Raw genomic sequence first — 52723 nt, 5'->3', positions numbered from 1 at the left:
CAAAGCGAACTGAACATCACATTGATATAGCCCGGCCAAATGTGCCGGGCTTTTTTACGCCCGGAGAAAACTATGCCAGTAGGCACTATCGCTTTAACGAACGGTTCTAATGCTGTAACCGGCACAGGAACAAGCTTTACTACTGAGCTTAAGCAAGGTGACTTCGTTTACGTCACAGTGGGCAGCGCACCTTACACGCTGGTGGTTTCGTCCGTAACATCAAACACACAGTTAACTCTTTCAATTGCTTTCGATGGTCCAACTACATCAGGCCTTGCGTGGAATGCTGTTCCGGCATCAATGCAGGTGGCTATCACACAAAAAATCCTGAACGACTTCGCACAGGTTGCGCGCGGGCGCATTCTTGATTTCCAGAACTGGCAGAAAATTTACAGTGGAGATCAATCTGTAACTGTAACGCGCCCGGATCGTACCACTTTTACCGGTCCAAGCTGGGGCTACATGTCAACACAGTTTGGAAACAAGCTTGATAAGGCGCAGAACCTTAATGATCTGACAGACAAATCAACAGCTCGCACTAATCTTGGATTAGGTGAACTAGCAACATTTAATGGGCCCCTCTCTATAAATAAGGGCGGTACTGGTAGTGCATCTCCATTCGGGACAGCAGCTAATACATTCGCCCAGGGAAATGATTCAAGACTTGGAACAATAAATAACAAAACGGGCGGGACGTTGACAAGTGAAACAATTGTCAGAAAGACGATTACTTCGGTCAGCGGTACGCTAGTAAATGGCGGTTTGCTTTATCAGGGGACTATAGTAGATCAGAATGGAACAACAATCCGATCGAGTATTTTTCCTGAACTGAATAATGGACAGTTCTCACAGACAACTATCAGCAATTATGACTCGGGTTCGAACACGTCAAAATACTGGCAGTTCCGTAGTGACGGAAACGCATATGCTATAAACGGAACCTGGCAGAATAGCTCTGATAAAAGATTCAAGTCAGACTTGAAAGCTATTGATAATGCCTTAGCCAAAGTCAAATCGCTCACAGGTTACACGGGTAACAGGGATGGATCAAAATTCACGGGGCTTATAGCTCAGGATTTGCAGGCCGTACTGCCTGAGGCCGTATCTGTCATGGGTCCTTACACCCTCCAGAGCAACATTAATGGTATGAAAAAGGGAGAAATCATCCCTGATGCACTCGGTGTGGCGTACGGTGATACAGTTGGTTTGTTGGTAGAGGCGATAAAAGAGCTATCAGGAGTTATTGATAACCAAAACTCAGTGATATCAGAATTGCAGCAACGCTTGAAAGCTATAGATGGTCTGGACGCATAAAAAAGCCCCGGCGACGGGGCAGCTTAATACCGCGTCCATCTTCATGCAGGCTGCGGGTTTAACCTTGAGGTTAGACTATTTGAGCCGTTTCTCATGTGATCACCTTGCTGCAGGCGCACGTTAGAACTGCAGACCAAGGAGGCGTTATGGAAAACCTACTCAACAAAGAGGCTCAACATGAAGTGGCTCGCATAATCGGCGAAGCTGCGATAACCATTCTTGCAGAGAAGCGTCAGCTATCGAGAGATGCTCTGATGCAAGTGATTCTCGGTGAATCAAACCAAGAGCCCAACATAGCCAGAGACATCGCCCTGCATCTGCTTGAACGCTGACACCAGCCGGGCGGCATTGTCGCCCACCTAAAAATCCTTCCGCGCCAATCCCTTCCTAAAAACCATCATCAATCGACTTGATCGATCCTACCGATCGATATTACTGTATTTATATACAGCATCCATCAGGGAGGGAGATGACCATGCCCCGCGACTACGAAATTAGGATGGCCTTTAAGCAGGCTATGAAGCGAGATGCCTCAGGCCGCTTCACTATCAGCACGCTCGACTTTGTGAGCGAACTGGAACGGCTGAACTGGCATTACACGCTTCGCGCCGCCAATAGCTGGATAGAGATGCACACGACGACCTTCCGTGACATTTCAACGGCTGATGGCGATGAGCGCACCTTTCAGGTTTTCAATCCAAACGGCGGCATGTGATGTTTGCGCTCGTTGACGTGAACTCGTTTTACGCCAGCTGCGAGACGGTGTTCAGGCCTGATTTGCGCGGTAAGCCGGTTCTGGTGCTCAGCAACAACGACGGTTGTGTTATCGCCCGCAGCGCTGAAGTGAAAGAGCTGAAAATCCCGATGGGTGCGCCTTACTTCAAGCTAAAGGACGAAATCCGCCGGCACAAGATTCACGTGTTCAGCAGCAACTATGCGCTGTACGCCGACATGAGCAACCGGGTGATGACCATACTCGAAGATATGGCGCCTTCGGTTGAGGTCTATTCGATCGATGAGGCATTCATGGACGTCACCGGACTGGACAGACTGCAGTCATTCGATGAACTCGGCCGAAAGGTGAGAGCGCGAATAAAGCAGGAGGCGCACCTCACTGTTGGTGTTGGTATCGCACAGACAAAGACGCTGGCGAAACTGGCTAACCACGCTGCCAAAAAGTGGACGAAGACCGGCGGTGTTCTTGACCTGTCGGACGTTGGGCGCCAGCGAAAACTTATGGCGCTGATTGACGTTGAGGATGTATGGGGCGTCGGAAAGAGAATCGCCAAACGGCTAAAAATAATGGGCGTGAATACAGCCCTGGATTTAGCGGACAGCCCCATAAAGCTGATGCGCGATAACTTCACTGTCGTAATGGAAAGAACCATCCGCGAGCTGCGCGGCGAGCCATGCCTCGAGCTGGAAGAGTTCGCGCCGACTAAGCAGCAGATTGTCTGCTCACGTTCGTTTGGTTCGCGCATTACTGAATACGAGGACATGAGGCAGGCGGTTTGCTCGTACGCAGAACGCGCTGCTGAGAAGCTGAGGCGAGAACGCCAGTATTGCAGTCAGGTAGCTGTCTTCGTCCGAACAAGCCCACATGCAGAAGGTGAAGTGTTCTATGGCAACCAGGCCATGGGCAGACTCCTAACTCCAACAAATGACACGCGAGAAATAATACGCGTTGCCATGCAGGGGCTCGACCACATATGGCGCGACGGTTGCCGGTATATGAAAGCAGGCGTGATGCTGGGCGACTTTTACAGTCAGGGCGTGTCACAGCTCAATCTCTTTGATGAATTCAAGCCACAGGCTAACAGCGAATCGCTGATGCGTGTCGTTGACGGTCTCAACCAGAGCGGGAAGGGGAAATTATGGTTTGCAGGACAGGGTATTCAGAAATCCTGGGAGATGAAGCGCGAAATGTTGTCTCCGGCATACACCACCAGACTGTCGGACCTGCCAGTGGCGAAGTAACGTTTCTGCTTCAGCCGCTGCAGCACATCCTGTCTACGCGTGAGACTTCCAGCATGGTCGAGCTCAATGGCCGCAGGTGCATAATCGATAAGCAGCGTTACCCGGTAAATGGTGACACGGTGCTGATCGATATGTCAGGCATGTATGAGTGGGCGATGATCATGATTCATCCGCGGCGACTTATTACCGACGATGGCGCATTCCTGATGGATGACCTGCTGGAAGATATAGCGGTGGTGGGAGTGGTGACGCATGAGGTTACAACCTTGAACACAGACGATGAGGCGCCATTTTGATAAAGAAAAGCCCGGTAGTGGTGGCTAACCGGGCTTGCACTATCCTGTGCAAAACATTTCCAATGGAGTTGAGTCGTCAATACAGGGAAGTAAGAGCGACTTATTGAAAATAGACTCGCTCTTAAAAATAGCTAGCGAAGCGGTAAATTTATTCTGCAAAACTATAATCATATCTATGATTTATAAGGATTAATCTCAAAGCCAAAAGTAATCATTTACGATTATTAAAATAGGGAAAATTCAATTATATTCAGATGCTTATGTTATTTTTTGCAAGGTAATGCTGCGTCACCTGGAGTGGTTCGAAGCGGCTGACCTGATCGTTAAAGGTGTTGAAGGCGCTATCGCTAACAAAACCGTGACCTACGATTTCGAACGTCTGATGGACGGAGCTAAACTGCTGAAATGTTCAGAGTTTGGTGACGCGATCATCAACAACATGTAATAACTCATGTTATTGTCACCCCGATTTCCTGTCAGGAAGTTGGGGTGAATTAACCACCTCGAAATCTCTTCTGCAAAACTCCAGCAAAACCCTTCTGCAAAACTGGCTAAAAATCTCTCTAATTTAGACGGCCACTATCAGCCATTCTTTACCCCTGTCATCATTGTATTTGTCCGTTTGAACCTGATTTTTATGTCCAAGTAGGCGTTTTGTATCCATGCCTTGTTCACGGTAAAGACGTTCAGCAAGTGACCTTTGTTCGTGGAATGTTGGAGGGGTACCAGATTCCCACTCGATATTGGTCAATTTCCTAGCTTTGCTGAATCCAGTGGTGATAGAACTGATCGTCAGAGCTTCACCACGTTGTGCCTGAGAAGTAGTGTGATGGTGATGGATCACGAACTTACTCAGGATTCTGTCTCTACATCTCGAAATAACATCTTCAAGCGTCATATTTATCGAGCTGCAACGTAAAGATAAAGGGATTGCTAACTTAGTGCCGGTCTTCTCTTGCTGGATATGTAAGTGGCCATCCCAAATATCACTGAATTGCATCTTCGCGATATCCCCTAGGCGTTGACCTGTTACCAGAGCGAGCAGCATTGAATTCTGAACATAGTTCGGCAAGGCTGCGGCGGCATCAAAGATAGCAGTCCATTCTTCAAGATTAAGGCGTTCCCTCTGAACCTTATTACGGGGCATTCTCGTAGCGAGGGCAGGGTTATAACCAGGTGGAACTTCACCTGCATGTTGCGCCTCTTTATAAAGGTCAATCAGCACCATCCGCACAATCTGGGCCATACGGTTCTGCCCACGCTCTTTGTACTGGTCAAGAAGATCGGCGATTTCACGAACGGAAATATCATCGACACTCTTCAATCCAACTTCAGAAACAAAAACTTTTAGTGGTGCCAGCTTTTGCTTGTGAGTGTTGAACCGGATTTCTCCGGTCTCAAGTCGCTCTGCCTGAATTTCCAGATATTTTTCCACCCAAGCAGAAACAGAAATTCCCTTTTTCTGCTCCCGGCTTATCTCATCTCTTACTTTTAAAAGCTGCGCCATTTGACGTTCTGCCAACCTTGAGTTTGCTTCTATGGCAATTTGCTTTGCTGCGTCACCATCAGTTCCCAAGCCATGAAATTTTCCCGTCACAGGATGCTTGTACCTCCAGTAAACCTTTTGAGTACGAGCATCCGTGAAACAGGAGAGGCCGGGGATATTGACGTTATATTTCCTCGGTCTAGCCATCTTCTAATATCCTCTTGAGGAGTGGGCTATCACTATCCTTAGTCATGGGTTTCTCGATCCCCACGAATTTCGCATTACATTCAACACGCCAATGTCTGCCAACCTTACGGGCAGGGGGCGATATCATGCCATTTTTTGCAAACTTGTGGAGCGACGCCTTGCCGGGTATCGGCTTCCCAAATTCACTCTCAGCCCACTCTTCAAGAACTACCCAACGAGCCATAACGAACCTCCACGCATTACCTGCTGCAACAGGATTTCTTACTGTGACATGTCACAGTATTAATTTAGTTTCATGCCAGCCGCGATTAGCCCAGCACGCTGCTTCACCTTTGCATGGGCAATCCTGCACCGGCAGTTGATCGCCACACTTCCCACACTGCCGTTTACTGATTACCCGAATACGGCCACGCAAACGCGCATCATCCTGGCGAATCAGCAGCGCGATGTACTCAGTTGCATCATAGGGTTCGCGACCGGGGCGACGGGCGGCGCAGTTGTGCGCCAGCATCGCTAATTCCTGACTATCCAGAACCAGCTCCAGTTTCTGCTCACCGGCAGCGGCCTGCCTTGCGCGCTGGTCTTTCTTACGTTCTGCGGGTGATTTAGGCATCGCCGATCCCCATATCTTTGTTGGCTTCAGCTATAGCCCTTGCTAGCCGGAATTCTTCTGACGTAATGCGCTTAATTTCAACTGGGTGTACCGGGTAGGCCTTCAGAGGGCCATCATCAAGTGCCTGCAATTGACTCAGAATCAAGTTGGTTTCCCAATCCGAAAGCGTTCGAATATAACCCTGACCTGTTTCGGAGTCCGTGAAAACTACCGCTGCGGCTGTTGCTTGCATCACTTCACCTCCGGCCCGGTAATCAGCCTGATGGCTTCACGAAATGCAGCATCTGCACCACCTGTGGCACATATAGGCTCTATTGGTGCTGTGTGTGGGGCATTGAGGCGCTTCACTTCGGCAATGCAGGCGTTCCATCCCTCGTTGTGATAGAGCCTTCCATTAACGCCACTCTCCACCATCTCATCAGGCAACTTCAAAGCCGGGCTCGCAGGCTGGGTGAGTGCGGCAAGTGCCATCTCCATCAGTTCGACCATGTATCGCTTATCCGGAACGGCTTCGGCCGCATGCTTCCAGCGACGGATTTCAATTCTGCAAAGACCAGCTAACTCGTTTTTCTGCTCTTGGGTCATCATGCTTTCACCTCATACCCCTGTTTACGCAATGCTTCAGCGCAGTCGGTGATTCCTCTATTTCTGCCGCTTATCACATCATTACCCTCCCATGAGGAAATCAGTTGTGGCAACTCAATCGGCTTCTGCTCTGGCACTGGCGGCGCGTCATAAACATACCCGCCCTCCAGTCCCGCAACCATATGATTGCTTATGTAGCCTAGATGCCCATCAGCGGCGCATTTACGGCTGTAATTGCTGACGTAGCCAACAGGAACCGCCTCAAGGCTCGCCAGCGCCACTCTCGCCATATCCACCACCCAATCCAGATGGTCTTGCGGATTGTCGATAACGTCTTCGCAATGTGCTTTTAGTTGTGCGTTAGTCTTCATGCATCACCCTCCACGCGCTTAAACTCAATGACCCACACCCACGGGTTAGCCTGCCAGCTTTCATCGCCATAGATGGATTGCCACAATCCGCCAAAGTGGGAAACGGCAGTGTGTCCCATCTCTTCAACTTCGCGAGTGCCAGGCTTTAACCTCAGAGCCTCAAACGTACAACCTTCAGCCTTGGCATCCTCCTCTGTAATATCCCAAAGCCGCTCCACACGAACGCCGATAATCTCCAGAGTTATGCGGGAAGCCCAGCGCGGCATGTGGATGGATGGTGTCCAACCAACCATTTCGCTACCTTCCCAAGATGCGCGGTGAATACAATGCTCAGGCTTGCGATAGCGCTCAGGTATCATGCTCAGGGGTGAACCCTTACAGCCGTAAAACGACACATCAGCCCAACTACCATCACGCGGTGCGTCAGGCATCCACGTCTCACGCACCCACACCCGATCACCTACTGCACCGAACGGGCAACATTCACGGTAATAGCTCTGACTGTTTTCGTGCTGGTGGCCAGACTCAAGCGGGTAGCACTCACCAATGCTGGCAGCTGCATCGATCATCTTGAGTTGGCGAGGCGACAACATGCGTCGCGTCTGCGTCTTTCTGCCTTCCAGAACTGCACGAACCATTTCGGCGTTGAAGATAATTCCGCGCTCTTTCATGCTGCACCGCCTGAAGTTTTACGGTAATAACTAACTAAATTTGGATATTCGCCTGTTACTCGACGTTCGAGGTGGCCAGACTTCTCCAACCGGTCAAGGCGGTACTGTGGCCGATTGATTCGACTGCTCCAGCGGTCCATTAAGGTAAACCACTCATTCTCAGGCATAGCCGCAAGCGCTTCGCAATCAGAGGTTGTCAGGTCCTTAGCCATCACTCACCATCCTTAGCTGCGCGGAGTTGGGCGGCGAAGTCACGTGCACGCTTAGCCTCGGCATTGACCGACGCTACCCGAATTCTTGGCTGGTCAATCTCACGCATTTTTAGAGCTTGATAGCTCAGCGACTCAGCGTATTCTTCAACACCCTTCGCTTTTGCCTCCGCACGCACCTCGTTGAGGATGGCGTCAGTAGCTGGGGTTTCGGGCTTATAGATACCGGCGCAGGTGTAGACGCCAGTTCGCTTGCTCTCGATATAGCATTCGCCATCAATGTAATTTTTCAGCGCCAGATTTTCTGCTGCAAGCACATCAGAAAGAACAGTAATCACGTCAAGACGTGTAGCCAGGTCTGAGACCAGCTTGGCGATTTCAGTAAGTGGCGCATCTGCGCCCTGAGCTTTAGCAAATGCGTGACCAGCTGCCACGAGTTCTTTGTTAGTCATGTTGGTGGCCCTCAGTGAACGGTACGGCTTGCGCTGTTGAGGCGCTCGGCAGCTTTCTGGGCTGCGATTGGGTTACTGATCACTGAGGCGTCTGGCATAACCCAGCCGGCCAAAATAATGCTGTAGGGCAGGGTGATGATGCCCACGGTGATATGGTCCTTCGAATGCTTCATACATCCTCCACGCTTTTTTGGGTGTGTGAATCCCTTGCCATTGCTGGCAATAAATCACTGAGGGATTCATTTAATTGGCTGACAGGTTCTGCAAAACCTGTAGCCTCGTTACTCCACGTTGAAAGGTATTGCGGTGCCGGGTGCCTCCCGGAGCTCTGGCTGAACTGGCAATAACCAGAGCGGGTTTAGACTTTGAGCCTCAACCGATCGCGTAATCGTTTGGGCCAGTTCACCACACTCGCACTTGGTGCCATCACCACAATGGTTGAGAGCATTAATCGGTTCAGGAAGGTCTTCTGGAGTTTCCTTCGCCACAGAGAAATGCTCTCACCATTGTGTGCCGGTTACTGGTCCGGCTCGCTCAGCCTTGGCTTGCGAAGAGTCAAATTGTGGTCCTGCCTTGGTGAGCTCTGCGTGCGGCTGGAACAGGTAATTTCGCATCGCTCCCCACACTTTGTCTTATAGGCGGTGGGAATCCTTCGTATTGTGATGGCCGGTGCTGATCCCCGACATGCAGTGCGCCTTGTCCAGAGCGACGCCAGAAGGCAGATTGCTCGTAATTTCCCGCGTATCAGCCTACGCATTCACCACAACGTTGAGAGCACTTAACGCCTCTGTGACGCGGCTCGGTGCGCCCGTCAAATGCTCTCATCGTTGTGAAAAAGTGGCGGTTAAACCGGTCGAACACTATCTTCCCTCTCCTGATAGGGTTGAAAGCCCCGGAGAAACCGCCCAAACACTCAACGTTTAAAACACAGCCTTGTATTCCACATCCACTTCACAGCATTCGAACGTCATGACACCGGTATCTGCATCACAGATGAGTTCGGCATCAGGGAAGAGGTACAGGAAGGTGATCAAGTCCCGTAAGCTGGTGTCGGCCATTTGCTTGATCATCTTCACTGCGGCTACCTCATGTATACATCCGATGAGTTAAATATACTTGCGAGTATATTAAGTGTAAATACTCAAAGGTAAACAAATTGTACGCGCGGGTATATGGATATGAATTTTAAGATAATTTATTTATCGGCGAGATACTGAGGGCACAAAAAACCCGGTCTTGACCGGGTTAGAGGGGACTGATGATGGTTAAGGTAGGTTGGTGACTTTAGCATCCACTACAACCCCTATTATCCGGCAATTACCGTTGATTTCAGTCATAGGGTACTGCGGATTCAACGGCTTAAGAAATTTTCGACCTGCATCAATGACCAATTTTTTAAAGGTGGCTTCGTTCTCACTATCAAGCTTTGCGACTACAAGCTTGCCATTTCTGGCTTCAACCTCTGGATCAATCAGAATTGCCATGCCTTCGGGGATACTTAGCCCAGCTGGCGCTGTCATGGAATCACCTTTAACGTCTAGCCAGAATGAGCTCTCAGAGCAATCAACAGTTGTTTCATACCAGCGGTCGATACTTTTACGGTGATAGGGTTCTACAGCTTCCATCCATTGTCCTGCACTAACCCAGCTGATCACTGGAAAGTTTCCCTTGGGCTCGTTCGGGCCTGCATAGGCCACATTTGAATCTTTAGTGTTTGCTAAACCATCCAACCAACCGCGACTCAGGCCTAAAGAGTCTTCTATTTGACGTGCAGATTGCTCGCCAATATTGCGCTTGTTCGCCTTACCTGAAGGGTAAAGCATTCGAGAAACGACGGTCGCATCAAGGCCTGCAGCCTCTGCGAACTTCCGCTGAGTTTCATATCCATCAACCAGCTCTTGAAGCTTAAGTCGGCGGATTTCGTAGATGTCATGGCTTGGTTCGGTTTTCATACCAAGATCATACGAAAAATTACTCACAGGTAAATGACTCTCAGGTATTGAATAAAATATACTTGGGGGTATACTCACTTCATCAACCACTGGAGGCTTCATGGAAACGTTACGAACGTATCTGAACGGCCTTGCGCTGGGTAAGCAACGGGACTTCGCTGCAACTTGCGAAACTTCACTTGAATACCTCCGTAAGGCAATTAGTAAGGGTCAAAAATTAGGTCCGGCGTTATCAGTTCTGATCGAGATTAACTCAGCCGGCGCTGTAAGTAGAAAAGACCTTCATCCCGATGACTGGATGAAAATCTGGCCCGAACTGAATTCTAAAGCGACCGCCGCTTAGCGGTAACTACAACAGGAAGAATGAAATGGTAGACACCATTAACACAGCAATTCGCCTGATGTGCAAAGCACACCCACACGGTCGTTTAGGTATGGCTGCTGACATGGGCATGACCATCGACCAGTTCCACAACCACCTCTACCGCAAGTGCGGCAGTCGCTTTTTCTCGCTGGATGAGTTGCAGCAGATGGAAGACCTGTCACGCAGCACTTACCTGGCTGAGTACTTCGCGAATCGCAAAGGCCTGACGCTGGTGGATGTTTCAACCGTTGAGAAAGTGGACAAGGTTGATCTGTATGACATCGAGCTGCGCAACCAAGCCACTGCCGGGAAGCTGGCGATCGCTAAGCAGGAAGCGGTAGCAGACGGTGTTATTGACCAGAAGGAGCTTAAAACTCTGTCTGGATTGTTTCAGCAAAAGATGCGCGGCCAGATTCATGGCTTTCTTGGCTTCCTCGCGCTGTACGGCGTTGGCGTGACAGAGCATTCGGTAGACATGTTCATGTCCAACCGCAAAGCAGAAGTGGGCATGCAGATTCAGGCACAGGAATTATGAGATGGGTAGAGCAGAAAGGTTGAGCGCCCCAGTTTGCAGACCGGAGCGCTCGGCATCGTCAAATCAACTTGCGTGGAGAAGTAACGACATGAACAGCTTAATTCAAATAAGACCTTCAGTGCAATTCCGCTGCCGCGTGGAGGCTGGTCAGTTGCGGTATGAGCAAATATTACGCGTTGCAGGTCAGGCCGACAACTACCAGTCAGCAGAACCATTGGTAGTACAGAGTGCGTGGAATGATTTTTATCGTAATCAGGAGCCAGCCAAATGCGAATACTTGACCGCTGGTTCACTGATCGTCGGGGCATTCCTGTTCGCGTTATCCGCTGGGAGCCAGAATCAAACCGCGTTATTTACCTTCGCACTAATTACGAACATGGCGAGTGCTTCAGTCCTCTCCTCCAGTTCCAGCGCGACTTTCGGGAAATAGAGGCACCGCATGAGTTTACTTCTGAAGGTAAAACCGCTGGTAGTTAGCCCTGTACTTGCATGCCGTATCGGCCTCAATGAAGCGATCGTGCTTCAGCAGATTTGCTACTGGCTGGAGGACACCACATCTGGTGTTGAGCATGAAGGCCGCCGCTGGGTTTACAACACCATTGAAGACTGGAATGAGCAATTTCCGTGGTGGTCATCAGACACGGTAAAACGCGCTCTGACGTCGCTTAAAAAAAGCGGGCTTATCTACGTTGAGCAGTTAAAAAAGACGCAGCATGACCGTACAAATTTTTACGCGATTAACCACGCAAACCCACTGTTATCCGATGAGTGCAAATTGCCCTCATCGAAGGATGCAAATTGCACTCATCGAACAGGGCAAGATGCACCCATCGAACAGGGCAAATTAAACCCATCGATGGGGGCAAATTGCACTCGTCTTACAGAGAATACAACAGAGATTACTACAGAGATTACAGGTAAAGACCCTTGTCCGGTTTCTGCGAAACCCGACGATGAACAGGATGAGTTCAGGGTTCTTGATCATCTGAATCGGGCTGCTGGCCTGCGCTATCAGAAATCCCGCTCATCGCTCGGACCAATTCGCGGACGCCTGGCAGAAGATTTTACAGCCGAAGAGCTGATTCTCGCTGTGGATTACACGATCGCCAAATGGGCTGATGACGCCAAGATGCGCGATTACGTCCGCCCGGAAACAATCTTCCGACAGGGTAAATTTCCCGCGTACCTCGGCTCGGCTCAGGCATGGGAGCGCGCTGGCCGTCCGCCATGCATCAAGGGCAAGTGGCAGCGCGACACCACACAGGTGGCGAGCATGGATTATCAGATTCCTGACGGCTTCCGGGGGTAACGATGAACACTGAAACGCTGATTCTTACGCACCTGATGGCCTTTCCCGGCCAGACCCCGGCGCAGATCGCCAGAGCAATCGGGCGCACGCGTAGCACGGTGGTTTCCGCATTGCCGGTGATGACCGCTGTTGGTGATGTCTGGAGCGATGCCGAAGCCCATTACTTCACTGCAGAGCCAGCTGGCGAAGGCGACGAAAAATACATTGCCCTCTGCGACAAAGCCTACAGCCTGCAGGAGCGCAATCTGTGGAACCGCGCCGCCAATGTCTGGCAGCAGGCGCAGCAGTCAACCCGCAAAGCTGGTCTCCGTGAGAAAGCGCGAATCCGGGCAAACATGTGTGTGGCGAAGGCCAAAGAGCGTGACCCGAAGCCTCTGCCTGATCCGTTCTGCGTGCGAGGTAAACGTCGATGATGGCAGCCATCAAAGCGCACTACTGGCGCAACGAAGATTACTACCGTGGCATTCGTGTGGCGGTCCTGATGATTACCGGTTTAGTTATTGCCCTGATATGGGAGTTGAAAACAGCATGAGCAATTTGCTTCAGGTTTACAAAAACAAAGACGACAACGAAACCGACATCACGGTGCGTAAAACCTACCTGCTGGGCGTTAGTGAGTTGTATATCGAACCTGGTTACAACGTTCGCGATATCGATCAGGCTCACGTCGAAGAATTCCGCGATGCGTACATTGCCGGTGAGAACGTTCCACCCCTGACAGTTCAGGTTACAGCGCAGGGTGTGAAGGTGATCGACGGTCACCACCGCTATCACGGCGCGAAGCTGGCGAAAGAGGCTGGCTTTGATATCCGCCTTGAGTGCAAAGATTTCGTAGGCAACGAGGCCGAGCGCATCGCCTTCATGGTGACGAGCAGTCAAGGCCGCCCACTAGAGCCGCTGGAACGCGCTGCAGCATACCAGAGGCTGAAAAATCAGGGCTGGGAACCGGCAGAAATCGCGAAGAAAGTTAAACGCTCCCCGTCAGACATCGATCACCATCTGGCGTTGCTGACCGTAGGTGATGGCTTAATCGAAATGGTTAAGACCGGAGAGGTTGCAGCGACAACTGCAGTAGCTATGGTTCGCGAGCATGGCGCGAAGGCTGAGACGGTCGCCAAAACGCAGCTGGCAAAAGCGAAGGCGGGTGGTAAGAAGAAACTGACGCGCTCTGCTGCCATTCCACAATTTAGCCCTCTGCGTGCCAATCGCTTACTTGAATTGCTGGTTAACGTGAAGTTTGACCATGAGCCAGATGGCGAATTGACGATTTACGTATCACCAGAGTATTCCAAAGAATTCTCAAAAATCATGGGTGAGTTTCAGCAATTTCAGCGGGACCAGAACCCGGAGGGCGCGTAATGCCTTACCAGCTCATCTATGCCGATCCACCGTGGCAATACAACAACAGCGCCAGCAATGGTGCTGCTGCAGACCACTACAACACCATGACAATGACTGACCTTAAGCGCCTGCCCGTGTGGGCGCTTGCTGAGGAAAACGCGGTGCTGGCGATGTGGTACACCGGCACCCACAACCAGGAGGCGCGCGAACTGGCTGAGTCGTGGGGATTCCGTGTCCGCACCATGAAGGGGTTTACCTGGGTGAAGATGAACCAGCGCGCAGAAGATCGCTTCAACCGCGCGCTGACTGAACAGACCATTCACGACTTCACCGACCTGCTGGAGATGCTGAACGCAGAAACCCGCATGAACGGCGGCAACCACACCCGCAGCAATACAGAGGATGTGCTGATTGCCACGCGCGGTAACGGACTGGAACGCGCCAGCGCATCGGTAAAGCAGGTTGTGTATTCATGCCTGGGCGAACACAGCGCTAAGCCGTGGGAAGTGAGAAACCGTCTGGAGCAACTTTATGGTGACGTGTCACGCATTGAGCTGTTTGCGCGAACCGCCGCCGATGGCTGGGATTGCTGGGGCAACCAGTGTGACAGCAGCGTGCAACTGATCGTCGGGAGGGTGGCATGAACAAATTAACCAAAGAGCAGGCAATTATTCTCACAGGGTTTACAGGAATTCTTCATGGTTCATTCAGTGATTTCCATGGCGATGTTGAAAATCGCTTGGGCCGTCCGGTATGGACGCACGAGTTCGTTGCCATGAGCGATGAGTTGAAAGAGCTATATCGGAAAGATTTTATCGAGATGCAACCGAATGCTGATGCACCGCAATCCCCAACGGACACCTACCGGCAGATTGAAAATGATGGATGGATTGAGTGGAAGGGCGGCAAATGCCCGGAGGCATACAGTACAGAAATTCAAGTCAAATACCGTGATGGAATGGGCATGGAAGATGCTGCCGGTGATTTTAGCTGGACTCATGATAACGAGCCGGATGACATCATCGCCTATCGGGTGATTGAAAATGATGGGAGCGCCAAATGAAAACTTTCTATGTTGACTGGCTGACACCTTGCCGTAAGTGCGGAAAGAAAGATGCCGAAGTCAAAACAATACACGGCAGCCGCACAAGGCTTTGGGAAGATGATGGAGTTAAGTGCCGTAACTGCGGGCTTACCGGCATTGTGCAGGCATTAGAGGGCCATGCCTGGTGTTTATGGGACGAGGTTGAAAATGATGGTAGGGAAGGATGAGTGTTAAAGGCGATGCATATTACATTTCAGCTGTGCAGGGCGCAGCGGATGAAATCAGTTTCAAAGGTAGTTTCGACTGCCAGATTAGCGCCATGAACGGCAGGTTCGGTATCACCCTTTTCGATGAACATTACGATGCAGGCGAAGGCGATATTTCTGACGCGGCAAACCTTGCGCTGGCAACGCTTCATGAAATTTCGAGCGTTCACGGTAAGCATCTCGCTATGTATCGAATGCAGGCGGATGTGAGCACTAAAGACCTGAGCGGCGTGATGTCTATCAGGATGGTCGAGGAGAAGCCATGAACCAGTTCACCAACCATCAAACCAGCGGCGATGATTGCCGTGAAAGTGGAGTGGAGCAAACAAAAAACGGGAGTGCTGAATGATCCGAGGTTACCAAGCAGTAAATCAGCAGGGCACTCCAAATCCGCCGCCCAAGAACCCGAATCAAGCACCGGTAATTTCAGTGGATGAGGCCAATCACGCTGGTGGAGCGGTGAAATTCACTCTGCCATTCCCTCCGTCCGTAAACACTTACTGGAGAAACACCCGAAAGGGAGTATTAATCAGCGCCTCCGGGCGCTGTTTCCGATCCAATGCGATTGCAGCGGTTTACCAGCAGCTAAAGCGCAGACCTCAGCCGATTACAGTGAACGTTGCAGTTACGGTGATGCTCTACCCGCCAGACAAGCGACCGCGTGATTTGGACAACTACCTGAAAGCCGCATTCGATAGCCTGACACATGCTGGTGTGTGGATGGATGATAAGCAGATTAAGCGCGTGATAGTTGAATGGGGCCCAGTGACTAAGGGCGGTAAGTCCGAGGTTACGATCAGCGAATATCAGGCGGTGGCGGCATGAGGGCGATACTGACACCTGAAATCGCGCATCAAACCGGCATTGTGCTGCTGAAGCCGGGACGCGAGTTGCTACCAATGTTTCGTGGCCGCGTTCTGGTGTGCACCCCATCTGGCGATGTATCGAACCTGCCATCAGGTTTAATCAACGACAGCGCCCAGCCATTGCTTGATGAGCCGCTGCTGAAAACCTTCCTCGCTGATGAACGAGTGATCGATGCTGCTGGTGGATGGGAGGCACACGTCACATGGGTGCATAAAATTCGCTCCTGTCAGCAACACGAAAAAGATTCTTATCATCACCACGATTACACTACGTTGCGGACCGAACGCGGAGCTGTTTGCCTGTGCTACACCCACGATAATTTTTGTCGCGCCAATGGCGCACCGGAAAAGCTGGAAGAAGTCGCCGCAGGTAACCTTTCCCGCTGGATTATCGAATCTGCATGCATCCAGATGGGTTTAGGCGCTGATCACCCGATGACGTTGCCAGAGCTTTGCTGGTGGGCATGCATCAGGGACGTCATCGACCTTATTCCGGAAGCACCGGCCCGTCGTGTTTTGCGTATGCCGGTGGAGAAGCCAGCAACAGGACCAATGCCGGAGGCAGATATCAACCCTGCGCGCGCTGCGTGGGAAGTGATTCAGGAAGCGGCAGGCGTGGTTAAGCAGGTTATGACCATTAAAGCCGACCCGGAGTCGCCGCAGTCGTTTATGGCGAGACCAAAACGGCTGCGCTGGAGCAGTGAGAAATATACGCGTTGGGTCAAGGTGCAGCCATGCGCCTGCTGCAATAAACCAGCAGACGACCCACACCACATAATCGGACACGGGCAGGGAGGAATGGGAACGAAGGCGCATGATTTGTTTGTGATACCGCTTTGCAGGGCGCATCACGATGAGCTGCACCGGGATATGAGGGCATTTGAAGAAAAATACGGCAGTCAGTTAGAGCTGCTGTTCAGGTTCCTTGATCACTCGATTGCAGTCGGCGTGATCGGGTAAATTAAAAAGCGTGGAGGAATATGTATGCGTGACATGTCACAGGTATTAGAACGTTGGGCAGGATGGGCGCGCTCTGATCGTAGCGGTGTAGATTACTCACCAATTGCGGCTGGGTTCAAAGGGCTGCTACCACAGGATTCAAAAATGACCCTGTCATGCACTGATGATGATGGATTGGTTATTGAGTCATGCTTAGCCAAACTTCGCGCCCGCCGTCCTGATGAGCACGAGTTAATTGTGCTGCATTACTTCTACAACATATCTAAACGAAAGCTGGCGCAGCGCGCGAAATGCGATGAGAAGATGATCCGCATTCAAGTCCAAATGGCTGAAGGTTTTATTGAAGGTTGTCTGGCATGGTTGGATGTTCGGCTTGAAATGGACCCGGAATTAGAGCCAAGAAAAATTATTCAAAAAACATTAACGCGGTCCGCAAAATCATTGGTAATGTGATAAGAGTCGTTACTACGCAGTACTACTTATCATCAAGAATCAGTTGCAAATAACGTGAGTGATTTAAAGCGCCCGAAGCCTCACCAGCTCTCGGGCGTTTTTGTTTTCATCTCATGGAAACTCAAATTTGAGTAATTTTGCGATTACTTGAGAACAAATTAACCCTGTGGCTGACGGGCCAGGTAACTATCGCGGAACGCGTCAGGGTTCATATTTTAGAGGGTCGCCATAGAGCGGCCTTCTTTCGTTTTTGCGCCCGCCAATCACTGTTATCCGAAATTTTCACGCCGTGGCGGTGCGCAATTTTTTATTTCGAGACTACCGACGGCACCGACCTATTGGGAGGTGAGGATGAGACGCATGCCAGAACGTGATCCGGGCTTCTGGGCAAGCCTGCTTGCCTGGCTATACGCCCACAAAAATGAATCGGGTTATGCCGGATTAGCCGGTGTGATGGCGATTCTTCGCGCGACATATTTTGGCCGTGACACATGGCCGCGCCGCTTGCTTGATGCCGCCATGTGCAGCGTGTTTGCGTTTTTTCTTCAACCGACGCTTCAGGTAATGGGCTCCGTGTTCAACTGGAACTTCAGCGACGACTTAACGCGAGTGGTTGCCGTCTTCCTCGGCTTCCTTGGCGTTGACTGGTTTTCAACAAAACTTCGTCGTTTCATCGATAAGCGATTAGGGGATGGCAATGCTGACACCCAGTAATTTCCAGCGCGCAACTGGCGTATCTGATGCGCTGCGCGACAAGTGGTTTCCCCGCATCGCTGCCAGCATGAGCTCATTCGGAATCAATACCCCATTACGGCAGGCGCACTTTCTGGCGCAAGTGGGGCATGAGTCTGCCGGATTCACGAAAGTGGAAGAAGGGCTGAATTATCGCTACGGCGTTCTGCTGGCGATGTTTGGTAATAGAATCAGCCAGGATGCCGCCTTCAAATATGGGCGAGTCGATGCCGGTCCAGACGCGCACCCTGCAAATCAGAAGATGATTGCAAACATCATTTATGCCAACCGAAACGGCAATGGTGATGTTGCTTCCGGGGATGGTTACCGCTATCGCGGACGTGGGCTGATTCAGATTACCGGTAAGGCGAACTACAAAGCTATTGCCGGCCAGCTAAGCGCTGATGTGGTGGCGAACCCTGACCTGCTGACTGAAAACCTTCAGGCGGCGATGTCAGCAGCTGCATGGTGGAAGAATCACGGCTTAAACGAACTGGCAGACCTTGATGATGTTACCCGCATCACCAAAGTCATTAACGGTGGCACTAACGGTCTGGATGACAGGAAATCCCGCTTACTAAAAGCTAAGGGGATTCTATGTTCAACGTAATCGGCTTTATCCGAAACTATTCGCACGTAATCATCATTGGTCTTATCTGCATTTGTCTCTGGGGACTGAATGCCCGCAACTCACAGCTGACTGCTACTAATGAGCGGCTGGAGCAGCTGGCAAACAGCAAAGACAGCCAGATAAACGACCTGCGCTCCAAGAACGACGACTTAGCCGCCAGCGTCAATGACCTGGTGAAGGCGGTTAACAAGCAGAACGCGGTGATGAGTCAGGTTGCAGAACAGCGCGCAGTGACGGCACAGCAGAACAGGAAATTACAGAATGAGATTAAGCGCTATCTGGAAGCGGATAAATGCGCTGCTGCTCCTGTCGACAGTCGCGCTGTTGAGCGGTTGCGAGATGCGGCAAAGTCAGCCAGTGGAGTACCGGACAATCAGCCAGCCGCGATTAAATCTGCCGGTGGAGCTGACAAACCGAATTGAAGCGCCAGCGGTACCGGACACATTGACGTTTGGTGAGTCGGTAGAACTGAACGGCGCTCTCTATGGCGTCATTGAGCAGTGCAATATTGATCGTGCTGCAATTCGTAAAATCGAAAGCTCCAAATAGGTGGAAAAATGAGTGAAGCAAAACCGCAGGACGGCACCACTGTGAAGGGTTACCGCACACTGGGCCCGAAAGAAATTGAAGAAATGAACGAGCTGAAAAAAGTAAGCCGTGAATTCTGTCAGTTGCTGGAAAAGCAAAAGGCGTGGGTGCAGGACGAATTGTCTGCTACTGGTAATCACTCAGCTGAAGCGCATGAAGCTGGCCGCTGTTTGTCGATTGCTCGCACCAAGATGCAAGAAGCCTGTATGTGGGCATGCCGATTAGTTGCTCGACCTGACGCTGATTGCTAAAGAATCCTCCGACAAGGGATAACGGTTAGCCACGCTGTGAAGCGTTGCGAAGCTGGATTGACGGGGTCGTCAGTTAAATTGTTGATTGCAGTGAATTAATTTGTCATCTAACGTTGTTGATGAACTGCAATCAAGAGGTGGATATGGAAGAGATAATCGTAACTATAATCGGCAGCAATTTTCCAGCGATGCCAGCGAGTAGATTTTACGATGAAGAAGATGATGTTGATTATATTGAAATCAAAGGTGATGGTGTAAGCCATGCACTGTTCAAAAATATCAACCAAGGCACAAGCGTAGAGCTGTACTCTAAGTCAAAGTCGATGGGATTCTATACATTGATAACAACTAATGAGGATATGGTCTTACTTGCTAAGGGTGATATACCCAAGCTTCTTCAAAAAAATCGCAATTTCTAATAATCCGCCTTCGGGCGGTTTTTTATTTTGTGCTAAAAAATGCATTCACTGAGTTCACTTTTCAGCATAAACACAATGAATCATCGGTTGGCGATATCGCCATTGCCGAGGGTTATATCTATCTGACCAGCAGGAAATGCTAAATGGAAGTAGTGATTAACGGTGTTCCATACGCACCAGTATCTGATCGCGCTTCGAATATCGGCATAGCAATCAGCACCCATAACCGCCATGACGTTTTAGCCCGCGCTATTGAGCATCAGCTTAAATATCTCCCAGCCGGTGCGCTGATGGTTGTCGTTGATGACGGGTCATCTAAACCGGTTGCTGTTCCTGATGGTGTGACGTCCATTCGCAGTGACATGTCACGCGGTATCGTTGCAGCAAAAAATGCCAGCCTCGAAGCACTGATTAATGCTGGGTGTGAGCATCTGTTTTTGTGGGACGATGACGCATGGCCTATCGCTGGTGGATGGGAAAAGCCATACATCGAATCACCCGAACCGCATCTGGCTTATCAGTTTCAGGACTTTGCTACCGGCAAGAAGCTAAATGATATTGCCGAGCTTTACCGTGACGGTAAGCATGTCGCTTATACCGGCCAACGCGGCGTGATGTTGTATTACCACCGCAGCGCGATTGAAAAGGTTGGTGGCTTCGATTCCATCTATGAGCGCGGCATGTATGAACATTCCGATCTGGCGCTGCGCATTCACAACGCGGGGCTAACGAGCTGGGCGTTTGCTGATGTGGTCGGTTCGGAAAAGCTGATTTATTCGCTTGATGAGCATGAGGCGGTAGAGCGTTCGGTGCCGAAGCCTGACCGTGAGGCGCAGGTAAAACGTAATGTCACCATTCACAACAAACGCCGCGATGATGGTTACACCGGTTATGCAGATTACCGGCAGAAGAAGAACGTGGTGATTACTACGTTACTGACAAGCCAGCCTGACCCGCAGCGCGGTACCAAAATGACTGCATCACCTGAGCTGCTGGATAAGTGGGCATCGTCAGTTAAAGGCAACCATGCGGTTGTGCTGACCGACTTCATCAGTTCAGTGCGTGTTGGTGTAAGCACCGTGGCCGTTTCTGATGTGAAGATGAACGTTTATTTCCGGCGCTGGCTGCATATCTGGCAACACCTACGCGATCACCCTGAATATCACTTCGTATGGTGCACTGATGGCACAGACGTTGAGATGCTGCGTGAGCCGTGGACAGAGATGGAGCAGGGCAATATTTACGTTGGCTCCGAGCCAAAAACATACGCTGATGCGTGGGCTAAGCAGAACCATCCCGAAGCAATTTATCAGTCGTTCCTTGCTGATCATCAACATGATGTGATGCTCAATGCTGGCTTGCTCGGTGGCTCACGCGCTGACGTGATGGCTATTGCTCATGGCATAGCCCGTTTGTATTACCAGATTGAATCGATACGCTTCTGGCAGAAAGAGAAAGCCCCTGCTGCCGTGGGTGACATGATCGCCTTTGGCATTGTCGCGCATCGATACGCTGACAGGCTGGTGACTGGACCTCGCGTTCACACAGTCTTTAAGACGGACGGCATCGGTAAGGAGTTTGCATGGTGGAAACACAAGTAAAGTTTGCCATCGTGGCGCACGAGTCGCGCTTTGATATGGCAGTAGCACTTGCCGATGGCCTTCCTAATTATCAAATCTTTGTTGATCGCGAATCGAAGGGTGCAAACGCCAATCACCTGCGCGCATTACGCTGGGCATCCACGCAGGATTGCCGGGTAGTGATTATTGAAGATGATGCGCTGCCTGTCTCGGGCTTCACTAACAAAGTGACTGACTGGCTGACGCGATTCCCTGATGAGCTGGTTAGCTTCTATCTGGGTACTGGCAGGCCTCCGCAGTATCAGCTTGAGATAGCAACAAAGCTGATCGACGCCGACAAGCGGCAGGCTGACTACATCACGATGAACCGGCTTATTCACGGCGTCTGTTACAGCGTGCCGGCCAGCAAGTTGGAGCGCGTGTTAACTCGCTGGAATCACGGATCACCTGCTGACTATGCCGTTGGTGATGCATGCGGTGGTTCAGTGGTGTACCCATGTTATTCACTCACTGACCATGCTGATGTATCAACGGTCGAGCGCCACCCCGACAACACACCGCGCACCGAGCGTCGTCGCGCATGGAGATTATCAATATGAAGAAGATTCAACTCGCAAAGATTTATCGTGGCGATCTGTTCAAAGGCTTCGGTATCGCGGTAGATGGTGAGCTGCTTGAGCAGCAGGTATGTACCAACATTAAAAGCAATGGCACTGAGTTGCCCACGCTTATAGCGAGCTTCTATATGAAGGATGAGCAGGTAGAGAATGCCATTCGTGTGCAGGTTTAACGATGCCACAACGAATACCAAGAGCATGCCGCAAGCATGGCTGCGCTAAGACGACAACCGACCGTTCAGGTTACTGTGCCGACCATATCAACGAAGGATGGCAGCAGCACCAGAATGGTCAAAGCCGCCATCAGCGTGGTTATGGCAGTGAATGGGATGTCAGACGCGCAAGAATACTGAAGCGTGACAAACATCTCTGCCAGCAATGCATGAGGATTGGTCGGGCATCAGCAGCAAAGACTGTTGACCACATCAAAGCTAAGGCTCATGGGGGTACCGATGACGATTCGAACCTTGAAGCCCTGTGCTGGCCTTGTCACAAGAGTAAAACAGCGCGCGAAAGGCTCAAGTGATAATCATTCTCATAAAATTAATTGCAATTGCAATTATCTCTTTGTAGATGATACTCATTATCATTTGAGGGGTGGGGCGGGTCAAAAGTTCAGGGGTTTTGCCCCAAAGGACCGCCGCCTAGCTTTTTTTCACACCGCCGCAGGTTAGAAACCTTTTTTTGGGGTTCACTGACCGGGCATTAATAGGAGTTTTCGATTATGCCAGGACCGCCGAAAACCCCGACACATCTGGCTTTAGTGAAGGGTAACCCTTCCAAGCGCGCTGTTAACAAAAACGAACCGAAACCGCCCTCAGGGGTTCCCCCCACGCCAAAGCATTTTGACAAGATGGGGAAGTATTGGTTTAAGCGCATTAGCGAAGAGCTGGACGCGGTCGGCGTACTGACGACGCTGGACGGTCGAGCGCTTGAGTTACTGATTGAGGCTTATACCGAATACCGTCACCACTGCGAAACGCTGGACCGTGAGGGTTACACCTATGCGGTCTATAGCGAAGAGGAGCCTGATGAAGGTCAGGAGCGTGAGATCAGAATGATAAAGACGCACCCAGCAGCGGCCATGAAAGCCGATGCGTGGAAGCGTATCAGAGCAATGCTTGCCGAATTCGGCATGACCCCAGCCAGCCGCTCTAAGGTTGGTGCAAAAGGCCCGGCAGAAGCCGACCCACTGGATGAATTTCTTAAAAAGCGCAAATGATGAATGGCAACTGTTCAGGCTGGTATCCAGTACGCAGAGCGCGTGCTGTCTGGCGAGATAGTTGCTGGCGAACTGGTGCGTCTCGCCTGCCAGCGTTTTCTCAATGACTTAGAGCATGGGCCAAAGCGCGGTATCTACTTCAGCGAGGACCGCGCCCAGCACATTCTCGACTTCTACAATTTTATCCCCCACGTCAAAGGGGCGCTGGCGGGCAAGCCTATTGATCTCATGCCCTGGCATATCTTCATCCTGATAAATCTGTTCGGGTTCACTATTCCGCTAATCGACGAGATGACCGGCGAACAGATTTGTGACGACGATGGTGACCCGGTTATGGTACGACGTTTCCGCACCGCCTATAACGAAGTGGCACGTAAGAACGCCAAATCGACGGTTTCATCCGGCATCGGGCTATATATGACCGGCGCGGACGGCGAGGGCGGCGCAGAGGTTTACTCAGCAGCCACAACGCGCGATCAGGCGCGCATTGTGTTTGATGATGCCAAAAACATGATCAAGAAAGCGCCCCGTACGCTGGGGCGTCTGTTTGGTCACGTGAAGCTGAACATCCACCAGGAGAGGACAGCGTCTAAGTTTGAGCCACTCTCCAGCGATGCGAACAACTTGGACGGTCTCAACATCCACTGCGGCATAGTCGACGAGCTTCATGCACACCGTACGCGTGACGTGTGGGACGTTCTTGAAACAGCGACCGGCGCGCGCCTCCAGTCGTTGCTTTTCGCTATCACAACGGCAGGAACTAATAAAGAGGGCATCTGCTTTGAGCAGCGTGACTACGCCATCAAGGTGCTGCGCGGCGTGGTGGATGACGACACTTATTTTGCAGTGGTTTACACGCTTGATGAAGATGACGATCCCTTTGATGAGGCCAACTGGCCGAAAGCAAATCCGGGACTGGGTGTCTGTAAGCGATGGGACGATATGCGCCGCCTGGCTAAAAAGGCGAAAGAGCAAATTGCAGCTCGGCCAAACTTTTTTACCAAACACCTCAATATCTGGGTAACAGCTGAAAGCGCCTGGATGGACATGGATCGCTGGTCAAAAATGCCTGCCATAGGAGTAGCAGAAGAACGAAAAGCCTGGCCGCTTTGGGTCGGCGTCGATTTGGCGAACAAGATTGATATCTGTGCTGCAGTGAAGGCGTGGCGCGATCCGTCCGGTGAAACGCATATGGAGGGTCGATTCTGGGTGCCAGAGGGGCGGCTGGAAACGGCACCGGCCCATATAGCTGAGTTGTATCGAAAATGGGCTGACGCCGGGCATCTTGAGCTGACTGACGGCGATGTCATCGATCACGCCATGATCAAGGCTGACATTGTGGAGTGGGTTAAAGGCGACAATATCAAAGAAATCGCGTTTGACCCGTGGAGTGCTGTGCAGTTCAGCCTGTCACTGGCTGAAGAGGGCCTGCCGCTGGTGGAAGTGCCTCAGACTGTCAAAAACCTGTCTGAATCCATGAAATCAGTGCAGGCAGAGATTTACGGCAGCAAGTTTCACCATGATGAAAATCCGGTCATGGCCTGGATGATGTCAAACGTCACGGTCAGACCGGACAAAAACGACAACATCTTTCCCAACAAAAGTACGCCGGAAAACAAAATTGATGGCCCGGTTGCGCTGTTTACGGCGAAGAGCCGCATGCTGGTTAACGGCGGAAACGATGCTCAGGACCTGAGCGGCTTCTTTGATTCTCCGATAATGATAGGTTTCTGATGAAAAAGAATAAGCAGCCTGGAAAGGTAAAAAGCGCACTGCTGAACTGGCTGGGTGTACCTATCAGCCTGACAACGGGAACATTCTGGGAGGAGTGGTTTGGTACCAGCAGCAGCGGGCAGGTGGTCACAGCTGACAAAGCTATGCGTCTGTCAGCCGTGTGGGCATGCGTCAGGCTTTTGAGTGAGTCCGTTTCAACCCTGCCGTTGAAGGTTTATGAGCGGCAGGCGGACGGATCGCGTAAAGCAGCAACGAATCACCCGGCCTATTCTGTGCTGTGCCGGAGGCCCAACGGGGAGATGACGCCATCGCGGTTTATGCTGATGGTAGTAGCCAGCATCTGTCTGCGCGGTAACGCATTCGTAGAAAAGAAGTACATCGGCAATAAGCTGGTTTCACTGATTCCGCTTTTGCCACAAAACATGATCGTTAAGAGGCTTGATAGCGGAGCGCTGGAATACACATATACCGAAAGCAAGCAGAAGCGCGTTATCCCTCTTAAACACATTATGCACATTCGCGGGTTCGGGCTGGATGGTGTCTGCGGCATGATGCCCATGATGACTGGTCGGGACGTAATTGGTGCGGCGCTGGCGGTTGAACACTCTGCAGCAAAAATATTTGAGAACGGTATTCAGAGTTCCGGGTTTCTCTCTTCAGAAACCGCGCTGAACGAAGAGCAGCGTGAACACCTGCGCAGATACATGCAGAACTTTACCAGCTCAAAGAACGCCGGAAAGATAATGGTGCTCGAGGGCGGCATGAAGTATCAGGGCGTTACCATGAACCCCGAAGATGCGCAGATGCTGGAAAGCCGCTCATTCAGCATTGAGGAAATCTGCCGCTGGTTCCGCGTGCCGCCGTTTATGGTTGGGCATGCCGATAAGCAGAGCAGTTGGGCCTCAAGCGTTGAGGGGATGAACCTGCAGTTTTTGACCAATACCCTGCGGCCACTGCTGGTAAATATCGAACAGGAGATATCGCGCTGCCTACTGGATGGTGATGACGATCTCTTTGCTGAGTTCTCAGTAGAGGGTCTGCTTCGGGCCGACAGTGCTGGCCGGTCTGCATACTATACGACCGCGCTGCAGAACGGCTGGATGTCGCGTAATGACGTGCGCCGGCTGGAAAATCTGCCCCCAATTGATGGTGGTGATATCTATACGGTTCAGCTGAACCTGACGCCGCTCGATCAGCTGCGTGAAAACAACGTTGGCGCTCAGGCCAGCAATATCATGAAGCTTCACGCCTTTCTTTTCCCGGACATTCCGCCGGAGCAGTCACCGCTTAAAAAAGCGGCTTAGGAGACCCAATGAAGAAAATAAACACTCTTCCGGCAGCGCCGGAAGGGCGCCTTTCTGCGTCCGGAAAACGTGACTTACCAGCCGCTGCCATTGATCGCTGGGATGGCAGCATACGTGCCGCAACGCAGACGGGTGAAAACACTATCACCATTTTTGATGTGATCGGCGAAGACTGGTGGGGTGATGGCGTCAGCGCAAACCGTATTGCGGGGGCGCTGCGTTCTCTGGATGGCGAGGATGTGACGGTTCACATTAACTCGCCTGGCGGAGACATGTTTGAAGGCCTCGCCATCTACAACCTGCTGCGTGAATACCATGGCAAAGTCACCGTGAAAGTGCTGGGTCTTGCCGCTTCAGCTGCGTCAATTATCGCGATGGCGGGAGACGAGGTTCAGATAGGTCGAGGGGCGTTTCTGATGATCCACAACGCATGGATTGTCGCAGCCGGAAACCGGAATGACTTCCGGGAGTACGCGAATTATCTGGAGCCGTTCGATAAAGCAATGGCTGACATCTATGCCGCCCGCTCCGGCATGCCTGTGGAAGAAATTCAGTCGCTGATGGACAAGGAATCATTTATTGGCGGTGGTGATTCTGTCGCTAAAGGTCTGGCTGATGCACTGCTCTCGTCGGATGAAATTACCAGTGACGACGAAAGCCCCGCAGCGGCTATCCGCAAAATTGATGCATTTCTGGCAAAAGGCGGCATGCCGCGCTCTGAACGCCGGAAGCACCTGAAAGCTTTGGGCAGCATGCCGGGCGCTGCTGCCAAAGAGAACGACAAGCCGGGCGCTGTCGAAGAAGTAAACCCTGAAGTACTCAACTCCCTCAAATCTGCGCTGGCATCGCTCGGCGAATAAGGAAAAAACATGTCTCAAGTCAATGAACTACTGCAGCAGGTATCGGCCAAGCTGGAAAAGGTCTCGTCTGAATTCAGCCAGAAGGCAGAGGATGCACTGGCAGAAGCCCGTAAATCCGGCAGTCTGTCTGCCGAAACAAAAAACGCCGTAGATAAAATCGCGACCGAACATAACGCACTTAATGAATCCCTGAAAACGCTGAAAGCGTCAGTGGGCGATCTGGAGCAGCACGTGGCTAGCATGCCGTTGAATGCTGCTAAAGACATCGTACAGTCAGTCGGTCAGCAGCTGGTTTCGGCTGAAGTTATGAAGGAAATTCGCTCCAGCATGGAAGGCGGCAAACGCCTGAGCGTGCCGGTTCAGGCGGCTATTACCACCGTTGACGTTCCGGGCCAGATTATCGCGCCGACCCGACTACCTGGCATCGATCAGACGCCAAAGCAGCGCCTGTTCATTCGTGACCTGATCGCGCCCGGACGTACGCAGTCCAACACTATCTACTACGTCAAGCAAACCGGATTTACTAATAACGCCGCGGTTGTGGCTGAAAACACCACGAAGCCCTATAGCGAAATTGCTTTTGCTGAAGAAACCACGCCGGTACGCACCATCGCGCACATGTTCAAAGCATCCAAACAGATTCTGGACGATTTTGCGCAGTTGCAATCAACGGTGGATGCCGAAATGCGCTATGGCCTGAAGTACGTGGAGGAGCAGGAGATTCTGTTTGGCGACGGTACCGGCGCACATCTGAAAGGCATCATTCCGCAGTCCGTTGCTTTTAATCCGGCTTTCGCGGTAGAGAAGCAGTCCGGTATTGATGTGCTGCGTCTGGCTATGCTGCAGGCTCAACTGGCGCGCTTCCCGGCTTCCGGTCACGTTCTGCACTTCACCGACTGGGCGCGCATCGAGTTGACCAAAGACGAGCTGGGTCGATACATCCTGGCGAATCCGGCGCAACTGACCACGCCGACTCTTTGGGGCCTGCCTGTGGTAGCAACTGAAGCCGCTCAGTTCCTGGGTAAATTCCTGACCGGCGCGTTCAACTCTGGTGCTCAGCTTTTCGACCGTGAAGACGCGAACGTTGTTATCTCCACTGAGAACGCCGACGACTTCGAAAAGAATATGATTTCGATTCGTTGTGAAGAGCGCGTCGCGCTGGCGGTTTACCGTCCGGAAGCGTTCGTATTCGGCTCCCTGACTGGCTCTGGCAGCTAATCAGACATTCAGCGGCCTTCGGGCCGCTTTTGAACGGGTGCCTAAAATGGCGATGATTGAACTGGCTACTGTCAGAGAGCACTGCCGTATCGATGATGATGATACCAGCGAGGATTCTCTGCTTGAGATTCTGACCGGCGCTGCAAAACGTTATGTCGAAACCTGGACGCGCCGGACGCTTTACAAAACAAACGCTGATGATGGTTTTGAAACTGACGAAGACAGGCTTCTTCTTGATGATGACATTCGTGTTGCCATGCTGCTGATGATTGGTCACTGGTATGCAAACCGTGAGGCCGTGAACATAGGCAACATCACCAGTGAGATTCCTTTAGCAGTGGAGGCGCTTCTCCAGCCTCACCGTATCTATGGGCTTTAGGAGGACAAATGCAGGCTGGTCGATTACGGCATAAGGTAAAAATCCAGAACTTCACAACCATCAGACTGCCATCAGGACAACCAGACAAAGTCTGGGTTGATGGAATGACGGTATGGGCTGAAGTCAAAGGAATAAGCGGTCGGGAGCTGATGTCTTCGGGTGCTGAAAAACCAGAAGCCACGATCAGAGTATGGATTCGTTATCGCACCGATGTTTCGGCATCATCCCGCCTGGTTTGTCTCACGGGGCCGTTTAAGGGAAAAGTGCTGGAAGTTAATGGGCAGCCAATACCTGATGCGAGAACCAGTCAGCTAGAAATTTTATGCAGGCTGGGGGTGGAAAATTGATAACAACCAATCTCGATTTCTCCGGGTTATCCGATATTTCGCGCGATCTTGAATTACTGAGTAAAGCGGAAAACCGTCAGGTGCTGCGTCAGGCAGTCAGGGCTGGCGCTGAGGTTCTGGCTGATGAAGTTGAAAATAACGCGCCAGAGAAAACCGGAAAGCTGAAGCGAAACATTGTTGTTTTGTTCGGTAAAGGTGCCCAGGGCACAGCTGTGGCTGGAGTGCATATTCGTGGTGTGAATCCTAAAACGGGGAATAGCGATACCACTACGAAAGCCAGCTCGCCAAACAACGCTTTTTACTGGCGCTTTATTGAAAATGGCACCTCTAAAATGCCAGCGAAACCGTTTGTGCGTCCGGCATATGATCGTAAGAAGGAGGAAGCATCTGCAGCTTCGTTTGCAGAAATGCTAAAAGCGATAGATGGGGTGCTGAGCAAATGACCGAATCCGACATCTACCCGCTAATTGGCGGGCTCGCTGGTGGTCAGGTTTATCCCTACGTGGCCCCACTGAATGCCGAGGGCGAGCCATCAGTCAGACCACCCTGGGTGGTATTCACAATCGTCAGCGAAACATATGGCGATACGTTATGCGGACCGGCTGAAGAAAACGGCACGCTGCAGGTTGATGTGTACGCATTGACTACGGATGAGGCCAGAAGCATCCGTGAACAGGCAGTTAACGCTTTGTCTCCTCTCGACTTCTCGCAGATGAGAAAGGAGAACGGCTACGAGCCGGACACCGGCTTATACCGCGCCACGCTGGAAATTCAGAGCCAGCAATAACCAACCCCATCAATCATGACCGGCATTAGCCGGTTTTTTTACGTCTGGAGAAAATATGAGCAGCAAATACGAAGTAACAAAGGGGATGACTTTTGCCGTCTCTGCCGCGCCAGTAAGTGCAGAAGACTTTACGGACTCCGGTTTTCCATCTAACAGCGTTAGCTGGCTGGAAGCTGCCTGCGCCACAAAAGAGATCAGCTACACAGGTGGTCAGAAAGGTGACATTGACGTTACCACGCTTTGCTCCACTGAACAGGAGCAAACCAACGGTCTCGCCGCTCCGGCTGAGATGAGCATTACGCGTAACTGGGTCGGTGATGAAGAGGCTCAGCAGGCACTGCAAACCGCCTATGAAAACGATGAGCTGCGCGCGCTGCGCGTTGTTTTCGCATCAGGCAACGGTTTTTATGTGCTGGTCGAAGTGCGTCAGAGCTCCTGGTCTGCGGCCACATCGTCAGTCGTAGGTGCTACCTACTCGCTGCGCGTGCGTGGCAAGCCGAAGCCAATTATTGCTTCAGGTTCATAAGCGGCTCCGGCCGCTTTTCTTTTATCCGCAATAACCCGCTCACCGAGAATATGAAATGTCAAACACCGAAAAAACCACCGCATCATCGGCTTCATTACGCGCTCTGGCGCTTGCTCCATCGTCAGGGTTTCGTTCAAAAGTAATTACCGTCCCTGAATGGGATAACGCAAAAGTGATGCTGCGTGAGCCGTCCGGAGAGGCATGGATGCGCTTTCGCGAAATTATGGGGCTGGAGTTACCTGCAGGCGTCGAAGCTCCAACACTGACACCGCAGGAAACGTTTCTTCGCAACAAAAGCGCCGACGTCGTGATGCTGATTGACGTCCTGCTCGATGAAAGCGGTGCACCTGTTTTCAGTGATGAAGATCAGCAGATTGTTTCTGAAATTTATGGGCCGGTGCACACCCGTCTGCTGAATCAGGCGCTCAAGCTCGGCGTATCGCAGGAAACCGCAGAGGCAAAGTAAAAGAGCCGCTGACTTTCTTCATGATGACTCTGGCGCTGCGTTTTGGGCGAACACTCAAAGAAATTCGCGAAACCCTCAGCGCCAGTGAGCTGAAAATGTGGATCGCCTATGACCGCCTAAGCCCTATCGGAGACTTTCGTGGTGATATTCAGGCTGCGCAGATTTCCGCTGCCGTACTGAATTCGCAGGGCGCTAAAACAACCATTAGTGATCTGCAGCTGAAGTGGGGCGAAGCAGAAGAAGAGAAAGAAACCAGCGGCCTTGAAGTCTGGATGGCGGGGCTATGAAATATTTGAGGCAGCTGTTAACCTCCGAAAAAAAGGAGGATTTATGAAAGGTATTATATTGCCAGTTTTACTAGCCTGCTCTCTTACAGCCTGCAAGCCTACTGATAAAGAATTTATCAAACTAGGCGAAGATGTTGTTAGGCACAGCCTGAAAGATCCAGACAGCGCCAAATTTGAATCAAGCTACAAGCCATCAGGTGAAAATGATGGACACCTATGCGGAAAGGTCAACGCTAAAAACTCTTATGGCGGATATACGGGTTATAAAAACTACTACGTATACATTAATACCAAAGATGGTGAGTTAATTAATCACGGCCCGGTCAAGATAGCAGACAACGAGGACGAAAAAGCACTAGCGAACTTCCAAACGATCTGCCAGTAAATATCAGCTAAATAAACTAACCCGCTACGGCGGGTTTTTTCATGGGTGAAATATGGCAACGCTGCGCGAACTCATTATCAAAATCTCTGCGAACTCCAGTTCTTTCCAGTCCGAGATTGCGCGTGCATCAAGAATGGGTGCCGATTATTACCGTACGATGGAACAGGGCGGGCGTCGTGCCGCTGTGGCCGCGCGCGAAAGTCAGCGTGCAATTCAGGAGCTGAACGAGCAGCTGGTTTCCACGAAAGAGACCGCGCTGGAGATGACGGGCGTCTTTGCCGGTGCGTTTGCAGCAGGTCATCTTATTGAGCTGGCCGATAACTGGAACGCGGTTAACGCGCGACTCAAGCAGGCTTCGCAGTCTACCAGTGAGTTTGCCACCGTGCAGAAATCGCTGATGGATATCAGCCAGCGCACCGGTACCGCTTTCGACGACAACGCCAATCTCTACTCACGCTCCGCTGCATCCATGCGTGAGTTTGGCTACAGCGCGCAGGAAGTACTGAAGGTAACAGAGGCGGTGTCTACCGGCCTGAAGCTTTCGGGTGCCAGCGCTGAGGAAAGCAGCTCAGTTATCACGCAGTTCAGCCAGGCGCTTGCACAGGGCGTATTGCGCGGCGAAGAATTCAACGCCGTGAACGAATCCGGCGATCGTGTTATTCGTGCGCTTGCTGCCGGCATGGGCGTCGCGCGAAAAGACCTGAAAGCAATGGCCGATCAGGGTCAGCTAACCATTGATAAAGTGGTACCTGCGCTGACCAGTCAGCTCGACAAGCTGCGCGGCGAATTCTCATCCCTGCCTGAATCGGTCTCAGGCTCGGTTACTAAAGTGCAGAACGCCTTCCAGCAGTGGGTAGGTGAGGCGAATACTACCTCCGGCGTCACGGCGTCACTCTCTGGCGTGCTGGAAGGTGTGGCAAAAAATATTGATTCGGTGGCTACGGTCGCCGGTGCGCTGGTTGCTGTCGGTGCCGCTAAATTCTTTGGCGGCATGGCATCGGGTGCAATCTCTGCTTCTGCCGGTATCGTAACGGCGTATAAGAGCGAAGTAGCGCTGACGCAGGCTCAAATCCGGGGCACACAGATTTCAACTGCAAGAGCCCGGGCGGCTGTTTATCGTGCGCAGCAGGCTGTTGTAGCAGCGAGAGGAACCGCGACACAGGAAGCGGCTGAGCGCCGTCTGGCCGCAACGCAGGCAGTTCTTACGCGTAATGTGAATGCGCGAGCTGCCGCGCAGGAACGACTGAACAGCATCACATCAGTGGGTTCGCGGCTTACCAGCGGAGTGCTGGGTCTGGTAGGCGGCATTCCCGGCCTGCTGATGCTGGGTGCAGCTGCCTGGTACACCATGTATCAGCGGCAGGAGCAGGCGCGGGAATCAGCGCGCGCGTATATCGAAACGCTGGATGATGTGAGAAAGGCCGCACCGGGTATGAGCCTGCCGGAAGTTTCCGACACGCAGACCAAAACCCGCACGTCGATGACCGAGCAGAACCGGTTAATTGACGAACAAGCCGCGAAGGTTGATAAGCTCAAAACGCAGATTCAGGGCTATCAGCAGATAATGGCAAGCCCGGGCCCCTCAGTTGGCGGTTTCCTCATCAACTATCTGACGAGCGTTGAAGAGGTATCGACCGGCATGCAGCAGGCTACTTCTGAACTGGCAGTCGAGCAGGCGCGACTTAACCAGATGCAGGAGAAGTCACAGGAAGTTCAGTCTGTGCTGGAGGTGCTTGAAACACGCCGCGTGGATTTAATCAGGCAGCAGGCCGCTCAGCAAAACACGGCTTATCAGTCGCTGCTGATGATGAACGGCCAGCACACGGAATTTAACCGCCTGCTGTCGCTTGGCAATGAATTGCTTGCCACCCGAACCAATCTGGCAAACGCACCTTTCCGTATTCCCTCGGCTCAGCTCACGTCGAAACAGGCTGATTTGCTGCAGAAGTCCGGGCGTGAAAACGAACTGGCTGGTCTCTCAGGTGCTGATCGCGTAAGGCGTCAGGCGGAATATTCCGCTGATGATGCCGGGATGACCAACACGCCTGAATATACCGAGGCGCGGCAGAAATTCATCAGCAACACCGTACAGGCCTGGCAGAAACAGGAAGACCTGAACAAGTCGCTGCGTGAAGGTAAAAAGGCTGTCAGTGAGCAGGGGAAGGAGGAGCGGGCAGCGGCGCAGCAGTCAGAAAACTATGCGCGTAAAATGGCCGACCTTAGCGTTGCCATTGAAGTGCAGAAGGTTCGCGCTACCGAAGGTGAAAAAGCATCTGAACTCTACGCGGCGTCGCATCAGACCGGCGCTAAGTGGACGGAAGAGCAACGCAAAGCTATCCGGGATAATTCGGCAGAGCTTGCCACCTGGACGCAACGAGCTGAAGAGAACGTGCGCAAGCAGCGTGAACAAACCGAAGCACTCAAGGATTTGACCGATGCCGCCCGTAAATACCGTGATGACGCAGCGCAGACTACCGATACCGCAGGAATGAGCGATCGTCAGCGGAGCCGATACGATGATCAGCAGCAGGTCGAACGGGTATTCGACAAAACGGATAAAGGTTCGGCGGCTATTGCAGCCCGTCAGCAGGCCCTTGATGCGCTCGATAAGAAATACCAGGCCATTGCAGCTTCAGAGTCCAACTGGCTTAACGGCGTTTCAAAAGGCTATGAAAACTGGCTTGAAAGCGCCAGCAACGTTTCGGGTGCGGTATCTTCCGGCGTCACCTCAACGCTTGATAGCGCGATGGATAATATGTCCGCCATGCTGGTCGGAAGCAAAGCGGACTGGAAAAGCTGGGGTGTTTCAGTTCTCCAGACGATTGCCAAAGTCGCATTGCAGATGGCGCTGGTTAACACGGTGAGCGGGATTTTCGGTTCACTTGCCGGAAGCCTCGGCGGTGCCGCAGCCGGAGCAGCAAGTTCTGGTGCTTCGACATCCGGTAACGTGGGCGCGATGGGCATGCCGACGAGCTACACGGCTTACGCTGATGGCGGTTACACCGGCAGCGGCGGTAAGCACGACCCGGCTGGCGTTGTTCATAAGGGTGAATTTGTCTTCACCAAAGAAGCGACTGAGCGCATCGGCGTTGCGAATCTCTACGACATGATGCGCGGTTATGCAAACGGCGGTTATGTGGGTGATATACCCGGTAGCCGCCAGTTTTCATCTGGCGTGAATCGCGCCACCGGTAACGGCAATACGGTCATTCAGGTGGATGCGCCGGTATCCATCATGCAGGGTGACGGTCAGGCTCAGGCAGGAGCAACCGGCACAGCCGGTGTTGCAACGCAGATGACAGGAATTATCCAGCAGACCATCACCGATCGCCTGAGAAAAGAGATGTCACCGGGTGGCCTTCTCTACAGAAAAGGATAACGGCACATGGCAATTTATACGTTTAACTGGTGTGTCCGGATCGGTGCCAGCGAGCAAATCACCAAGTCTGTTTATCAGGCAAAGTTCGGTGATGGTTATGAGCAAATCGCTGAGAACGGGATTAATAGCGACGCTCAATCATGGTCATTATCCTGTAACGGTAAGCTTGAAGACATGTCGCAGGTCCGGGCGTTTCTCAAGCAGCACGTAACAAAGTCTTTCTGGTGGACTAATCCTTGGGGCGAAAAAAATCTTTACCGCGTCAAATTCGATTCAATTAACCCCACCTTCCCGAAGAAAGGATTCTGCGACATAGCTTTCACCTTCGAGCAGGCTTTCGGGCCGTAGCCATAAACCTTAACAGGGCACTTCGGTGCCCTTTTTTTATGGGCGAAATATGAGCTTCACTCAGGACATACAGCAACTTGAACCGGGCCAACTGGTTCAGCTCATCGAAATAGACGGCACGGCGTTCGGGATGGAAAACATCCTGCGATTTCATGCACACAATATTGCGACTGATGGCTGGGCTGCATTTGCTGCGGAAAACCTACCCGCCATCATCTGGCAGGGTAACCAGTACGATCCCTATCCCTACGAGCTGAAAGGCATGGAGCTGTCGAGCACCGGCTCGCAGCCTACTCCGACGCTTTCCGTTGGCAACATCGGAAACTACGTCACGGCGCTGTGCCTTCAGTTCGATGATTTGGTTAAAGCGAAGGTGAAGATTCACACCACGCTTGCTAAATATCTGGACGCGGCAAACTGGACCGCTGGCAATCCTAACGCCAGCCCCAGCGATGAACGCGTTCAGCTTTTCTATGTGAATGCCAAAAGTCAGGAAACGCGCGCGCAGGTTGATTTTGAACTGTGTTCGCCGTTCGACGTTCAGAGCCTGCAGCTCCCATCCCGGCAGATCACACCGGTCTGCACCTGGTGCATGCGCGGCTGGTACCGAACCGGCACCGGATGCGATTACGCCGGTAATAGATACTTCCTCAAAGACGGTACGCCAACCGACAACCCCGGACTTGATGTGTGCGGCGGTAAGCTGAGTGACTGCCGTCTTCGCTTTGGTGCAGAAAACGCGCTTTCCTTTGGCGGGTTTCCGGCGGCAAACCTGCAGGGCAAATAATCATGCGTAAAAAAATCATGAATGCCATACGTGAGCACGTAGAGGCGGAATATCCGCGCGAGGCCTGCGGGGTCGTCGTGCAGATTGGCCGTGCTCAGGAATATGTCCGCTGCCGAAATATTTCAGATACGCCAACCGAAAGCTTCACGATGGCAGACGATGACCTGCAGGCGGCGGAAGCACAGGGCGACGTGCTGATGATTATTCACTCTCACCCGGATGTTGTGCAGCTCATCCCCTCTGAAATGGACCGCATCCAGTGCGATCACTCAGGCGTTGAATGGGGGATCATGTCCTGGCCGGAGTGTGACTTCTGCACCATTTCTCCGCGAGGTGAAAGAGAGCTGGCGGGCCGTCAGTGGGTGCTCGGTCACGCCGACTGCTGGACGCTCGTGATGGATTACTTTCAGCAAACGCATGGCATCACGCTGGGGAACTGGTCGGTCGATTACGAGTGGTGGATTGATGGCAAAGAATGCCGCTATGACGACAACTGGCAGGCTGAAGGTTTTATCGAAGTTGACCCAGCATCCATGAAGCCTGGCGACGTCATCATGATGCGCTTACAGGCTCCCGTGACAAACCACGCTGCGGTTTATCTGGGTGACAACATTATGCTGCACCACGGCTTCGGCAATCTCTCCGCGCGTGTTCCCTACGGCAAATATTACCGCGATCGCACCGTGCGCATCGTGCGGCACAAGGACTTATTTGATGCTTAAGAAAATGACGCTCTCTGGTGGCCTGGCTAAAAAGTTCGGCAAGGTTCACCAGTTCCACGTTGCTGACATGCGGGAAATGCTCAGGGCAATGTGCGCATCGGTACCCGGATTCAAAAAGTACGTATCTAACGCGCACCTCAACGGGGTGCGTTTTGCTTTCTACAGCGGTGGTAAAAACATCGGGCTGGAAGAGTTTGACATGTCCACTGGCGCGAGTGAATACCGGATGAGCCAGGTAATCGAAGGCAGCAAGCAGGCTGGCGTTCTGCAAATCGTTATCGGCGCGATCGCGCTGGTGGCCGCATTCTTTACCGCTGGTGGATCGCTGGCACTATATGCCGGGGCTATGGCTGCCGGAACGATTACGGCTACAACTATTTTAACCGGCATCGGCATCAGCATGATGCTGGGCGGTGTAGTCAGCATGCTGACGCCACAGCCCAGCTATAACATCGGATCGGCATCCAGCACGGAGAATCAGCCAAACTATGCCTTCGGCGCGCCGGTAAATACCGTCTCAATGGGTTATCCGGTACCGGTACTGTACGGCCAGCGCGAGATTGGCGGAGCCATCATCAGCGCCGGAATCTTCTCCAGCGACCAGCAATAAGACCTCCTCGCAATTCAGCCACCTCCGGGTGGCTTTTTTTATGGGTGCAATATGCAACTTCTTCAGGGTGCGCGCGTAATTCAGGGATATAAGGGCGGTGGCGGCGGTAGTGCTCACACGCCAGTAGAAGAGCCAGATGACCTGCTTTCAGTTGCGAAGCTGAAGATGCTTCTGGCGATCTCCGAGGGTGAAATTCAGGGCGACCTTACCGCACAGGAAATCTATATCAATGACACACCTCTTGCCAACAACAGCGGCGGTTATAACTTTACAGGCGTTAACTGGGATTTTCGAAAGGGTACGCAGGACCAGTCATACATTCAGGGCATGCCGGAGGTTGATAACGAATCTTCTGTAGGCGTCGAGGTATCTACTACCGCACCGTGGATTCGCCAGTTCAGCAACCTGTCTCTCGATGCTGTGCGTATCAAGCTGAGTCTGCCGCTGCATTACCTGTATAAAGACAATGGTGACATGGTCGGAACAGTGACGCAGTATGCGATTGACCTTTCAACCGACGGCAGCGCTTACGTTCAGGTTGTGAGCGGTACATTCGATGGGAAAACCACTTCCGAATATCAGCGCGATCACCGTATTAATTTGCCCAAAGCCACGACCGGATGGTCAATCCGCGTGCGCAGGATCACCGCCGACTCAACCTCAACGAAGCTGATGAACGCCTTCAAGGTGTTTTCATTCGCGGAGGTAATCGACAGCAAATTACGCTACCCGAATACCGCACTGCTTTACGTCGAGCTGGATTCAAGCCAGTTCAACGGCAGCGCACCGAAAATCACCTGCAAGCCTAAAGGCAAGCTGATCCGCGTTCCAACCACGTATGACCCAATCAGCCGCACGTATAGCGGGAACTGGCTGGGTGATTTCAAACTTGCGTGGACTGATAACCCGGCCTGGATATTTTACGATCTGGTGCTGGATGAGATTTACGGCATGGGCAACCGTGTCGATGCCTCCATGATTGATAAGTGGGAACTGTATACTATCGCGCAGTATTGCGATCAGAAGGTTTCAGATGGGGCTGGCGGCACAGAGCCGCGTTTCACCTGCAACGTATTCATTCAGAGCCAGCAGGACGCTTACACCGTTCTCAAGGACATTGCGGCGGTGTTTCGCGGCATCACGTTCTGGGGCAACAATCAAATATTCGTGAATGCCGACGTTCCGCAGGATGATGTTGACTGGGTGTATCACTGCGCCAATGTCGTTGATGGTCTGTTCACTTACGGCGGTGGTTCTTACAAAAACCGCTATACCTCTTGCCAGGTTAGCTGGTCCGATCCACAAAACCACTATTCAGATACCGTTGAAGGCGTTTACGAGCCTGATTTAGTTCAGCGCTATGACGTCAACGAAAGCAAGATCACCGCGATTGGCTGCACCTCACAGAGCGAGGCACACCGTCGTGGGCGCTGGGCAATTCTCTCCAACGCTAAAGACGGGACCATCTCATTTAACGTTGGTCTGGATGGCTTTATTCCTCTGCCGGCTAAAATCATCGGCGTGGCAGATGCTTTCCGCGCGGGTAAACAGAATGGCGGACGAATCAGCGCGGTTAGCGGACTCAATATCACGCTGGACAGGACTATTGATTACGCTGCCGGCGATCGTCTGGTGCTCAATCTCCCGGACGGCATTGCGCAGACACGAACCATTGCTTCAGTCAGCGCGGATAAAAAAACGGTACGCGTCAGCACGGCATATAGCCAGACTCCTGTTGCTGGCGCGGTATGGGCGATCGACAGTGACAACCTTGCGATTCAGTATTTCCGTGTAACGTCGATCTCGACCAATGATGACGGCACTTTCACCGTTGGCGGCGTTCAACATGACCCAAACAAATACCGCTATATCGATGACGGAGTAAAAATCGACCCGCCACCGATTACCATCACTCCGCCTGGCGTCATGAATAAGCCAGAAAACGTGGTGATTTCGCAGGTTGATTACGTTGAGCAGGGGCTGAATGTTGCCTGCATGCAGGTGACGTGGGACTCGGTGCCAAACGCTATCAGCTATGTTGCGCAGTGGCGTAAGGATAACGGCGACTGGGTAAACGTCGGCCAGCAGAGCGCAAAGGGTTTCACCGTCGCTGGCATCTATGCCGGTATTTATGACGTGCGTGTTCGCGCCGTCAATGCGGTGGACGTTTCATCACCGTGGGGCTATGCGCAGTCAACAACGCTGTCTGGCAAGATTGGCAAGCCGGGAACGCCGGTTAGCCTGATCGCGACAACAGATGTGGTGTGGGCCATCAACATCCAGTGGGGCTTCCCGGCTGGCTCTGGTGACACGGCTTATACCGAGATTGAAGTAGCGACTACCGCAGACGGCATGAATCCGCTGTTCCTGGCTAACGTTCCATATCCAGGCGTCAGCTATCAGCACGGGCCGATGCCTGCCGGTATACGCCGCTGGTACCGCGCGCGCCTGATAGACAAAATCGGCAATAAAGGTGACTGGACCGGATTTGTCGAAGGGGCCAGCAATACCAATGCCAACGACCTGATCGGTGATTCATTCCAGGAATTTATTGAATCGCCAGATGGTCAGGCGTTGCTTGATCCGATAATTACCGATCCGAAAGCACTGGCGGAAGACATTCTCGCTAACTACGACCACGTTGATCAGCAGTGGGCTAATTTTGGTGAAAACTCTGCTGGCATTCTCCAGGCGCAGAAAGTGGCCGCGGACGCTGAAAAATCAGTTGCCGAGTTACGGACGGATGTTGTTGCGCAGTTCGATCAGCAGCAGGCGGCTATCTCCGAGAAGATGACAGCGTATGCAGATGCGTCCGGCGGCTCAGCAATCTACACGTTGAAAGCGGGCATCAAGTACGGCGGAACCAATTACGACGCAGGCATGTCTGTCGCTGTCACCATTAACGGAACCGAAGTGGTCACGCGCTTTGCTGTAAACGCCAATCAGTTTGTTGTGGCAAGCGGCAGCGGCAATAACGTGTTTTCACCATTCATCATCAGAAATGGTCAGGTACTGATTAATCAGGCGTTCATCGGTGAGGGATGGATAGAGAATGCCATGATCGGCAGCTTTATTCAGTCCAACAACTTCGTTTCTGGTTCTGCTGGCTGGCGTTTGGATAAGTCTGGATTATTTGAAAGAAATGCGGCTAATGGTGCAGGGAGAGTGCTTGATAGTGGTGTTCTCAAATTAACTTACGACGGAAATGGAACATTACGCATCAGGGAAGGGCTCTGGTAAGGAGAATGTATGCCCGCAGGACTGCAATGCTGGGATGCCACCGGTAAAATGGTGGTTGATATAGGCGATTACAACACACGTTATTTAGGCAGAGCGTCTGCTTCAATCGATACGAACGCTGCTCAATTATTTGTGCCTTTCTCCGGTTCTACTCTAATTGGTTGCTTTGCAGTAATCGTAGGCGCTCAGTCAAATACACCCGGATTAGGCGCGGATAGTTATGAATTTGCGGCTCGATGTCTTAATGGCGGGGTGCAGGTAATAAGAGTTGGCGGCCCGAAATCTGTAACATTAACTTTGGACGTGTACGCTTTCATATGAGTGGATATCAAATATTTAATGCTGCTGGAGCACTTGTAATTGATTCCAATTATAAGGGCACATACTTCAGAGATACCATAGGTTATTCAAATTTAACTGACATAGGTTATTACGATATTAAATGTCAGCTTGGTAATTCCACTGATATGGGGTTTGTTACAGCAAGGCCGGGAAATGATGGTTCGCTCAAGTGGTTTAAGCCCAGCGAGGGATCAAGGTTCTTCTTTGCCGGGCAAGGTGACTGGATGACAGCTAATGCCGGTATCGTAGCAAGAACGAGAAGTGATATTCCCGTAGAGAGCGGATACAAAGATGTATTCAATGCTGCAGGTGAGCTGATCTGGTCAGCCGTTATGGCTGCAAAGATTCCTCGCATACTTGGCTTCTTTGACATCCCGGCAAACTATGATTTAGATAATGCTGTTTATTCTCAAAATATCGGGACCAATACATATATCCTTTCCAGTGCTCTTGCGTATGGGAATATTTTTGATGATGGAGGAACTAACACTGGATACTCGGGTATTTACTTCAGGTTTTCTGGTGGGGTTCTGCAATGCCAGTGGGTGAGTAAATTGCAGAATACTTGGGCATCTTCTTTCAAACCATATGGTTTAAGGATTCCATACGCAATCCTACCCAACCTGACATAAGTAAATTTGATCCCAAAGATCGTTTTCACGATTTGAACCAATTTCAAAATGGCGCTGTTATACCATAATTCTGGAGGGCAGCATGCGCAAACTTATTTTCTTATCTATTATATTATTTTCATCCTTGGCTAATGCCGCAAACGTAATCTCATATCCTGATCGACCGGAAAAACTCCGTATTGGCGGAGAGGTTAACGTGCTTTATGACGTAAGCAGTAGCGGAAGAACGGAAAATATTCGCCTTATCAGCGCTGATCCAGAATATGTTTTTGATCGAAGCGTGAAGAGGCAGGTTTCATTGTGGCGTTACCCAGAGGGTAAGCCCCAAAAAGACGTTTCACTTAAAGTAATTTTCAAAGCGAACTGAACATCACATTGATATAGCCCGGCCAAATGTGCCGGGCTTTTTTACGCCCGGAGAAAACTATGCCAGTAGGCACTATCGCTTTAACGAACGGTTCTAATGCTGTAACCGGCACAGGAACAAGCTTTACTACTGAGCTTAAGCAAGGTGACTTCGTTTACGTCACAGTGGGCAGCGCACCTTACACGCTGGTGGTTTCGTCCGTAACATCAAACACACAGTTAACTCTTTCAATTGCTTTCGATGGTCCAACTACATCAGGCCTTGCGTGGAATGCTGTTCCGGCATCAATGCAGGTGGCTATCACACAAAAAATCCTGAACGACTTCGCACAGGTTGCGCGCGGGCGCATTCTTGATTTCCAGAACTGGCAGAAAATTTACAGTGGAGATCAATCTGTAACTGTAACGCGCCCGGATCGTACCACTTTTACCGGTCCAAGCTGGGGCTACATGTCAACACAGTTTGGAAACAAGCTTGATAAGGCGCAGAACCTTAATGATCTGACAGACAAATCAACAGCTCGCACTAATCTTGGATTAGGTGAACTAGCAACATTTAATGGGCCCCTCTCTATAAATAAGGGCGGTACTGGTAGTGCATCTCCATTCGGGACAGCAGCTAATACATTCGCCCAGGGAAATGATTCAAGACTTGGAACAATAAATAACAAAACGGGCGGGACGTTGACAAGTGAAACAATTGTCAGAAAGACGATTACTTCGGTCAGCGGTACGCTAGTAAATGGCGGTTTGCTTTATCAGGGGACTATAGTAGATCAGAATGGAACAACAATCCGATCGAGTATTTTTCCTGAACTGAATAATGGACAGTTCTCACAGACAACTATCAGCAATTATGACTCGGGTTCGAACACGTCAAAATACTGGCAGTTCCGTAGTGACGGAAACGCATATGCTATAAACGGAACCTGGCAGAATAGCTCTGATAAAAGATTCAAGTCAGACTTGAAAGCTATTGATAATGCCTTAGCCAAAGTCAAATCGCTCACAGGTTACACGGGTAACAGGGATGGATCAAAATTCACGGGGCTTATAGCTCAGGATTTGCAGGCCGTACTGCCTGAGGCCGTATCTGTCATGGGTCCTTACACCCTCCAGAGCAACATTAATGGTATGAAAAAGGGAGAAATCATCCCTGATGCACTCGGTGTGGCGTACGGTGATACAGTTGGTTTGTTGGTAGAGGCGATAAAAGAGCTATCAGGAGTTATTGATAACCAAAACTCAGTGATATCAGAATTGCAGCAACGCTTGAAAGCTATAGATGGTCTGGACGCATAAAAAAGCCCCGGCGACGGGGCAGCTTAATACCGCGTCCATCTTCATGCAGGCTGCGGGTTTAACCTTGAGGTTAGACTATTTGAGCCGTTTCTCATGTGATCACCTTGCTGCAGGCGCACGTTAGAACTGCAGACCAAGGAGGCGTTATGGAAAACCTACTCAACAAAGAGGCTCAACATGAAGTGGCTCGCATAATCGGCGAAGCTGCGATAACCATTCTTGCAGAGAAGCGTCAGCTATCGAGAGATGCTCTGATGCAAGTGATTCTCGGTGAATCAAACCAAGAGCCCAACATAGCCAGAGACATCGCCCTGCATCTGCTTGAACGCTGACACCAGCCGGGCGGCATTGTCGCCCACCTAAAAATCCTTCCGCGCCAATCCCTTCCTAAAAACCATCATCAATCGACTTGATCGATCCTACCGATCGATATTACTGTATTTATATACAGCATCCATCAGGGAGGGAGATGACCATGCCCCGCGACTACGAAATTAGGATGGCCTTTAAGCAGGCTATGAAGCGAGATGCCTCAGGCCGCTTCACTATCAGCACGCTCGACTTTGTGAGCGAACTGGAACGGCTGAACTGGCATTACACGCTTCGCGCCGCCAATAGCTGGATAGAGATGCACACGACGACCTTCCGTGACATTTCAACGGCTGATGGCGATGAGCGCACCTTTCAGGTTTTCAATCCAAACGGCGGCATGTGATGTTTGCGCTCGTTGACGTGAACTCGTTTTACGCCAGCTGCGAGACGGTGTTCAGGCCTGATTTGCGCGGTAAGCCGGTTCTGGTGCTCAGCAACAACGACGGTTGTGTTATCGCCCGCAGCGCTGAAGTGAAAGAGCTGAAAATCCCGATGGGTGCGCCTTACTTCAAGCTAAAGGACGAAATCCGCCGGCACAAGATTCACGTGTTCAGCAGCAACTATGCGCTGTACGCCGACATGAGCAACCGGGTGATGACCATACTCGAAGATATGGCGCCTTCGGTTGAGGTCTATTCGATCGATGAGGCATTCATGGACGTCACCGGACTGGACAGACTGCAGTCATTCGATGAACTCGGCCGAAAGGTGAGAGCGCGAATAAAGCAGGAGGCGCACCTCACTGTTGGTGTTGGTATCGCACAGACAAAGACGCTGGCGAAACTGGCTAACCACGCTGCCAAAAAGTGGACGAAGACCGGCGGTGTTCTTGACCTGTCGGACGTTGGGCGCCAGCGAAAACTTATGGCGCTGATTGACGTTGAGGATGTATGGGGCGTCGGAAAGAGAATCGCCAAACGGCTAAAAATAATGGGCGTGAATACAGCCCTGGATTTAGCGGACAGCCCCATAAAGCTGATGCGCGATAACTTCACTGTCGTAATGGAAAGAACCATCCGCGAGCTGCGCGGCGAGCCATGCCTCGAGCTGGAAGAGTTCGCGCCGACTAAGCAGCAGATTGTCTGCTCACGTTCGTTTGGTTCGCGCATTACTGAATACGAGGACATGAGGCAGGCGGTTTGCTCGTACGCAGAACGCGCTGCTGAGAAGCTGAGGCGAGAACGCCAGTATTGCAGTCAGGTAGCTGTCTTCGTCCGAACAAGCCCACATGCAGAAGGTGAAGTGTTCTATGGCAACCAGGCCATGGGCAGACTCCTAACTCCAACAAATGACACGCGAGAAATAATACGCGTTGCCATGCAGGGGCTCGACCACATATGGCGCGACGGTTGCCGGTATATGAAAGCAGGCGTGATGCTGGGCGACTTTTACAGTCAGGGCGTGTCACAGCTCAATCTCTTTGATGAATTCAAGCCACAGGCTAACAGCGAATCGCTGATGCGTGTCGTTGACGGTCTCAACCAGAGCGGGAAGGGGAAATTATGGTTTGCAGGACAGGGTATTCAGAAATCCTGGGAGATGAAGCGCGAAATGTTGTCTCCGGCATACACCACCAGACTGTCGGACCTGCCAGTGGCGAAGTAACGTTTCTGCTTCAGCCGCTGCAGCACATCCTGTCTACGCGTGAGACTTCCAGCATGGTCGAGCTCAATGGCCGCAGGTGCATAATCGATAAGCAGCGTTACCCGGTAAATGGTGACACGGTGCTGATCGATATGTCAGGCATGTATGAGTGGGCGATGATCATGATTCATCCGCGGCGACTTATTACCGACGATGGCGCATTCCTGATGGATGACCTGCTGGAAGATATAGCGGTGGTGGGAGTGGTGACGCATGAGGTTACAACCTTGAACACAGACGATGAGGCGCCATTTTGATAAAGAAAAGCCCGGTAGTGGTGGCTAACCGGGCTTGCACTATCCTGTGCAAAACATTTCCAATGGAGTTGAGTCGTCAATACAGGGAAGTAAGAGCGACTTATTGAAAATAGACTCGCTCTTAAAAATAGCTAGCGAAGCGGTAAATTTATTCTGCAAAACTATAATCATATCTATGATTTATAAGGATTAATCTCAAAGCCAAAAGTAATCATTTACGATTATTAAAATAGGGAAAATTCAATTATATTCAGATGCTTATGTTATTTTTTGCAAGGTAATGCTGCGTCACCTGGAGTGGTTCGAAGCGGCTGACCTGATCGTTAAAGGTGTTGAAGGCGCTATCGCTAACAAAACCGTGACCTACGATTTCGAACGTCTGATGGACGGAGCTAAACTGCTGAAATGTTCAGAGTTTGGTGACGCGATCATCAACAACATGTAATTTGCCACTGAGGCAGAAAGCATAACGGGAGCCAATGGCTCCCGTTTTTTTGCTCTAAAATTAGCGACTATTACAGCTAAGAATTTATTTCATTGCCAGTACGGATTGAGCATCAATAATAATGCACTTGCCTGCGCAGTTGTCGTTTCCGGTGATCACTGGCGATTCCGTAAGAGTGAAATTCATACCTGCTTCTTTCTTTACGGTGTATGCCATACCCGCAAACGTCCACGGCATGCCTAAAGATAAAGAACCAAACTCATCATATTTCGATGATTTTGCAATTTTTGGCAAATTCTCACTATTCAATCGGTAGTAAAGAGTGCCATCGAAATCTTTTGGCACCACTTTAGTGATTTCGGCCTGTAAAAGTGCATACTCTTTTTGCTGAGGCGAAGAAAACCCCTCTTTAATGTTGCTGGCTGCAAGCCATCCTGCAGCAACAGGAAGCAAAAGATAAATGAATACTGAGTATTTTATTTTATCGATAACAAAGAATAGTCCGATAAGGAAACAAGAAGTGGTAATTAGCGAGAGCGCACTGATAGTACGGTAGGCCGCCCAACTCTCTGTCACCAGCAAGTTTGGTGTCATTGCTGCAATAGCAAAGAGGAAAGATAAAAATACTTTTTCTTTGCCATTCTCACTAATGTTTTTCAATCCGATCAAGATAAAACCTAGCGATATGATGATCGAGAGTGCTTTTCTGCCGGTGTCAAAATTACAGATGGCATTTTTTAATGGTTCTACAAAGAACCATTTAATCTTTCCTATAAGATCAATGGTGATGTTACTTCTTGAAAGTGTCTCGCTGAATAACAGGAGCGGAATGGCTTTAGCTAATACTAATGCCATCAACATACCAAAGAAAATCATTGCGAAAGTACGAATGAGTTTCTTTTTCTCGATTTTTTTGGAAGTTAGGCAAGTATCCAAAAATGCAAAAAAAAGGAAACACATTGCAGTGGGCTGGTAAATAGCGAAGGAGAAGGTGATCAGCAATGCTGATAACATAACCCCTGAAACGCCGCGCAATGTTGTTAGCGCTGAGTAACTCAATCCAGCAAGAATAATCGAGGAGACAAAAGGAAAACACACTGACCACGAGTTGAATACCTGGAAAGAGGGCAGCAAACAGATCGTTAATGAGAATATCACTCTCTGCAAAGTATTTTTGAGGATGTTGCTAACAGAGATAAATTTGTAAAAGTAACAGCATAGTATGATAAGAGAAGAAACGGATAGCAGTCTTAACAGTATTAACGAGTCCACGCTGGATATAAAGAATGAGAGTAAATAGCGCAAACCGCCGTAGGCAGGCCTTCCTGAAAGAACATCCCATTTAAAAATGCTGGCTGGATCAGTCTGAGAGCTGAACAGATAGTACCAATCATCCGAAAAAGCATAGCTCGAGAGAAAAACAGGGCTATAACTGGCGAGCAAGGCCACGGCAAATAAAACATAAATTTTAAAGTTATTGCAGACTATATTAGTCATTTGATTCCTTTTTTATATATCGAGGTCTATGTTTGGTTTCAATATATATCCTGCCAATATATTCACCTAATACACCTATTCCTATCAACTGAATTCCACCTAAAAAGAGTATTGAAACCAATAGTGACGGATATCCGGCAACAGGATTTCCCCATATTATTTTATCAATAATCATCCATGCGCCATAAACGAACGACAAGAACGCGACAAAAAAACCTATATAGGTCCACACTCTGAGCGGAAATGTTGAAAAGCTGGTCAGCCCTTCAAGAGCCAGATTCCAAAGTCGCCATCCATTAAATTTTGCCTCTCCGGCAATACGCGCGGGGCGGCTATATTCAACGATGGCAGAATCACCTTCCACCCAACTTAGAAGACCTTTCATAAACAGATTGCGTTCCTGCAATTGCTTAATGTTTTCGACAGTTGCGCGAGAAAGTAAACGAAAGTCGCCAACATTTTCTTCTAATTTTGGTGAGCTGATTTTATTGTGTAACTTGTAAAACCATGCAGCGGTTTTTCGCTTAAAACGACTATCGCTACGTCTATCATTGCGCTTGGCCAATACAATCGGCCAACCTTCTTGCCATTTATTTATCAGCAAAGGAATGACTTCAATGGGATCCTGAAGATCAACATCAACCGGAATGACTGCATCACCACTAGCATGTTCAAGTCCAGCGAGCAGCGCGGCTTCTTTACCAAAGTTACGAATAAAATTGATGACTAATACAGATTCGTCATTATTCTGAATCGATTTAATAATCTGCTCTGTGCTATCAGTACTGCCATCATTAATAAAGATGATTTCAAGATTGTAAGAAGAAAGTTTTTCTTTAACGGTCCGGTAAAAAACAGGTATTGCATCTTCTTCGTTAAAGACAGGCACCACCAGAGAAATTTTCATTTTTTCACCCTAAAAACAATAAAGTTTGAATAAATGAAGCCGAATATCAGACTTATGATGGAAAATGAAATAAGCGTAATAATCGGATTAATATGCGTATGATCGGCGAAGCTGCCAATACCTGCGGCCATCATGCCCATAAAAGCGACAAAGATGACATAGCGAAAGGTTGTCGCTTCGGCTTTAAACGTCCAGCGTGCGTTAGCAAAAAATGAAAATGTTACGGCGACAATGAAAGCCAACAGATTAGCCAGCCATTGGCGGGTATTCAGAGAATACAGGGCTGCAAACACCATCCAATGGATCAAGGTGTTAATGATGCCAACTGATAAAAACCGTGAGAATAATTTCAACATAGTGAAATGTTAGCCATGAGGACATCATTATTTTAAAAATAGTGGGGAATTTTACATGGAGGCTCACAACAAATAAAGTCGTAAAATCATCGTCCTCACCAACATGTCATTAGCGAAAGCCATTGGTTTACGAATATTAAAGAAACGGGAACCACTGGCTCCCGTTTTTTATTGCATTAATCGACGTGCTGCTCATTGGATTTTGCCACCTGAGCTCGCTCCTGCGACAGCCGCCAAAAATCGCTGCCGCCCGGCTGCTGATACATCCGCAGCGAGAAGTGACCGACAATCGCGTAGATATACTCAAAAATGGCTGATTGAGAATCCTCGTAATCCACCCACAGCACTGACGAGGTGAAGCAATAAACTTCCACCGGCAAGCCCTCTGGCGAGGGCTTCATGGCGCGCACCACGATATACATATCTTTCTTGATATCGTCGCGCTGTGACAGCCACGCCGTCAGGTACTTACGAAACACCGTCAGATTGGTGATGCCGTTTTCGGCAAACCAGCGTTCGCCCACTGCATTGCTGTCGCGACCATCCATCAGCGCCGAAAGTTGCTCACTGACACCGCGAATTTGGCTCATCTGCTGCACCATATCGTGATCGAGAAAGCGTATCGACATTTGATCAAGATGGAAACTGCGCATAATGCGTCGCGCGCCGGAGGAGAACATCGCCTGCCAGTTGGTGTAGGTTTCAGTGAGGAAATTTTTGGTTGGGATGCGCGACAGCGTATTGTCCCAGTTGCGAATGGTGATGGTATGCAGCGCGATATCGATCACTTCGCCGCTGATACCGTTATCCGGCATCTCAATCCAGTCACCGAGTTGCAACACATCGTTTGAGGACACCTGAATATTGGCCACCAGCGACATCAGCGTGTGCTGGAACACCAACATCAACACCGCAGCTACCGCTCCCAAACTCGAGATAATAATCACTGGCGATTTATTCGACATAATCGCCAGAATCATGATCGCCGAAATAATGTGCACCAGAATCTTGCCGACCTGAATATAACCTTTGATCGAGTGATTCTTGCGTTTAGCTTTTTTCGAATAGGAGTTATTAACGATCTCCAGCACTTCGGTAAAAAACAGCGATAAATAGACGAAGAACAGAATACCGCAGATGGTCTTTATCGCGATCAACAGATGCTCTGGTAAATCCGGCATAAATTGCAGCAGATAATAAACCGTGATCACCGGGATAAAGTTAGAGAGCTTCTCCGACAGCCTGACGTCTTTATCCAGCGGCACCTGATTCTTGTGCGTGCTGAAGAACACCTTCCTCACCACCTTTACAATAAAGAATTTACAGATTAGATGGGCGATCATGCCGGCAAACATCAGTAATACCAGACTAAAGGCGGCCGACAGCACCGTGTTGCTCTCAATAAAACTTTGAATCTTGCTTAAATAATTCATTTCAACCACATGTCGGACAGTGTTGGCGGGAATTCAAACATAAATGCACCAATGGCGATATGCCACGCGTGCGCAATAGTCTACACCATCGCTGGTTTACATTCCCTTTCGCAGAAGTTTGAATCAGTTAACATTAACGTGCTGACGGCGGTGTGCATTAAAGACTAAACCGCTATCTTCAGCGCTTACGATTGAGGAGGTGGTATGAAAGGTGTAATCAAGTTCGTTAAAGGCTGGCTGCTGTTTTCCCTGTTGTGGGGCATTTTTATGTGGTTTGTTTCGTGGCAGGCGCAGGGCAAAGAGATCGGCATGGTGATCGTGATGAGCTTGTATGCGGGATTAATTTACCAGGCGCTGATGACCATGGTTGCACGATATAAAGCACGGCGCGCGCAAGTTTGATTGCACACAACTGCCCACATAGCTTTGCGGGACGTTGACGCTGATTTGCACTTTTTCCGGCAATCTGAGTCAACTTAGATCAGTCTGCTGGAAATAAATAATGGGAAAGAAGAGTGTAGCGGCGTGGTTTTTCCTACTACTTTCATTGGGTGCCTGTGCGCAACTGCCAGCGGGCGAGGTTAATTTGCCGACACAACACGAGCGTCATTTGAAGGGAGGCAGCAGCGTGGCGGATGTTGCCGAAACGCCAGATGAACATGTCAAAGAGCGGACTGAGGATGTGGGACACCATCAATAGAAATCGGGGCCAGCACGGCCCCGTTTCAACTGATTACTTACGTCCGAGCAGAAAACCAACAATCACACCAATGCTGGCTGCAACTGCCAGGCCGGTCGCGGGATTATCGCGTACCGATTTCACCACACAATCCGCTGCATCCTGAACCGCATAGCTGGCTTGAGCCGGGTAACGACGCGCTGCGCCTTTGGCTTGCTGACGGCGTGAACCGGTAAATTCGCCAAATTTTTCCTGAACGGCACCCGCCGCTTCATTCAATTTTGCTTCCGCTTTGTCGCTCATAATTACTCCCTGATCGTGGTGAATGTCCTGTAAAGCGTAGTCAGAGAAACTGTATGCAGCAAATGACGCAGCGGTAAAGGTTGTAACAGCAGTTTGCAGTGAGCAAAAATTCTGCGCGCAGCAGAAAGGCGGGAACGCAATAGTCTGAACTTAGGGCTTTCCACGATAAGCCGGATACCAGCTGACCAAAAAGTGACGCAGATGATCCAAACACCACTCGGCATCATCGGCCTGCTGGCAGTAATAGCGCATGGTCACTTTTTCATAGCGCATGTGGCGTTGCTGTAGCGGTGACCAACCCCAATCGAGCACGGCACGCGCATAATTGATCAGTGTGCCGCTCTGCATATTGTGCTGCTTCTCTTGTCGGCTCAAATAGATCTCAAATGCCTGATCCAGACCTTGCGTCTCTTCAGCGTCGAAACCTGTCACTGTCGGGCGGAACGCCACATCAACAAACCCGCACACGCCGTCGTCACGCTGCTGCCAGTCGCAGGCCAGCGTCATAAACAAGCCCTCCTGCAGATTGACCTCTTCCAGCAGACGCCGCATATTTTCGGAATGTTTACCGGCGGTGATCTCATCAATACGATCGGTCTCCAGCGTCAGGTCGAATCCACAAGGATTCACCGAGCCATCCGCATTAGTACTGGCCGGGAAGGGGAAATCGATATAACCGTTGTTATCCAGATTCTTTTCCATCAGGCAGGTCCGCAGCGTGAGATGGTCAGACAATAAACCATCTCGCACTGCGACGCACGGCTTATGGGCACGTCCAGGTGATCATGGTGTTCTGATAGGGATTGATCAGGCGGAACTGTTTATCCGACAGCCGTTGCGCGTAGAGGCCCTCAGCGGTGATGGCCGAAGGCACGTACTGGAAGCGATCGGTGGAGTGCAACGTACCACTTTGCACCTTCACGCCATCGCGCGAAACGGCGAAGGCGTTCACCAAATCAAAGATGCGTGCCTGCGTATTGCCCATCGATTGTCCATAAATCGTCGACACTTCGCCTGGACAGTCGACACCTTTCGGTGCGGAACTGCAGCCAGCTAAAACTAAAAGGGTGAGTACAACCGTGATTCGCCACATGAGCACCTGCTTCATTCCCTGGTTTGCAATGGCACGCCAATGCGTACTGATAAGTGGATCATAGCAGGTCTGACGCTGCTTCCCATTTGTCATTTGTATAATCGTTAAGCGGAAGGAATGTAAAGGGGTGACTTTACTAGCAGAGAAACGGTATTCTTGCCAGCGTTGCGCACCAGGTAAGCAAAGCAAGGGTAAATTAATGAAAGAAGAAGAAGCGAGTTTAATGATTCTTCAGCACGCGATCGACAAATTAGAAGCCGACAAAAAGAAGCAGGTAATGAACTGCGTAGCGGCCATTCAGGAAGTGATGCAGCGTTTTGAAGCCGAAGAGGCCGGGCTGGCATTGATGTTGGTCGCGGCGCAAGTGGCCGCTGAGTAGTGCTTGCTCCTGCGAAATCTCGCCA

The 52723-nt window shown here is 50.8% G+C and carries 78 protein-coding genes (1 of these 78 only partly in view); 60 read left to right on the top strand and 18 right to left on the bottom strand.

Annotated features, from left to right (window positions below; all coding sequences use genetic code 11):
* The 7 genes from RTM06_RS08480 to RTM06_RS08450 all read left to right on the top strand — a co-directional run.
* Positions 1-13, top strand: the final stretch of a protein-coding gene (locus tag RTM06_RS08480) for a TonB family protein (protein WP_312181292.1). It extends 272 nt beyond the left edge of the window; the window shows 13 of its 285 coding nt (coding positions 273-285); its start codon lies off the left edge, out of view; the stop codon is at positions 11-13.
* 59 nt (positions 14-72) lie between these two features.
* Complete coding sequence (locus tag RTM06_RS08475; RefSeq protein WP_312181290.1) at positions 73-1314, top strand: tail fiber domain-containing protein; 1242 nt, start codon at positions 73-75, stop codon at positions 1312-1314.
* A 146-nt stretch (positions 1315-1460) separates the two neighbouring features.
* On the top strand, positions 1461-1646 hold the full coding sequence (locus RTM06_RS08470; protein WP_312181288.1) for a hypothetical protein: 186 nt from the start codon (positions 1461-1463) through the stop codon (positions 1644-1646).
* A gap of 143 nt (positions 1647-1789) precedes the next feature.
* Positions 1790-2029 carry a DNA polymerase V gene (locus RTM06_RS08465; protein WP_222182926.1) on the top strand — a complete coding sequence of 80 codons (240 nt, stop codon included), beginning with the start codon at positions 1790-1792 and terminating at the stop codon, positions 2027-2029.
* Complete coding sequence (umuC, locus tag RTM06_RS08460; protein WP_312181286.1) at positions 2029-3291, top strand: translesion error-prone DNA polymerase V subunit UmuC; 1263 nt, start codon at positions 2029-2031, stop codon at positions 3289-3291. Before RTM06_RS08465 ends, umuC (RTM06_RS08460) begins: the two co-directional genes overlap by 1 nt.
* Positions 3292-3344: 53 nt before the next feature.
* On the top strand, positions 3345-3587 hold the full coding sequence (locus tag RTM06_RS08455; RefSeq protein ID WP_312181284.1) for a hypothetical protein: 243 nt from the start codon (positions 3345-3347) through the stop codon (positions 3585-3587).
* A gap of 220 nt (positions 3588-3807) precedes the next feature.
* Positions 3808-4032, top strand: coding sequence for an isocitrate/isopropylmalate family dehydrogenase (locus RTM06_RS08450; protein ID WP_312181391.1), 225 nt, complete (start codon positions 3808-3810; stop codon positions 4030-4032).
* A 123-nt stretch (positions 4033-4155) separates the two neighbouring features.
* On the opposite strand, the gene RTM06_RS08445 is transcribed toward RTM06_RS08450, so the two are convergent.
* The 11 genes from RTM06_RS08445 to RTM06_RS08395 form a co-directional block, all read right to left on the bottom strand.
* A complete protein-coding gene (locus RTM06_RS08445) occupies positions 4156-5280 on the bottom strand; it encodes a phage integrase Arm DNA-binding domain-containing protein (RefSeq protein WP_309835128.1) in 1125 nt (374 codons plus the stop codon).
* Positions 5273-5503, bottom strand: a complete 231-nt coding sequence (locus RTM06_RS08440) for an excisionase (RefSeq protein WP_061716907.1) — start codon at positions 5501-5503, stop codon at positions 5273-5275. The genes RTM06_RS08445 and RTM06_RS08440 overlap by 8 nt, the downstream gene beginning before the upstream one ends.
* 51 nt (positions 5504-5554) lie before the next feature.
* Complete coding sequence (locus RTM06_RS08435; protein ID WP_312181381.1) at positions 5555-5893, bottom strand: hypothetical protein; 339 nt, start codon at positions 5891-5893, stop codon at positions 5555-5557.
* A complete protein-coding gene (locus RTM06_RS08430) occupies positions 5886-6125 on the bottom strand; it encodes a hypothetical protein (protein ID WP_312181379.1) in 240 nt (79 codons plus the stop codon). The genes RTM06_RS08435 and RTM06_RS08430 overlap by 8 nt, the downstream gene beginning before the upstream one ends.
* Positions 6125-6481, bottom strand: a complete 357-nt coding sequence (locus RTM06_RS08425; protein ID WP_312181377.1) for a hypothetical protein — start codon at positions 6479-6481, stop codon at positions 6125-6127. Before RTM06_RS08425 ends, RTM06_RS08430 begins: the two co-directional genes overlap by 1 nt.
* Positions 6478-6849, bottom strand: coding sequence for a hypothetical protein (locus RTM06_RS08420; protein WP_312181375.1), 372 nt, complete (start codon positions 6847-6849; stop codon positions 6478-6480). Before RTM06_RS08420 ends, RTM06_RS08425 begins: the two co-directional genes overlap by 4 nt.
* Complete coding sequence (locus RTM06_RS08415; protein WP_312181374.1) at positions 6846-7520, bottom strand: hypothetical protein; 675 nt, start codon at positions 7518-7520, stop codon at positions 6846-6848. The genes RTM06_RS08420 and RTM06_RS08415 overlap by 4 nt, the downstream gene beginning before the upstream one ends.
* Before the next feature lie 211 nt (positions 7521-7731).
* A complete protein-coding gene (locus tag RTM06_RS08410; RefSeq protein WP_312181372.1) occupies positions 7732-8181 on the bottom strand; it encodes a hypothetical protein in 450 nt (149 codons plus the stop codon).
* A gap of 11 nt (positions 8182-8192) precedes the next feature.
* Positions 8193-8354: a DUF1317 family protein gene (locus tag RTM06_RS08405; RefSeq protein ID WP_293797109.1), complete on the bottom strand. Its 162-nt coding sequence runs from the start codon at positions 8352-8354 to the stop codon at positions 8193-8195.
* Positions 8355-9101: 747 nt separating this feature from the next.
* Entirely contained in the window at positions 9102-9251 is a 150-nt protein-coding gene (locus tag RTM06_RS08400; RefSeq protein ID WP_312181368.1) for a hypothetical protein, read from the bottom strand.
* A gap of 195 nt (positions 9252-9446) precedes the next feature.
* Positions 9447-10133 carry a LexA family protein gene (locus RTM06_RS08395; RefSeq protein ID WP_192413794.1) on the bottom strand — a complete coding sequence of 229 codons (687 nt, stop codon included), beginning with the start codon at positions 10131-10133 and terminating at the stop codon, positions 9447-9449.
* 100 nt (positions 10134-10233) lie between these two features.
* Here RTM06_RS08395 and RTM06_RS08390 point away from each other — a divergent pair, with 100 nt between their 5' ends.
* From RTM06_RS08390 to RTM06_RS08140, 51 genes are all read left to right on the top strand, one after another.
* Positions 10234-10476: a Cro/Cl family transcriptional regulator gene (locus RTM06_RS08390; RefSeq protein WP_277977413.1), complete on the top strand. Its 243-nt coding sequence runs from the start codon at positions 10234-10236 to the stop codon at positions 10474-10476.
* 25 nt (positions 10477-10501) lie between these two features.
* Positions 10502-11032 (top strand): YmfL family putative regulatory protein, encoded by a 531-nt coding sequence (locus RTM06_RS08385; RefSeq protein WP_312181366.1) that lies wholly within the window; start codon positions 10502-10504, stop codon positions 11030-11032.
* 267 nt (positions 11033-11299) lie between these two features.
* A complete protein-coding gene (locus tag RTM06_RS08380; RefSeq protein WP_073980770.1) occupies positions 11300-11509 on the top strand; it encodes a DUF4222 domain-containing protein in 210 nt (69 codons plus the stop codon).
* The gene (locus RTM06_RS08375) at positions 11472-12341 is read left to right on the top strand and encodes a conserved phage C-terminal domain-containing protein (RefSeq protein WP_312181363.1); all 870 of its coding nucleotides are present in this window, start codon (positions 11472-11474) and stop codon (positions 12339-12341) included. Before RTM06_RS08380 ends, RTM06_RS08375 begins: the two co-directional genes overlap by 38 nt.
* Positions 12342-12343: 2 nt before the next feature.
* Entirely contained in the window at positions 12344-12754 is a 411-nt protein-coding gene (locus RTM06_RS08370; protein ID WP_312181361.1) for a helix-turn-helix domain-containing protein, read from the top strand.
* Positions 12751-12873 carry a hypothetical protein gene (locus tag RTM06_RS08365; RefSeq protein WP_312181359.1) on the top strand — a complete coding sequence of 41 codons (123 nt, stop codon included), beginning with the start codon at positions 12751-12753 and terminating at the stop codon, positions 12871-12873. The genes RTM06_RS08370 and RTM06_RS08365 overlap by 4 nt, the downstream gene beginning before the upstream one ends.
* Positions 12870-13700 (top strand): DNA-binding protein, encoded by an 831-nt coding sequence (locus RTM06_RS08360; RefSeq protein WP_312181357.1) that lies wholly within the window; start codon positions 12870-12872, stop codon positions 13698-13700. The genes RTM06_RS08365 and RTM06_RS08360 overlap by 4 nt, the downstream gene beginning before the upstream one ends.
* A complete protein-coding gene (locus RTM06_RS08355; RefSeq protein ID WP_312181355.1) occupies positions 13700-14326 on the top strand; it encodes an MT-A70 family methyltransferase in 627 nt (208 codons plus the stop codon). The genes RTM06_RS08360 and RTM06_RS08355 overlap by 1 nt, the downstream gene beginning before the upstream one ends.
* Positions 14323-14745, top strand: coding sequence for a hypothetical protein (locus tag RTM06_RS08350; RefSeq protein ID WP_312181353.1), 423 nt, complete (start codon positions 14323-14325; stop codon positions 14743-14745). Before RTM06_RS08355 ends, RTM06_RS08350 begins: the two co-directional genes overlap by 4 nt.
* Positions 14742-14954, top strand: a complete 213-nt coding sequence (locus RTM06_RS08345) for a hypothetical protein (protein ID WP_312181351.1) — start codon at positions 14742-14744, stop codon at positions 14952-14954. The genes RTM06_RS08350 and RTM06_RS08345 overlap by 4 nt, the downstream gene beginning before the upstream one ends.
* Positions 14951-15259: a hypothetical protein gene (locus RTM06_RS08340; protein WP_312181349.1), complete on the top strand. Its 309-nt coding sequence runs from the start codon at positions 14951-14953 to the stop codon at positions 15257-15259. The genes RTM06_RS08345 and RTM06_RS08340 overlap by 4 nt, the downstream gene beginning before the upstream one ends.
* Before the next feature lie 193 nt (positions 15260-15452).
* Positions 15453-15818 (top strand): RusA family crossover junction endodeoxyribonuclease, encoded by a 366-nt coding sequence (locus RTM06_RS08335; protein WP_312181400.1) that lies wholly within the window; start codon positions 15453-15455, stop codon positions 15816-15818.
* Positions 15815-16819: a DUF968 domain-containing protein gene (locus RTM06_RS08330; RefSeq protein WP_312181347.1), complete on the top strand. Its 1005-nt coding sequence runs from the start codon at positions 15815-15817 to the stop codon at positions 16817-16819. The genes RTM06_RS08335 and RTM06_RS08330 overlap by 4 nt, the downstream gene beginning before the upstream one ends.
* Positions 16820-16843: 24 nt before the next feature.
* A complete protein-coding gene (locus RTM06_RS08325) occupies positions 16844-17272 on the top strand; it encodes an antiterminator Q family protein (protein ID WP_312181345.1) in 429 nt (142 codons plus the stop codon).
* Between the two features lie 360 nt (positions 17273-17632).
* Positions 17633-17986 (top strand): phage holin, lambda family, encoded by a 354-nt coding sequence (locus RTM06_RS08320; RefSeq protein ID WP_277977401.1) that lies wholly within the window; start codon positions 17633-17635, stop codon positions 17984-17986.
* On the top strand, positions 17970-18614 hold the full coding sequence (locus RTM06_RS08315) for a glycoside hydrolase family 19 protein (RefSeq protein WP_312181341.1): 645 nt from the start codon (positions 17970-17972) through the stop codon (positions 18612-18614). Before RTM06_RS08320 ends, RTM06_RS08315 begins: the two co-directional genes overlap by 17 nt.
* A complete protein-coding gene (locus RTM06_RS08310; RefSeq protein WP_312181339.1) occupies positions 18602-19057 on the top strand; it encodes an Rz lytic protein in 456 nt (151 codons plus the stop codon). Before RTM06_RS08315 ends, RTM06_RS08310 begins: the two co-directional genes overlap by 13 nt.
* A gap of 135 nt (positions 19058-19192) precedes the next feature.
* A complete protein-coding gene (locus RTM06_RS08305; RefSeq protein WP_312181338.1) occupies positions 19193-19474 on the top strand; it encodes a hypothetical protein in 282 nt (93 codons plus the stop codon).
* A gap of 143 nt (positions 19475-19617) precedes the next feature.
* The gene (locus RTM06_RS08300) at positions 19618-19893 is read left to right on the top strand and encodes a hypothetical protein (RefSeq protein ID WP_312181336.1); all 276 of its coding nucleotides are present in this window, start codon (positions 19618-19620) and stop codon (positions 19891-19893) included.
* Between the two features lie 143 nt (positions 19894-20036).
* The gene (locus tag RTM06_RS08295) at positions 20037-21494 is read left to right on the top strand and encodes a glycosyltransferase family 2 protein (protein WP_312181334.1); all 1458 of its coding nucleotides are present in this window, start codon (positions 20037-20039) and stop codon (positions 21492-21494) included.
* Positions 21476-22072 (top strand): hypothetical protein, encoded by a 597-nt coding sequence (locus tag RTM06_RS08290; RefSeq protein WP_312181332.1) that lies wholly within the window; start codon positions 21476-21478, stop codon positions 22070-22072. Before RTM06_RS08295 ends, RTM06_RS08290 begins: the two co-directional genes overlap by 19 nt.
* Positions 22069-22263 carry a hypothetical protein gene (locus RTM06_RS08285; RefSeq protein ID WP_312181330.1) on the top strand — a complete coding sequence of 65 codons (195 nt, stop codon included), beginning with the start codon at positions 22069-22071 and terminating at the stop codon, positions 22261-22263. The genes RTM06_RS08290 and RTM06_RS08285 overlap by 4 nt, the downstream gene beginning before the upstream one ends.
* 2 nt (positions 22264-22265) lie before the next feature.
* Positions 22266-22616: an HNH endonuclease gene (locus RTM06_RS08280; RefSeq protein WP_312181328.1), complete on the top strand. Its 351-nt coding sequence runs from the start codon at positions 22266-22268 to the stop codon at positions 22614-22616.
* Between the two features lie 198 nt (positions 22617-22814).
* Positions 22815-23312 (top strand): phage terminase small subunit P27 family, encoded by a 498-nt coding sequence (locus RTM06_RS08275; protein WP_312181326.1) that lies wholly within the window; start codon positions 22815-22817, stop codon positions 23310-23312.
* A gap of 3 nt (positions 23313-23315) precedes the next feature.
* Positions 23316-25046: a terminase TerL endonuclease subunit gene (locus RTM06_RS08270; protein ID WP_312181324.1), complete on the top strand. Its 1731-nt coding sequence runs from the start codon at positions 23316-23318 to the stop codon at positions 25044-25046.
* Positions 25046-26350, top strand: coding sequence for a phage portal protein (locus RTM06_RS08265; RefSeq protein ID WP_312181322.1), 1305 nt, complete (start codon positions 25046-25048; stop codon positions 26348-26350). The genes RTM06_RS08270 and RTM06_RS08265 overlap by 1 nt, the downstream gene beginning before the upstream one ends.
* 8 nt (positions 26351-26358) lie before the next feature.
* A complete protein-coding gene (locus RTM06_RS08260; RefSeq protein WP_312181320.1) occupies positions 26359-27210 on the top strand; it encodes a head maturation protease, ClpP-related in 852 nt (283 codons plus the stop codon).
* Positions 27211-27219: 9 nt separating this feature from the next.
* Positions 27220-28428 carry a phage major capsid protein gene (locus RTM06_RS08255; RefSeq protein WP_312181318.1) on the top strand — a complete coding sequence of 403 codons (1209 nt, stop codon included), beginning with the start codon at positions 27220-27222 and terminating at the stop codon, positions 28426-28428.
* Between the two features lie 52 nt (positions 28429-28480).
* Entirely contained in the window at positions 28481-28807 is a 327-nt protein-coding gene (locus RTM06_RS08250; protein WP_293797430.1) for a head-tail connector protein, read from the top strand.
* An 8-nt stretch (positions 28808-28815) separates the two neighbouring features.
* A complete protein-coding gene (locus RTM06_RS08245; protein ID WP_312181316.1) occupies positions 28816-29154 on the top strand; it encodes a phage head closure protein in 339 nt (112 codons plus the stop codon).
* A complete protein-coding gene (locus RTM06_RS08240) occupies positions 29151-29597 on the top strand; it encodes an HK97-gp10 family putative phage morphogenesis protein (protein WP_312181397.1) in 447 nt (148 codons plus the stop codon). The genes RTM06_RS08245 and RTM06_RS08240 overlap by 4 nt, the downstream gene beginning before the upstream one ends.
* Positions 29594-29941, top strand: a complete 348-nt coding sequence (locus tag RTM06_RS08235; protein WP_312181315.1) for a DUF3168 domain-containing protein — start codon at positions 29594-29596, stop codon at positions 29939-29941. The genes RTM06_RS08240 and RTM06_RS08235 overlap by 4 nt, the downstream gene beginning before the upstream one ends.
* A 55-nt stretch (positions 29942-29996) precedes the next feature.
* The gene (locus tag RTM06_RS08230) at positions 29997-30467 is read left to right on the top strand and encodes a phage tail tube protein (protein ID WP_312181313.1); all 471 of its coding nucleotides are present in this window, start codon (positions 29997-29999) and stop codon (positions 30465-30467) included.
* Positions 30468-30522: 55 nt separating this feature from the next.
* A complete protein-coding gene (locus RTM06_RS08225; protein WP_312181311.1) occupies positions 30523-30933 on the top strand; it encodes a phage tail assembly chaperone in 411 nt (136 codons plus the stop codon).
* 23 nt (positions 30934-30956) lie between these two features.
* The gene (locus tag RTM06_RS08220; protein WP_312181395.1) at positions 30957-31220 is read left to right on the top strand and encodes a DUF4035 domain-containing protein; all 264 of its coding nucleotides are present in this window, start codon (positions 30957-30959) and stop codon (positions 31218-31220) included.
* A 43-nt stretch (positions 31221-31263) separates the two neighbouring features.
* Positions 31264-31605: a hypothetical protein gene (locus RTM06_RS08215; RefSeq protein ID WP_312181309.1), complete on the top strand. Its 342-nt coding sequence runs from the start codon at positions 31264-31266 to the stop codon at positions 31603-31605.
* Positions 31606-31657: 52 nt separating this feature from the next.
* Positions 31658-34984 carry a phage tail tape measure protein gene (locus RTM06_RS08210; RefSeq protein ID WP_312181308.1) on the top strand — a complete coding sequence of 1109 codons (3327 nt, stop codon included), beginning with the start codon at positions 31658-31660 and terminating at the stop codon, positions 34982-34984.
* Between the two features lie 6 nt (positions 34985-34990).
* Entirely contained in the window at positions 34991-35332 is a 342-nt protein-coding gene (locus RTM06_RS08205) for a phage tail protein (protein WP_312181306.1), read from the top strand.
* Positions 35333-35381: 49 nt separating this feature from the next.
* Positions 35382-36119, top strand: coding sequence for a phage minor tail protein L (locus RTM06_RS08200; RefSeq protein WP_312181304.1), 738 nt, complete (start codon positions 35382-35384; stop codon positions 36117-36119).
* Positions 36120-36121: 2 nt separating this feature from the next.
* Positions 36122-36841: a C40 family peptidase gene (locus RTM06_RS08195; RefSeq protein WP_312181302.1), complete on the top strand. Its 720-nt coding sequence runs from the start codon at positions 36122-36124 to the stop codon at positions 36839-36841.
* Entirely contained in the window at positions 36834-37451 is a 618-nt protein-coding gene (locus RTM06_RS08190; RefSeq protein ID WP_312181300.1) for a tail assembly protein, read from the top strand. The genes RTM06_RS08195 and RTM06_RS08190 overlap by 8 nt, the downstream gene beginning before the upstream one ends.
* Before the next feature lie 51 nt (positions 37452-37502).
* Positions 37503-40691, top strand: coding sequence for a host specificity protein J (locus tag RTM06_RS08185; protein ID WP_312181298.1), 3189 nt, complete (start codon positions 37503-37505; stop codon positions 40689-40691).
* Positions 40692-40700: 9 nt separating this feature from the next.
* Positions 40701-41012, top strand: coding sequence for a hypothetical protein (locus tag RTM06_RS08180; protein WP_312181296.1), 312 nt, complete (start codon positions 40701-40703; stop codon positions 41010-41012).
* Positions 41009-41665 (top strand): hypothetical protein, encoded by a 657-nt coding sequence (locus RTM06_RS08175; protein WP_312181294.1) that lies wholly within the window; start codon positions 41009-41011, stop codon positions 41663-41665. The genes RTM06_RS08180 and RTM06_RS08175 overlap by 4 nt, the downstream gene beginning before the upstream one ends.
* A gap of 82 nt (positions 41666-41747) precedes the next feature.
* The gene (locus tag RTM06_RS08170) at positions 41748-42032 is read left to right on the top strand and encodes a TonB family protein (protein WP_312181292.1); all 285 of its coding nucleotides are present in this window, start codon (positions 41748-41750) and stop codon (positions 42030-42032) included.
* Positions 42033-42091: 59 nt separating this feature from the next.
* On the top strand, positions 42092-43333 hold the full coding sequence (locus tag RTM06_RS08165; protein WP_312181290.1) for a tail fiber domain-containing protein: 1242 nt from the start codon (positions 42092-42094) through the stop codon (positions 43331-43333).
* Between the two features lie 146 nt (positions 43334-43479).
* Entirely contained in the window at positions 43480-43665 is a 186-nt protein-coding gene (locus tag RTM06_RS08160) for a hypothetical protein (RefSeq protein ID WP_312181288.1), read from the top strand.
* Between the two features lie 143 nt (positions 43666-43808).
* The gene (locus tag RTM06_RS08155; RefSeq protein WP_222182926.1) at positions 43809-44048 is read left to right on the top strand and encodes a DNA polymerase V; all 240 of its coding nucleotides are present in this window, start codon (positions 43809-43811) and stop codon (positions 44046-44048) included.
* Positions 44048-45310 (top strand): translesion error-prone DNA polymerase V subunit UmuC, encoded by a 1263-nt coding sequence (gene umuC, locus RTM06_RS08150; RefSeq protein ID WP_312181286.1) that lies wholly within the window; start codon positions 44048-44050, stop codon positions 45308-45310. The genes RTM06_RS08155 and umuC (RTM06_RS08150) overlap by 1 nt, the downstream gene beginning before the upstream one ends.
* A gap of 53 nt (positions 45311-45363) precedes the next feature.
* Entirely contained in the window at positions 45364-45606 is a 243-nt protein-coding gene (locus RTM06_RS08145; RefSeq protein WP_312181284.1) for a hypothetical protein, read from the top strand.
* Between the two features lie 220 nt (positions 45607-45826).
* Positions 45827-46051 carry an isocitrate/isopropylmalate family dehydrogenase gene (locus RTM06_RS08140; RefSeq protein WP_312181391.1) on the top strand — a complete coding sequence of 75 codons (225 nt, stop codon included), beginning with the start codon at positions 45827-45829 and terminating at the stop codon, positions 46049-46051.
* A gap of 84 nt (positions 46052-46135) precedes the next feature.
* On the opposite strand, the gene RTM06_RS08135 is transcribed toward RTM06_RS08140, so the two are convergent.
* The 4 genes from RTM06_RS08135 to RTM06_RS08120 form a co-directional block, all read right to left on the bottom strand.
* Positions 46136-47548 carry a glucosyltransferase domain-containing protein gene (locus tag RTM06_RS08135; RefSeq protein ID WP_312181283.1) on the bottom strand — a complete coding sequence of 471 codons (1413 nt, stop codon included), beginning with the start codon at positions 47546-47548 and terminating at the stop codon, positions 46136-46138.
* Complete coding sequence (locus tag RTM06_RS08130) at positions 47541-48455, bottom strand: glycosyltransferase family 2 protein (RefSeq protein ID WP_312181281.1); 915 nt, start codon at positions 48453-48455, stop codon at positions 47541-47543. Before RTM06_RS08130 ends, RTM06_RS08135 begins: the two co-directional genes overlap by 8 nt.
* Positions 48452-48811 carry a GtrA family protein gene (locus RTM06_RS08125; protein ID WP_008108178.1) on the bottom strand — a complete coding sequence of 120 codons (360 nt, stop codon included), beginning with the start codon at positions 48809-48811 and terminating at the stop codon, positions 48452-48454. The genes RTM06_RS08130 and RTM06_RS08125 overlap by 4 nt, the downstream gene beginning before the upstream one ends.
* A gap of 176 nt (positions 48812-48987) precedes the next feature.
* Positions 48988-50244, bottom strand: coding sequence for a mechanosensitive ion channel domain-containing protein (locus RTM06_RS08120; RefSeq protein ID WP_312181279.1), 1257 nt, complete (start codon positions 50242-50244; stop codon positions 48988-48990).
* Between the two features lie 204 nt (positions 50245-50448).
* Between RTM06_RS08120 and RTM06_RS08115 the strand changes: the two genes are divergently transcribed.
* Complete coding sequence (locus RTM06_RS08115; protein ID WP_256696224.1) at positions 50449-50646, top strand: DUF6404 family protein; 198 nt, start codon at positions 50449-50451, stop codon at positions 50644-50646.
* 331 nt (positions 50647-50977) lie between these two features.
* Here the strand turns inward: RTM06_RS08115 and RTM06_RS08110 are convergent, their stop codons facing one another.
* From RTM06_RS08110 to RTM06_RS08100, 3 genes are all read right to left on the bottom strand, one after another.
* Entirely contained in the window at positions 50978-51226 is a 249-nt protein-coding gene (locus RTM06_RS08110) for a CsbD family protein (RefSeq protein WP_007891510.1), read from the bottom strand.
* A gap of 150 nt (positions 51227-51376) precedes the next feature.
* A complete protein-coding gene (locus RTM06_RS08105; RefSeq protein WP_312181275.1) occupies positions 51377-51928 on the bottom strand; it encodes a hypothetical protein in 552 nt (183 codons plus the stop codon).
* Positions 51929-51989: 61 nt separating this feature from the next.
* Complete coding sequence (locus RTM06_RS08100; RefSeq protein ID WP_265297060.1) at positions 51990-52319, bottom strand: hypothetical protein; 330 nt, start codon at positions 52317-52319, stop codon at positions 51990-51992.
* Positions 52320-52518: 199 nt separating this feature from the next.
* Between RTM06_RS08100 and RTM06_RS08095 the strand changes: the two genes are divergently transcribed.
* Positions 52519-52698, top strand: coding sequence for a hypothetical protein (locus tag RTM06_RS08095; protein WP_008108187.1), 180 nt, complete (start codon positions 52519-52521; stop codon positions 52696-52698).
* The last annotated feature ends 25 nt before the right edge of the window (positions 52699-52723 follow it).

It is taken from the genome of Pantoea sp. CTOTU46764 (assembly GCF_031974595.1).
Taxonomy (GTDB): Bacteria; Pseudomonadota; Gammaproteobacteria; order Enterobacterales; family Enterobacteriaceae; genus Pantoea; species Pantoea trifolii.
Note: the sequence above shows the minus strand (reverse complement) of the source record. Positions and strands in the feature narration are given on the sequence as shown.

Excerpts from the sequence above, each read along its gene's own strand:
- RTM06_RS08300 (WP_312181336.1), top strand. The coding sequence starts at position 19,618 with ATGGAAGAGATAATCGTAACTATAATCGGCAGCAATTTTCCAGCGATG.
- RTM06_RS08210 (WP_312181308.1), top strand. The coding sequence starts at position 31,658 with ATGGCAACGCTGCGCGAACTCATTATCAAAATCTCTGCGAACTCCAGT.
- RTM06_RS08475 (WP_312181290.1), top strand. The coding sequence starts at position 73 with ATGCCAGTAGGCACTATCGCTTTAACGAACGGTTCTAATGCTGTAACC.
- RTM06_RS08275 (WP_312181326.1), top strand. The coding sequence starts at position 22,815 with ATGCCAGGACCGCCGAAAACCCCGACACATCTGGCTTTAGTGAAGGGT.
- RTM06_RS08340 (WP_312181349.1), top strand. The coding sequence starts at position 14,951 with ATGAGTGTTAAAGGCGATGCATATTACATTTCAGCTGTGCAGGGCGCA.
- RTM06_RS08285 (WP_312181330.1), top strand. The coding sequence starts at position 22,069 with ATGAAGAAGATTCAACTCGCAAAGATTTATCGTGGCGATCTGTTCAAA.
- RTM06_RS08315 (WP_312181341.1), top strand. The coding sequence starts at position 17,970 with ATGCTGACACCCAGTAATTTCCAGCGCGCAACTGGCGTATCTGATGCG.
- RTM06_RS08185 (WP_312181298.1), top strand. The coding sequence starts at position 37,503 with ATGCAACTTCTTCAGGGTGCGCGCGTAATTCAGGGATATAAGGGCGGT.
- RTM06_RS08215 (WP_312181309.1), top strand. The coding sequence starts at position 31,264 with ATGAAAGGTATTATATTGCCAGTTTTACTAGCCTGCTCTCTTACAGCC.
- RTM06_RS08130 (WP_312181281.1), bottom strand. The coding sequence starts at position 48,455 with ATGAAAATTTCTCTGGTGGTGCCTGTCTTTAACGAAGAAGATGCAATA.
- RTM06_RS08270 (WP_312181324.1), top strand. The coding sequence starts at position 23,316 with ATGGCAACTGTTCAGGCTGGTATCCAGTACGCAGAGCGCGTGCTGTCT.
- RTM06_RS08440 (WP_061716907.1), bottom strand. The coding sequence starts at position 5,503 with ATGGCTCGTTGGGTAGTTCTTGAAGAGTGGGCTGAGAGTGAATTTGGG.
- RTM06_RS08290 (WP_312181332.1), top strand. The coding sequence starts at position 21,476 with ATGGTGGAAACACAAGTAAAGTTTGCCATCGTGGCGCACGAGTCGCGC.
- RTM06_RS08370 (WP_312181361.1), top strand. The coding sequence starts at position 12,344 with ATGAACACTGAAACGCTGATTCTTACGCACCTGATGGCCTTTCCCGGC.
- RTM06_RS08145 (WP_312181284.1), top strand. The coding sequence starts at position 45,364 with ATGGTCGAGCTCAATGGCCGCAGGTGCATAATCGATAAGCAGCGTTAC.
- RTM06_RS08245 (WP_312181316.1), top strand. The coding sequence starts at position 28,816 with ATGCAGGCTGGTCGATTACGGCATAAGGTAAAAATCCAGAACTTCACA.
- RTM06_RS08310 (WP_312181339.1), top strand. The coding sequence starts at position 18,602 with ATGTTCAACGTAATCGGCTTTATCCGAAACTATTCGCACGTAATCATC.
- RTM06_RS08430 (WP_312181379.1), bottom strand. The coding sequence starts at position 6,125 with ATGCAAGCAACAGCCGCAGCGGTAGTTTTCACGGACTCCGAAACAGGT.
- RTM06_RS08115 (WP_256696224.1), top strand. The coding sequence starts at position 50,449 with ATGAAAGGTGTAATCAAGTTCGTTAAAGGCTGGCTGCTGTTTTCCCTG.
- RTM06_RS08225 (WP_312181311.1), top strand. The coding sequence starts at position 30,523 with ATGTCAAACACCGAAAAAACCACCGCATCATCGGCTTCATTACGCGCT.
- RTM06_RS08110 (WP_007891510.1), bottom strand. The coding sequence starts at position 51,226 with ATGAGCGACAAAGCGGAAGCAAAATTGAATGAAGCGGCGGGTGCCGTT.
- RTM06_RS08345 (WP_312181351.1), top strand. The coding sequence starts at position 14,742 with ATGAAAACTTTCTATGTTGACTGGCTGACACCTTGCCGTAAGTGCGGA.
- RTM06_RS08255 (WP_312181318.1), top strand. The coding sequence starts at position 27,220 with ATGTCTCAAGTCAATGAACTACTGCAGCAGGTATCGGCCAAGCTGGAA.
- RTM06_RS08155 (WP_222182926.1), top strand. The coding sequence starts at position 43,809 with ATGCCCCGCGACTACGAAATTAGGATGGCCTTTAAGCAGGCTATGAAG.
- RTM06_RS08330 (WP_312181347.1), top strand. The coding sequence starts at position 15,815 with ATGAGGGCGATACTGACACCTGAAATCGCGCATCAAACCGGCATTGTG.
- RTM06_RS08205 (WP_312181306.1), top strand. The coding sequence starts at position 34,991 with ATGGCAATTTATACGTTTAACTGGTGTGTCCGGATCGGTGCCAGCGAG.
- RTM06_RS08200 (WP_312181304.1), top strand. The coding sequence starts at position 35,382 with ATGAGCTTCACTCAGGACATACAGCAACTTGAACCGGGCCAACTGGTT.
- RTM06_RS08445 (WP_309835128.1), bottom strand. The coding sequence starts at position 5,280 with ATGGCTAGACCGAGGAAATATAACGTCAATATCCCCGGCCTCTCCTGT.
- RTM06_RS08415 (WP_312181374.1), bottom strand. The coding sequence starts at position 7,520 with ATGAAAGAGCGCGGAATTATCTTCAACGCCGAAATGGTTCGTGCAGTT.
- RTM06_RS08360 (WP_312181357.1), top strand. The coding sequence starts at position 12,870 with ATGAGCAATTTGCTTCAGGTTTACAAAAACAAAGACGACAACGAAACC.
- RTM06_RS08380 (WP_073980770.1), top strand. The coding sequence starts at position 11,300 with ATGCGAATACTTGACCGCTGGTTCACTGATCGTCGGGGCATTCCTGTT.
- RTM06_RS08410 (WP_312181372.1), bottom strand. The coding sequence starts at position 8,181 with ATGACTAACAAAGAACTCGTGGCAGCTGGTCACGCATTTGCTAAAGCT.
- RTM06_RS08160 (WP_312181288.1), top strand. The coding sequence starts at position 43,480 with ATGGAAAACCTACTCAACAAAGAGGCTCAACATGAAGTGGCTCGCATA.
- RTM06_RS08195 (WP_312181302.1), top strand. The coding sequence starts at position 36,122 with ATGCGTAAAAAAATCATGAATGCCATACGTGAGCACGTAGAGGCGGAA.
- RTM06_RS08265 (WP_312181322.1), top strand. The coding sequence starts at position 25,046 with ATGAAAAAGAATAAGCAGCCTGGAAAGGTAAAAAGCGCACTGCTGAAC.
- RTM06_RS08320 (WP_277977401.1), top strand. The coding sequence starts at position 17,633 with ATGCCAGAACGTGATCCGGGCTTCTGGGCAAGCCTGCTTGCCTGGCTA.
- RTM06_RS08120 (WP_312181279.1), bottom strand. The coding sequence starts at position 50,244 with ATGAATTATTTAAGCAAGATTCAAAGTTTTATTGAGAGCAACACGGTG.
- RTM06_RS08365 (WP_312181359.1), top strand. The coding sequence starts at position 12,751 with ATGATGGCAGCCATCAAAGCGCACTACTGGCGCAACGAAGATTACTAC.
- RTM06_RS08350 (WP_312181353.1), top strand. The coding sequence starts at position 14,323 with ATGAACAAATTAACCAAAGAGCAGGCAATTATTCTCACAGGGTTTACA.
- RTM06_RS08230 (WP_312181313.1), top strand. The coding sequence starts at position 29,997 with ATGAGCAGCAAATACGAAGTAACAAAGGGGATGACTTTTGCCGTCTCT.
- RTM06_RS08465 (WP_222182926.1), top strand. The coding sequence starts at position 1,790 with ATGCCCCGCGACTACGAAATTAGGATGGCCTTTAAGCAGGCTATGAAG.
- umuC (WP_312181286.1), top strand. The coding sequence starts at position 2,029 with ATGTTTGCGCTCGTTGACGTGAACTCGTTTTACGCCAGCTGCGAGACG.
- RTM06_RS08325 (WP_312181345.1), top strand. The coding sequence starts at position 16,844 with ATGCGTGACATGTCACAGGTATTAGAACGTTGGGCAGGATGGGCGCGC.
- RTM06_RS08170 (WP_312181292.1), top strand. The coding sequence starts at position 41,748 with ATGCGCAAACTTATTTTCTTATCTATTATATTATTTTCATCCTTGGCT.
- RTM06_RS08375 (WP_312181363.1), top strand. The coding sequence starts at position 11,472 with ATGAGTTTACTTCTGAAGGTAAAACCGCTGGTAGTTAGCCCTGTACTT.
- RTM06_RS08405 (WP_293797109.1), bottom strand. The coding sequence starts at position 8,354 with ATGAAGCATTCGAAGGACCATATCACCGTGGGCATCATCACCCTGCCC.
- RTM06_RS08100 (WP_265297060.1), bottom strand. The coding sequence starts at position 52,319 with ATGTGGCGAATCACGGTTGTACTCACCCTTTTAGTTTTAGCTGGCTGC.
- RTM06_RS08395 (WP_192413794.1), bottom strand. The coding sequence starts at position 10,133 with ATGAAAACCGAACCAAGCCATGACATCTACGAAATCCGCCGACTTAAG.
- RTM06_RS08435 (WP_312181381.1), bottom strand. The coding sequence starts at position 5,893 with ATGCCTAAATCACCCGCAGAACGTAAGAAAGACCAGCGCGCAAGGCAG.
- RTM06_RS08135 (WP_312181283.1), bottom strand. The coding sequence starts at position 47,548 with ATGACTAATATAGTCTGCAATAACTTTAAAATTTATGTTTTATTTGCC.
- RTM06_RS08390 (WP_277977413.1), top strand. The coding sequence starts at position 10,234 with ATGGAAACGTTACGAACGTATCTGAACGGCCTTGCGCTGGGTAAGCAA.
- RTM06_RS08250 (WP_293797430.1), top strand. The coding sequence starts at position 28,481 with ATGATTGAACTGGCTACTGTCAGAGAGCACTGCCGTATCGATGATGAT.
- RTM06_RS08180 (WP_312181296.1), top strand. The coding sequence starts at position 40,701 with ATGCCCGCAGGACTGCAATGCTGGGATGCCACCGGTAAAATGGTGGTT.
- RTM06_RS08355 (WP_312181355.1), top strand. The coding sequence starts at position 13,700 with ATGCCTTACCAGCTCATCTATGCCGATCCACCGTGGCAATACAACAAC.
- RTM06_RS08095 (WP_008108187.1), top strand. The coding sequence starts at position 52,519 with ATGAAAGAAGAAGAAGCGAGTTTAATGATTCTTCAGCACGCGATCGAC.
- RTM06_RS08470 (WP_312181288.1), top strand. The coding sequence starts at position 1,461 with ATGGAAAACCTACTCAACAAAGAGGCTCAACATGAAGTGGCTCGCATA.
- RTM06_RS08400 (WP_312181368.1), bottom strand. The coding sequence starts at position 9,251 with ATGATCAAGCAAATGGCCGACACCAGCTTACGGGACTTGATCACCTTC.
- RTM06_RS08260 (WP_312181320.1), top strand. The coding sequence starts at position 26,359 with ATGAAGAAAATAAACACTCTTCCGGCAGCGCCGGAAGGGCGCCTTTCT.
- RTM06_RS08105 (WP_312181275.1), bottom strand. The coding sequence starts at position 51,928 with ATGGAAAAGAATCTGGATAACAACGGTTATATCGATTTCCCCTTCCCG.
- RTM06_RS08220 (WP_312181395.1), top strand. The coding sequence starts at position 30,957 with ATGACTCTGGCGCTGCGTTTTGGGCGAACACTCAAAGAAATTCGCGAA.
- RTM06_RS08425 (WP_312181377.1), bottom strand. The coding sequence starts at position 6,481 with ATGATGACCCAAGAGCAGAAAAACGAGTTAGCTGGTCTTTGCAGAATT.
- RTM06_RS08125 (WP_008108178.1), bottom strand. The coding sequence starts at position 48,811 with ATGTTGAAATTATTCTCACGGTTTTTATCAGTTGGCATCATTAACACC.
- RTM06_RS08235 (WP_312181315.1), top strand. The coding sequence starts at position 29,594 with ATGACCGAATCCGACATCTACCCGCTAATTGGCGGGCTCGCTGGTGGT.
- RTM06_RS08295 (WP_312181334.1), top strand. The coding sequence starts at position 20,037 with ATGGAAGTAGTGATTAACGGTGTTCCATACGCACCAGTATCTGATCGC.
- RTM06_RS08280 (WP_312181328.1), top strand. The coding sequence starts at position 22,266 with ATGCCACAACGAATACCAAGAGCATGCCGCAAGCATGGCTGCGCTAAG.
- RTM06_RS08420 (WP_312181375.1), bottom strand. The coding sequence starts at position 6,849 with ATGAAGACTAACGCACAACTAAAAGCACATTGCGAAGACGTTATCGAC.
- RTM06_RS08455 (WP_312181284.1), top strand. The coding sequence starts at position 3,345 with ATGGTCGAGCTCAATGGCCGCAGGTGCATAATCGATAAGCAGCGTTAC.
- RTM06_RS08175 (WP_312181294.1), top strand. The coding sequence starts at position 41,009 with ATGAGTGGATATCAAATATTTAATGCTGCTGGAGCACTTGTAATTGAT.
- RTM06_RS08165 (WP_312181290.1), top strand. The coding sequence starts at position 42,092 with ATGCCAGTAGGCACTATCGCTTTAACGAACGGTTCTAATGCTGTAACC.
- RTM06_RS08385 (WP_312181366.1), top strand. The coding sequence starts at position 10,502 with ATGGTAGACACCATTAACACAGCAATTCGCCTGATGTGCAAAGCACAC.
- RTM06_RS08305 (WP_312181338.1), top strand. The coding sequence starts at position 19,193 with ATGAGTGAAGCAAAACCGCAGGACGGCACCACTGTGAAGGGTTACCGC.
- RTM06_RS08190 (WP_312181300.1), top strand. The coding sequence starts at position 36,834 with ATGCTTAAGAAAATGACGCTCTCTGGTGGCCTGGCTAAAAAGTTCGGC.
- umuC (WP_312181286.1), top strand. The coding sequence starts at position 44,048 with ATGTTTGCGCTCGTTGACGTGAACTCGTTTTACGCCAGCTGCGAGACG.